We start from the raw sequence: 57,671 nt of genomic DNA on the forward strand, positions 1-57,671 counted from the left end.
GGAGATTATTGTACTTCAACAATACGCAGCTCTTTTGGCATAGAGAATGAAACATTCTCTTCACGACCTTCAAGCTCACGCGGGTCTTCTCCACCCTCAACTTTCAACCGCTCGATCACTTCATTCACCAACACCTCTGGGGCAGATGCACCTGCCGTGATTCCTACCGCCGAAATACCTTTCAACCATTCCGGTTTGATCTCACTAGCGTTATCAATCAGGTAAGCTTTGGTCCCCATGCGGCCAGCCAATTCACGCAGTCGGTTTGAGTTAGAACTGTTAACCGAGCCAACCACCAAAACAAGATCGCATTCTTTAGCTAAGGTCTTCACTGCATCTTGTCGGTTTTGTGTGGCATAACAAATGTCGTCTTTCTTAGGCCCTTGAATCTCAGGAAAGTGCTGACGCAGAGCGTCGATTACAATCGAAGTATCATCCATAGATAGTGTTGTCTGTGTAACAAATGCCAAACGTGACGGATCTAACACTTTCAACGTTGCAACATCTGCAGGTGTTTCCACTAGGTAAATAGCACCGCCATTTTTAGCGTCGTATTGCCCCATAGTCCCTTCCACTTCTGGATGCCCATCGTGACCGATGAGAACACACTCCATACCATCGCGAGAATAACGTACCACCTCCATATGTACCTTAGTCACCAATGGGCAGGTCGCATCGAACACTTTCAGACCACGACGATCAGCCTCATTGCGCACTGCTTGCGATACACCGTGAGCACTAAAAATGACAATTTGATCATCTGGGACTTCATCTAATTCATTAACGAAGATTGCACCACGTTCTTTTAGAGATTCCACCACAAACTTGTTATGGACCACTTCATGACGTACGTAGATTGGTGCCTCGAAGATATCTAAGCAACGCTTTACGATTTCAATGGCACGATCAACACCTGCACAAAACCCACGCGGATTGGCTAACTGAATAGCAAAAGACATTTATGCCTCCTCAACCGCAACAATTTTGACGCGGTATGTAAGCGTTTGACCAGACAAAGGATGATTGAAATCTACTTCAACTTGACTATCGCTAATCGACTTAATCACTCCAGGCAGCTCATTCTTTGCAGAATCGGCAAAAGACACTACCATGCCTTCTTCTATATCCATACCAAATTGACTACGTGACATTGTTTGAACATTACTTGGGTTGCGCGCACCAAATGCCTTTTCTGGCGGCATCCTAAATGTTGCCTCTTCACCTACCGACAAACCAACTAAGACAGCTTCGAAGTCTGGTAGCAAACTACCATCACCATAAGTAAATTGCGCAGCATTACCATCAAAGTTGGAGTCAATAATTTGACCGTCTTCAAGTGCCAACTCAAAGTGTAAGGTGATACGGCTTTGTTCATTAATCGTCATTCTGTTTTACCCTTGGGACTTTTTTGAAACAGCCCCTCTACTAGCATTAACGCAACACCAATGGTGATGGCACTGTCAGCAATATTAAACGCAGGAAAATACCAAGTGGATTGCCAGTGCACTTGTATAAAGTCAATCACATGCCCATATGCCAAACGATCATGAAGGTTACCAATGGCACCAGCCATAATCAGTGTCAACGACAGAGCTTCTAGTTTATGAGTGTGGCCAATTTTCGATAAGCGCCAACTAATACCCAAGACAACTGCGATCGCAATCAGAGAAAAGAACCAACGTTGCCATCCACCTGCCTCGGCTAAAAAGCTAAAAGCCGCACCGGTGTTATAACGCAACGTCAAATCAAAGAAAGGCAGGAGAGGAATCTCCTGCCCATAGTTTAGATTCGCTTCTACGCCCTGCTTGGTAATCCAATCCAGAGCGTAAACAGCGATTGCCAGCGCCCACCAGCGCTGGACTCGTTTTAGCATCGCTGTCATAAGCATTAAGCGAAGTGGCGTTCTTCGCCTTCACCTTCCGGCAGGTTCGAGATACAACGATCACACAATTCAGGATGTGCTTCACGTTTACCCACTTCTTCACGGTGGTGCCAACAACGAGTACATTTCTCATACTCAGTCACTGCTACTACCACTTTAAGGCCTTCAAGCTCTGTCGCTACGGCATCCGCTGGCGCGTCAGCAAGTGATGCCACTTTCGCTTCAGAAGAAATCAATACGAAACGCAGCTCATCACCTAGCTTCGCCAATGTTTCTTCTAGAGCAGCATCCGCGTACAACGTGATTTCTGCACTTAGACTCGCTTTGATCTTGCCGTCTTTACGAACCGTTTCCAACACTTTGTTAGTCGCCATCTTAGCTTCTAGAACCTGTTTCCAGAATTCACGACCTAACGCTTCCTCACCACTTAGTTCGAATAGTCCTTCGTACCAAGTATCTAGGAACACAGACTCGCCACGCTCACCGGGTAGTGACTGCCAGATTTCGTCTGCTGTAAAACTCAAGATTGGCGAGATCCAACGTGTAAAGGCTTCCGCGATATGGTAAAGCGCTGTTTGTGCAGAACGACGAGCAAGACTCTCTTCTTGCGTCGTGTACTGACGGTCTTTGATTACATCTAAGTAGAAACCGCCTAGATCCAACGAACAGAAGTTTTGGATCTTCTGGACCACAGAGTGGAACTGGTATTCGTTGTACGCTTCATCGATTTCTTTTTGTAGCTGCGCCGCACGGTCAACGATCCAACGATCTAGCGCGATCATGTTTTCAGGCGCCACTAGGTCGGTTGCTGGATTGAAGCCACTAAGGTTTGCCAACATGAAACGAGCCGTGTTACGAATACGACGGTAGCCGTCTGCCACACGTTTTAGGATTTCGTCAGAAACGGTCATCTCACCCGTGTAATCCGTTGCCGCCACCCAAAGACGAATAATATCCGCACCAAGCGTTTCCATCACTTTTTGTGGTGATACGACGTTACCCAATGACTTAGACATCTTACGGCCGTCACCATCTACCGTGAAGCCGTGCGTTAGTACGCCTTTGTATGGCGGTACACCGCGGATCGCGATCGATGTTTTCAGCGAGGACTGGAACCAACCACGGTGCTGGTCCGAACCTTCAAGATAAAGATCTGCAGGGAAACTTAGCTCATCTCGTTGATCGATCACTGAGTAGTGCGTCACACCAGAATCGAACCACACATCTAGCGTGTCAGTGACTTTGCTGTACTTATCTGCCTCATCACCTAATAGCTCTGCTGGATCTAGATCGAACCATGCATCCATACCGACTTCTTCGATACGTTTCGCAACTTCTTCGATTAAACGTGGTGTATCAGGATGAAGCTCTTGCGTTTCTTTGTTGATGAACAAAGCAATTGGCACGCCCCACGTACGCTGACGTGATACACACCAGTCAGGACTGTTGTTCAACATCCCTTCCATGCGGTTTTGGCCCCATGCAGGTGTCCACTTCACGCCTTTTACCGCTTCTTTAGCGTCGTCAAGTAGCCCTTTCTCGTCCATGCTGATAAACCATTGAGGTGTCGCACGGAAGATCAAAGGTGTTTTTGTACGCCAGCAATGTGGGTAGCTGTGGAAAATCTTAGATTGGAATACTAGAGCGTTGTTACGACCCAAAGCTTCCAAAACCGCATCGTCTACTTTGTACACGTGCATACCCGCGAACTCACCTGCCGCGTCAGAGTAAACACCGTTGTCTTGTACAAGGTTGATCGTACCGATACCGTTGGCACGACCCACATTAAAGTCGTCCACACCATGGTCAGGCGCTGTGTGTACACAGCCCGTACCCGCATCAGCCGTGACATGCTCGCCTAGTAGAACTGGGATATCACGTTCCATAAATGGATGGTTGAGCACCAAACCACCAAGAACTGCACCCACTGCGCGACCTACGATACGGTACTCTTCATGACCGTAACGTTGCATGATGCCTTCCACCATGTCTTCTGCGAACACTAGACGCTCTTTACCCGCGCCCATATCCACTTCAACGAGTGCATAGTTGAATTCTGGGTGAATCGATACCGCTTGGCTCGCTGGCAGCGTCCAAGGTGTGGTTGTCCAGATCACAACGGATACTTTACCTTCACCTTCTACGTCAGAGAATTTCTCAAGGAAAGCCGCTTCGTCTTGTGGTGCGTAACGCACATCCAGAGACAAAGACGTTTTGTCTTGGTATTCCACTTCCGCTTCTGCCAAGGCAGAACCACCTACAACACTCCAGTAAACTGGCTTGAAGCCTTTTACTAGGTGGCCGTTTTCTGCGATCTTACCCAAGGAACGCACGATGTTTGCTTCCGTCACGAAGTTCATCGTTAGATAAGGGTTTTCCCAGTCGCCCATTACACCTAGACGGATAAAGTCTTTCTTCTGTTCTTCTATTTGTGTGTACGCATACTCACGGCATTTTGCACGGAAATCTTTGAACGAAACTTTATCGCCGGCCTTACCAATCATTTGCTCAACTTTATGCTCGATCGGTAGACCGTGACAGTCCCAACCAGGAATGTACGGCGCATCGTACCCACTAACGGTTTTAGATTTAACAATAATGTCTTTGAGGATTTTGTTAACCGCGTGACCAATGTGAATACTGCCGTTGGCATATGGAGGGCCATCATGAAGAATAAAAGACTTACGGCCTTTGCTTACTGCTCGTACTTTGTTGTACAAGTCCATATCTTGCCAGCGTTTTAGCATCGCTGGTTCACGTTTTGCCAAATCACCGCGCATAGGAAAAGCGGTTTCTGGCAAATTCAGCGTTGATTTATAATCACTCATGGTTATTCGATTTATCCTCAAAGATCATCGGTCACTGATTGGAAAAGAAACGTAGCGCTTCTTCTTTATCACATTGAATTTGCTGTTCTAGTTCTTCCAGACCACTCATTTTGCGTTCTGGTCGAATAAAGTGGCGAAATGTCACCTCTAGATAACGGGAGTACAAATCACCACTAAAATTAAATAAGTGCACTTCTAGAATCGGGGTTTTACCATCCACAGTTGGACGAACACCGATGTTAGCAACACCTGAATACTCTCGGCCATCCACTGGCACTGTTACGGCATACACACCCGACAAAGCAGGTATGATACCTTTTAAAAATACATTTGCTGTTGGGAAACCTAAACGGCGAGCCAACTGCTGGCCACTTACAACACGCCCACCCATCTTAACTGGATGCCCCATCATGGCTTCAGCGGATACCATATCACCTTGACTAAGGCATTGCCTTACCAAGGAGCTACTGATGCGCGAACCTTCCCCATTTAAAATGGAAGAGGTATTTTCTACATCAAAGCCATGCTGAGCACCGAAATCATCAAGGTAATCAAAATTGCCTTGGCGGTCACAACCAAAACGAAAATCATCACCCACAACTAAATGTTTAACGGCCAAGCCGTCATGTAACACTTGTCGACAAAAAGCATTGGCATCCAGGTTTCGAAGACGTACATTAAATGGCATACACAGAACGTAATCGACGCCATAATTAGATAACAACGCCACCTTGTCACGTAGACGCGATAAGCGACCCGGCGCATCGTGAGGCGCAAAGAATTCACGCGGCTGAGGTTCAAAGATCATAATACCGGCTGGCGATTGATATTGTTCAGCTAAAGCTTTCACTCTTGCCAAAATAGCTTGGTGCCCCATGTGCACCCCATCAAAATTGCCAATCGTCAGCACACCAAATTTGTGCCTTGCTTGGATATTATGAATACCCCTGACCAGTTCCATACCACTCCGTACCGGCAGCCCATCATCACGCCGCTGAAAAAATAACCGCGATTATATAGTACTCACTCCCTCAAAGGTAGGGAGCAAGCCCATCACACTTTAATCTTGAGCGCGTAAATGCCGCATTCTAAGACCCGCTAATACCAACCCAAGCCCATACACAAAGACGCCAACACATACTACCAGCAGCATATGCTGCCCCCTTTGCCAACTTGATATGTCTGTCCAAGCTATATTCAAGCTTTGATAGAAGAAAAGCCAACCAAGTAGCAAACCAGAACCAAGCAGCAACACTCGCAACAACAACCACCATTGTTTAGAAAACAGATGACTGCCATCTCGGTGTAGACCGACCCACAATAATAAGGCATTTAAGCCAGCAGAGAGACTGGTCGCCAACGCTAAGCCAACGTGCCCTAGCGGCCACACTAAGATGAGATTAAATACCATATTCGCTACCATGGCGATCAAACCAATTTTCACCGGTGTTTTGGTATCTTGGCGAGAGTAATAACCGGGCGCCAACACTTTAATCAGCATCATAAACACCAGACCGACAGAGTATGCCTGTAAACTCATGGCTGCCATATCCACATCATGGACGGTCAACTCACCACGATAAAATACCGTAGCAATGATCGGCTTAGCCAATATGCACAGAGCTAACGCTGACGGCACGGCGATCAACAACAGTAAACGCAGCCCCCAGTCCAACGTCATGGCAAAGCGTGCACCAGACTCACTAGCATGACTTCGAGACAGGGACGGCAAAATAACCGTGCTGATGGCGATCGCAAAAATCCCTAATGGCAGCTCATACAAACGATCCGACAAATAAAGCCAAGTGATGCTGCCTGTCTCCAACAAAGACGCCAACACAGTATCTAACAGTAGGTTAATTTGTCCAACCGACACACCGAATAGCGCAGGCCCCATCAACAAAAGGATGCGCTTCACACCAGGATGAGAGAAACCCATCTTTGGGCGTGGCAATAATTTCAGCTTTGCTAAAAAAGGCACTTGAAATAATAGCTGTACTAGCCCTGCCGCAAACACCCCCCATGCAATGCTTAACTCTACTTGCGCTGCACTGGTCGCAAAACCAAGCGTTGCAACCAATAAAGAAATATTCAAAAAGATAGGCGTTATAGCTGGCACGCCATATTCCCCATGCGCATTCAGAATGCCTCCGGCAAGCGCTGTGAGAGAGATGAACAACAAATAAGGGAAGGTAATCGTCAACAGATTTGATGCCAGAGCAAGCTGACCAGGGTTATCAGCAAATCCAGGCGCAAACACATAAACCACCCAAGGAGCTGCTGTCATAAATACAGCCGTGACAACCAAAAGCACCAAGGTTAAAGACCCTGTCACTGCCGACACCAGCTCTCGCACCGCATCATGCCCTTCGTTGACACGATAATCACTCAGAACTGGAACAAACGCCTGCGCAAACGCCCCTTCAGCGAACAAGCGACGAAAGAAGTTAGGGATTTTGAATGCAACAAAGAAGGCATCAGCACCCGCACCAGCCCCTAAGACGTACGCCAACGCTGCATCCCGAGCCAACCCCAAAATGCGTGAAGCAAACGTACAAATAGAAACCAACAAACCAGAGCGCAAAAGTGATCGAGATTTAATCGATTGGGAGTCTGACATAAGATCATGTTCTAACGGTAAATTTGGCCAAGAATAGCATTTAGCTGGTGGTCAAACAGCCAAAAAATGTACTTTTCACGAGTAATAATGTGTGTTTGGGGTTGTAGCAACGCCAAAAGCTGGTAAAATCCGCCGCGAGATTTTCAAGTTTAAACTTGACATTCACAAGCGATACAACAGCCCGTTGTGTCGTTTTAATTATTGAAAGATTGAAGGAGCCAGACTGTGGCAAACTCCGCCGGTTCAAAAAAACGTGCGCGCCAGGCGATCAAGCGTCGCGCTCATAATGGTAGCCTGCGCTCTATGGTGCGCACATACTTGAAAAAAGTAGATGCAGCTATTGAAGCAGGAAACCAAGAAGAAGCTCAAGCAGCATACTCTGTTGCAGTGTCTAAACTAGACAAAGCAGCTGACAAAGGCCTATACCACAAAAACAAAGCAGCTCGTCATAAGAGCCGCTTGAACGCTAAAATCAAAGCGTTGGCCTAATCCCATAAAAAAACCGGCTTCTGCCGGTTTTTTTATGTCTGTTATTAACTGAGTGCCAGCACTCAGTTAAACAGTAGAAATAGCCATACAACGCCTGCCAAACCTAAACTCAGCATTACCGCCGCAGAACCCAAGTCTTTTGCTCGCCCAGATAACTCATGCTTTTCGTCACTGATCCGGTCAACAACCGCCTCTATGCTGGAGTTAATGGTTTCCACCACCAACACCAACCCAACAGAAAAAATCATCAGCGCCTTCTCCAAGGCCGTATCACCCAACCAAAGCGCCAACGGCACAGCAATCAAGAACAACCATACTTCTTGGCGAAAAGCCGCTTCATAGCGCCACTGAGCCCGTAACCCTTGATAAGAATAACGGGATGCATTCATGACACGCTCCAACCCAACTTTTCCTGGCTTTGCCATACCCTTTCGCTCTCTCTAGTTAACCACCAAATCGTCGCGATGAATCAGCTCTGGTTCGCCTTCGTAGCCTAGAATAACTGCACGCTCCGCTGATGACTTACCCAACAACTTTAGCGTCTCTGCAATACTGTAGTTAACTAATCCACGGGCAACAATGCGGCCTTGTTGGTCAATACACATCACCATATCACCACGTGAAAACGATCCCTCAGCATCTTTGACCCCAACAGGGAGCAAACTTGTACCAGACTGGCGTAGAGCACGCACTGCACCATCATCTAAGATCAAGGTGCCGCGACTCTTCAAATGCCCAGCTAACCATTGTTTGCGAGCCGATAAACGGTCATGCTCAGGCTGTAGCCAAGTGCCAATATCTTCGCCATTGGCTACACGCAATATGACACTGCCCTCTCGGCCAGATGCAATCACCGTATGCGCACCTGAACGAGCAGCAAGTCGCGCAGCACGCACTTTGGTTAACATACCACCAGTACCTAGAACCCCTGCACCACCGCTAGCCATCGCATCCAAACCTTCATCGTTAGCTGAAGCATGCGAGATTAATGTTGCATCTTTATGATCACGAGGGTTTTTATCAAACAATCCCTTTTGGTCGGTTAAAATAATCAACGCATCAGCTTCAACAAGGTTGGCCACTAGTGCCCCCAAGGTATCATTATCCCCAAAACGTATTTCGTCGGTTACAACTGTGTCGTTTTCGTTAACAATGGGTACAGCGCCTAGATTTAACAGCGTACGCAATGAGGACCGAGCATTTAAATAACGACGACGGTTCGATAAATCCTCATGGGTTAATAGGATTTGAGCGGTGCACAGCCCATGTACTTCAAAGTGAGATTCGTAAACGCCCACAAGCTCCATCTGACCAACAGCAGCGGCAGCTTGTAATTCGTTTACTTGGGTCGGTCGTGAGGAGAAGCCTAGGCGTTTCATACCCGCAGCAATAGAGCCCGAAGACACCAATACCACTTCTTTGCCCTGCGCACGAAGCTGTGCAATTTGAGCCACCCATAGGCCAATATTACCGACATCGAGGCCTTGACCATCGTTCGTCAATAAAGCACTGCCTATTTTCACAACCACTCGCTGAGCGGATGCAATCTTCTCTCTCATGTCCATTTACTGCTTATCTCACTATAAATTAGCGAACGTACTCTACGTCCACATCGTAATCGTCATCATCAAAGTCATCGTCATCTTCTTGCGCAGCATTACGGCGGTTAGCACGCAATAGACGAATACGCTCACGACCTTCTTCATCAATCAGGTCACGAACAGCCTTCTCTTCAGCCAGAGCATTTTCATCGCTTGCAAGGTTTTCGCGCATTTCCTCTAGCGCGGTCATTAAGTCAAGACATAAAACTTCTGTACCTTCGCCAGAAATCGCTGAAATACGGTACGTTTTACCTTCCCAGCCCAACGCATCAATCACCGCTTGGCAACGCTCTTCGCGCTCTTCCTCAGGCACCATGTCCAGCTTGTTAAGCACCAACCAACGATCACGCTTCTCCGCCAAGGTTGGCGAGAATTCATGTAACTCGTTCACCGCGATAACAGCCGCTTGATCAGGAGTTATTTCATCCCAAGGCGCCATATCAACGATGTGTAACAAGATACGGTTACGCACCAAATGCTTTAAGAAACGAATACCAAGACCCGCACCCTCTGCGGCACCTTCAATAATCCCTGGAATATCAGCAATCACGAAGCTTTGGTGCTTCTTAACTTTTACTACACCAAGGTTAGGCACCAAAGTCGTGAACGGGTAATCCGCCACTTTTGGCTTGGCAGACGACACCGAACGAATAAACGTCGATTTACCTGCATTTGGTAGACCTAATAAACCAACGTCTGCCAACACTTTCATTTCAAGCTTCAGGTTACGCTCTTCACCCACAGTACCTTTTGTCGTTTGACGTGGGGCACGGTTAGTACTCGACTTAAAGCGCGTATTACCTAAACCTTTATGGCCACCTTGTGCCACTTTCAGACGCTGACCGATAGAAACCAAGTCACCCAGTGTTTCACCAGTGTCTTCATCGATCACTGTCGTACCCACTGGCACTTTGACTTCTAGATCTGCGCCTTTAGAACCTGTCATATCGCGACCCATGCCGCCTTGACCGTTCTCTGCAATGTACTTTTTGGTAAAACGGAAGTCGATCAAGGTATTCAGCGACTCATCTGCCACCAAATACACACTACCGCCGTCACCGCCGTCACCGCCGTCCGGACCGCCTTTCGCAACAAACTTTTCACGCCAGAAGCTTAAAGCGCCGTTACCACCTTTACCTGCGCGAACGTAAATCGTGGCTTCATCAACAAATTTCACAAAATCACCTCTTAGGTGCGTTATCAGAACTCAGTGGCTCTGATTATAGAATTTTTCCAAAAAAAAAGCCCCGCATTGCGGAGCTCTTTTTTGTGATTCGCGAAGCGATTAAGCTGCAGCTACGACAGAAACTGTACGACGCTTGAACTTACCTTTAACTTCGAATTTCACTTGACCTTCAGCAACAGCGAATAGAGTGTGGTCTTTACCAACACGTACGCCTTCACCAGCGTGGAATTCAGTACCACGTTGACGAACTAGAATGTTACCTGGTACAACAACTTGGCCGCCAAAGCGTTTAACACCTAAGCGTTTCGACTGACTGTCGCGACCGTTTTTAGTACTACCACCAGCTTTTTTGTGAGCCATGATTTACTCCTAAATATTGAATCTTTAAACGCTTAAATTACTTGATACCAGTAATTTTAACTTCTGTGAACCACTGACGGTGACCCGCGCGTTTCATAGAGTGCTTACGACGACGGAATTTCAAGATCTTAACCTTGTCACCACGGCCGTGAGCAACCACTTCAGCTGTTACTTTAGCGCCTTCAACAACTGGCGCGCCAACTTTAACGTCGTCGCCGTTGCTTACAAGAAGAACTTCGTCGAACTCAACAGCAGAACCAGCTTCGATCGCCAGTTTCTCTACTTTAAGCGTTTGACCTTCTTGTACACGGTATTGCTTACCGCCTGTTTTGATCACTGCAAACATTTTCTATCTCCAAATGAATTTGCCCGGCTACTGGATTGTATTTGACCTACTTCTAGTGGCTCATAAATGTAATGCCTTCAAGGAGTTACACTTCACCATATGATAGGGAGCAAAAATGTGGGCAAATCGGACGCCGAATTGTACAAAAGAGAACCAGTAAACACAACCTAATTCACACTGTGATCAGTATTTTTACGGTTTTGGGTTGACCCCGTGTAGGAGCTTACCTAGCATGGACGGCTCTTGCTGCTCAGCTTGACTATATTTTAGCTTCGGAAGTTCCATGCAACCTACTAATTTTCATGACGTGGTGGCCGGCGAGTTCGGTCAGGTAAATGATTACATCCTTTCGCAACTTAAGAGCGAAATCCCTCTAATCGAACAGATTGGTTACTACATCATCAGCAACGGTGGCAAACGTTTGCGCCCTTTGATGGTTCTGTTGGCGGCTCGCGCCGCTCAGCCAACTAGCGGCCTGACCGAATCGACACTTAGCAACGCGGTAAAAATGGCCTCTATCATCGAATTTATTCATACCGCTACACTGCTTCACGATGATGTGGTGGATGAATCCGATATGCGTCGCGGTAAAAAAACAGCCAATGAAGAATGGGGCAATGCGCCAAGCGTGCTAGTGGGTGACTTCTTATACACTCGCGCATTCCAAATCATGGTCGATGTTGGCAGTTTCAAATGTATGGAAATTCTGTCCGGTACCACCAACATTATTTCCGAAGGCGAAGTACAGCAGCTCATTAACTGTGGCGACCCAGACACAACCGAAGAAAGCTACATCAAAGTTATTCAATATAAAACCGCGAAGCTGTTTGAAGGTGCGGCGCTTTGTGGCGCAGTGGTTGCTGAAGCCAGTGTTGAACACCAAGAAGCCCTGCGCCAATACGGCATGTATGTCGGGACAGCCTTTCAGCTGATTGATGACGTGATGGATTATGTATCTACCGCCGAAGAGATGGGCAAAAGCGTAGGTGACGATTTAGCAGAAGGAAAACCAACCCTACCGCTTATCTACACCATGAAGCATGGATCTAAAGAAGCTGCCCAGCGTGTTCGCGCCGCTATCGAAAGTGGAGGGTTGGAAAACCTAGACGCGATTCTGGCGGACGTTCGCACATGTGGCGCCATCCAATACACGGAAGATAAAGCGGTCGAGCAATCTGAGCTGGCTATCCAAGCGATCGCCAACTTACCAGAGAGTGAGTATAAATCTGCACTTGTGAGTCTAGCGCAAGCCGCCGTCAATCGTCGTAATTAATAACAAAGCCCGAGCGCTGCAGCGCACGAATCTCATCGAAATTTTGATCGACCAGCGCACGCACTAAGCGTGCGCTTTGCGTTGGATATTGCATCATAAAACAATGCCCGCCTTGCACTTCTACAAAGCGAATGTCTGAACCTTCTTGCCGAATGCGACGGTAAGACTGCTGAAAAACGTCGATTGTTTGCGTTCCCCAAACAATATAAGTAGGTGTTTTTAGGTTTGAGATATCTTGCCATAACGTTTTTGGAGCACTGCCAAATACGGCGGCCTCTAACCAAGGCGGACAGCACAGTTTTCGCTCTCCTGTTTTCGCCTCATAGGTAGAAAAGTTCACATAGTCTTCTAAACAACGCTCTTCCCAGCCAGCAAACGTACCACGCCCCCTTAATTGCTCGCAGGCATCTTGCATAGAGGGCCAAGATGTTCGACGTCGCTCTGTTTGTCTAACCAACAGTGATTGCTGCCGCTTTTCATGATCATCGGCATACATTAATTGCTCGATCATTTCTTCAGGATACAGAGCGGGATCTAACAAAACCGTTTGCTCGAATAGTTGAGGATTACGGATACTCATCAGTAGCGTCATGCACCCACCAAAACTATGCCCAGCTCCAATCAATGAGCGCCATTGAGGTTGAACGAGTTGCTCCAAAACATGCTGAAAGCGTTTTGAAGAAGCCTCCCAGCCAACAAAACTCTCTCCGGCAGGAGATAATCCATGCCCCGCTGCATCCTGTAAAATTATTCCACTTTGCTCAGCTAGCGACTCAAGCAAAGCGCCGTAAGTACGTACCGCAAATCCATTGCCATGAAGGAAGTGAAGCACTTGCTGCGCGCTTTCTACTCCTCTGCTCTGCACGGATAATAGTTCGCCCCCAACGGAACACATTTGCTGCAAGTATGGCGACGGATTCACTGTATCTCCTAGTATATCTGCTTGAAACATCAGTATGAGAAGCCCCTAAAATCGACGAGCAATAGTAATCTCAGTCATTACAACATGTAAAATTTGCCAGTGCGCCACATAAATACACAAAAAAAAAGCACATTTAGCGACTCCAAATTGGTTTTTTTCCGCACAAACATTCATATTACTGGCCTGAACCGATATAATCCCATGGATTTTCATAATGCTAACTGGACCACGCACTCGATTACTTTAAGCAACGTAAAACTGGGTGGTGGAAATAGGACTATAATGACTACAGCTTCATCGTTTGAAAAAGACGAACTTTTAAAGTGCGGCTACGGCGAAATGTTTGGTGCAGGAAACGCTCAACTTCCTGTTGGCAACATGCTTATGCTTGACCGAATTACCCACATCTCAACAGAAGGGGGAGAATTCGGAAAAGGTGAGATTATTGCTGAATTGGATATCAACCCTGACCTTTGGTTCTTTGAGTGCCATTTCCCAGGTGACCCAGTCATGCCTGGCTGCTTAGGTCTTGATGCTATGTGGCAATTGGTTGGCTTTTTCCTTGGCTGGAAAGGCAATAAAGGTCGTGGTCGCGCGTTGGGATCAGGTGAAGTTAAGTTTACCGGTCAAATCCTACCAACGGCTAAAAAAGTAACGTTCCGAATTAACCTGAAGCGTGTAATCGAACGCAAGCTTGTGATGGGCATTGCGGACGGAAGTGTTTCTGTTGATGGACGTGAAATCTACACTGCAAAAGATCTTCGTGTAGGCTTGTTCACTTCGACTGAAAACTTCTAAACAGATTATAAAGAGTATAAGAGGCAACAATAGTTATGCGTCGTGTAGTTGTAACTGGCCTGGGCATTGTTAGCTGCCTTGGCAATGACAAACAGACAGTTCTTGAGTCCTTACGTGAAGGCCGTTCAGGCATCCGTTTCGCTGAAGACTACAAAGAACAAGGTTTCCGTAGCCACGTATGTGGTCGCATCGACCTAGACGATTCCGGTATCGACCGTAAAGTTCGTCGCTTCATGGGCGATGCAGCGACATATGCTTATGTATCCATGGAGCAAGCGATTGCAGATGCAGGTTTAAGCGAAGATCAGGTATCTAACATCCGTACCGGCCTGATCGCTGGTTCAGGCGGCGCTTCGGCGAAAAACCTTGTAGAGTCTGCTGACACACTACGCGCGAAAGGCGTAAAGCGTGTTGGCCCATACCGTGTTACTCAAACAATGGGTAGTACTGTATCTGCATGTCTTGCAACACCGTTCAAAATAAAAGGTGTTAACTACTCAATCACTTCTGCTTGTTCTACTAGCGCGCACTGTATTGGCAACGCAATGGAGCTTATTCAACTAGGCAAGCAAGACGTTGTGTTCGCAGGTGGCGGTGAGGAAGAGAGCTGGACTCAAACTTGTATGTTTGATGCGATGGGCGCCCTGTCTTCCAAATACAACGAAACACCTGAGAAAGCATCTCGTGCCTATGATGCAAACCGTGACGGTTTCGTTATCGCTGGCGGTGGCGGTATCCTAGTACTTGAAGAACTAGAACACGCTAAAGCACGCGGCGCAAAAATCTATGCAGAAGTTGTTGGCTATGGCGCAACATCTGACGGTTACGACATGGTAGCTCCTTCAGGTGAAGGCGCTGTTCGTTGTATGCAGATGGCGATGAGCACTATTGATGGCAAAATTGACTACATCAATACGCATGGTACTAGTACACCTGCTGGCGACATGAAAGAGCTTCAAGCTGTTCGTGAAACCTTTGGCGATGAAATTCCGAAAGTTAGCTCAACGAAATCTTTGTCTGGACACTCACTAGGAGCGGCCGGCGTACATGAAGCAATTTACAGCTTGCTTATGATGGAGAACAACTTCATCTGCGCTTCAGCAAACGTTGATGAGCTTGACCCAGAAGCAGGTAATATCCCTGTTGTCACTTCTCGTGAAGACAATGCCGATCTTAAACTGATCATGTCTAACAGCTTCGGTTTTGGTGGCACAAACGCAAGTTTGGTGTTCAAAAAATTCGAAGGCTAATTGCGCTTTTAATACGCAAAAAAACCGCACAGTGTGCGGTTTTTTTTCGTCTACAATATTTTCTTGCAGCGATATTATGGGTGTTTGCGCATGGTATCACGCATCCATATCTCCATTTCTTCGTGAATCTGATTGGTATCTTTACCTTCCACATCAATCAAAGGGCCAATCACTACTGTAATCGTTCCAGGGTAACGGCGCCATGTACGCCCAGGCCAAAGGTGTCCAGCGTTATGCACGACTGGTAAAATAGGGGTCTTCGCAGAGGCAGCTAACATTGCAGCACCTTTGTTAAAGTCACGCTCTTTACCGGGTACGGTGCGTGTCCCTTCAGGAAAAATCAGTACTGAACGTCCAGCCTGAATACGCTCCTTACCTTGTTTTAGGATTTGCTTTAACGCTCCTGCACGTTTAGAGCGGTCAATTGCAATAGGCTGAACCATTTTCAGTCCCCATCCAAAGAAAGGTATCGACAAAAGCTCTTGCTTAAGCACGGTCGAAATAGGAGTCTTGAGTACCTGCAATAAGTAGGTCTCCCACTCGCTCTGATGGTTTGCAGCCAGTACTACTGGCTGATCTTTTCTTGGTAAGTTTTCTCGCCCTATGACTTCAACTCGAACGCCAACTATCACACGAAACAAAAACAGTAAGACGTGATTGTGAATGTTCAAAACTGGCTGACGCCAGCTTGGGGGCAGCACCCAAGCGAGAACAGGAGCTAATAGCCCTGTAAACCCTGTCAAAATGCCGTAGCAGATTGCAAACAATAATGAGCCAATAAGTGCTCTCAACGAATTCCGAGGTTTCATGAAACGCACAACTCCATATCTAAAGCAGCTTAAAGGCTTCGCTCTTGTTGTTGGATTAGAGGGTTGGCATACATGCGCAACACAGCCTCACGCAGTTCTTGCGGGCAATTTGACATGTACTCATCGAACACCGAATCACCGCTTGCTTCCCCATTTAACAGTTTTAATGCCGCTTTGTTAGTCGCCTGTATTGCATAAGAGCCTATGATTTGACGGTCCACTTCAGCCACCATCTCATCAGGCGTCGCACAGTTATGATCAATCACATCACCAAACGTAACGATCACTTTCCCCTTACGGCCAACAATACCTTTGCGGATACTATCAATGTCTTCAAATTCGGCTTTCTGATAAGACCCTTTTGTTGACTTCTCATGTAGCTCACGCGCTTTGTCAAAAGCACAAGGATCGTATTCATATGAAATGGAAACAGGCACAATTTTTAGGTTTTGCATGGCTTCAGGAAATGCGATTTTTTGTTTTTTCTGACTCATGTAAAACATTTTGATAATCGCAGGGTCGGTTTGATCTAAGCCATCTTTCGCACGACCTTCTTTCTGAGCAATCCAAATATTACTGTGTTCATGAGTCAATGAATGGGTGATGTAATCCGACAGCTGACCAAAAGCAGCCATCATTTCACGTACACCATTCACTGATCGCTTCACTATAAAACTCTTATTAAGACGCATTAAATCTGAGACGAATGGACGACGCAGTAAGTTATCACCAATCGCAATGCGAACCGTATTTAAGCCATTTAGATATAAGCCATAGTTCACAAATGCAGGATCCATGGCGATATCACGGTGATTTGATAAGAATAAGTAGCCTTCCTTTTTAGACAGCTTTTCTATTCCACGATACTCCACATTACTCGTCGTCGTTTTGATCATACGTTCCATGTAATCGGCCACTAACATCTGAAAAGCGTGCACGCTATCTACTTTTCGCACTTCTTTTTGCAAAACGTGCTTAACGACCGTCGCTAAGAAGCCACGCGTCCATTTGGGCCATTTAGTAAATTTAAAGCCGACAATCGTGTCGATAAAGTCTGGCGTATTTACCAAATTTTGTAACACCCCGGCGACCTCATCGTCGTTGTAAGGGCGTATGTCATGAAACTGATCCATTGAATTATCCATTCAGATTTAAATTATCGTTATGATTATAAAGTACAAACCTCGAAACCAGCCTCTTCTAACATGGCTTTATTAGAAGTGGCGGTTACAACAGCCGTATTTTCATTCTCTTTTGTTAAATAGAGTTTTGCGACGCGTTTTAAGTCGTCAACTGTTACCGCTAACACTCCAGCACGGAAAGCCTCACGGTATTCTCGTGTACGATGATGCAACTGCTGGAAGAAATCACTTTGCGCTTCACCGGCAGGAGACCCAGGTTTATCCATCGAGCCAATCACGCCTAATACAGCTTCTTCCAGTGCATCATGGGAGTGCTCATTGGCCAGTAGCCAGTCAATCGATGCATCGAAATCCGCGAGTGTTTCTAATAAACGTGGATCACGGTAAGAATAGAAGCGGAATGCACCACAGCTGGCATCAAACGTTGCTCCACCACCGTAAGCGCCACCTTGCTCTCGAATGGCGCGGTGAAGGAAACCATTGCGCAAGAAGCCACCCAGCACGGTTAATACTGGTACGTCCGGATGCTCGCCAGATACCGCTTTAAACGCTTTGGCACAGAAACTTACTTGCGTTGCTGTTACCCAAGCTTGCTTGATCGTTTTATCTATCGCAGGCAATGAGAAATGCGACAATTGCTCATGGTTAGCAACACCAACCCACATAGGTGTAATGGCTTCTAACAGCGCATCTTTATGATGCGGCTCAGCCACCAATAGTACTTGCTTTGCCGCGCCAGCAAGTTTGCTGTGGATAGATTGTAAGGTTGTACACAGGTCTGTCATCGCCTGAGAATCCGCTTTAAGCGCATCATCCAAGGCAATTACATCACGAATACCACTCATACCGCCCCACGCTTCTTGCTGGGCAGATAAGCCAGACATACCACTGGATGCAGCACTCATCGCTAACGAGTGACCTTGGCCGGTGATCGAACGTTCACGACGGGCACGACGCTGAGCGATTAGCTCTTTGATACGACCTGTTTCATCAAAGCGAACGTCGTTAAAGGTTTGCGCCATCAGCTCTGTCATCGCCGCCGCATTAGGCACCAAGGCTTTTGAACTCAATACGAAGTAACCATTCACACGCTGTTTGTCGATCAATTCAGGACGAATCGATGATGACGCACCTAGGCCGCCACACACTTGAGCTTGGCGAGATTGAATCGCTAGATAATCTTGTTCACCTACACCCAGCTCAGTCACAAGATAACTGTATACAGGAAGAAGCTGTGTTTCCGCTTCGGTCAGTGCCGGCAATTCCGTTACAAGCTGTTGATAAACGAGACCATTTGTTCCTTGTGGATAGAAGGTAATCGGTAAACTCTCAGAGACTTTTTCGTTCTCATATTCAGGCAAACGCGCAGGCACATCTTCAAGGCCGACTTTCGGCAAGATGCTCATATCGTCTACTTGCTCTTGGCGTGCTTTCAACGCTTGGCTACGCTCGATGATATGCTGTTTCTGTTCTTCGCTTAGGCCTGCTTTGATTTTGCTCAAACGGTCTTTTTCCGCTTGGTTACGGCGTGTTTCCAGGGCTTCGTCTGGGCTCAGGGTCAATGTCACACGATGTGCATTTGACAGTAATAGGTCACGCACTAAGGTTGGGATGTAGTCTTCGTGCAGGACCTTTTCACGCATGCTTTCGATCACTGGATCAAGGTCAAGCTGAGCAATCACATCACCTTGGTGTACCGCGGTAGACAGAGCCGTCAAAATCAGCTGTAAGCCATATGGGTAGCTGTCGCCCCCGATTTCACGCTGACTCAACTCAAGTTGGTGAAGCATCGCTTCCACCATATCTTGATCTACACCATTTTCCGCGATATCTTCCAGCGTTTGTAGAATCAAAGCTTCTACTTGTGGCGCATTCTCACGCTTCACGCCTTCAAGACCACACATGAAGCTCATTTCTTTATTACTGTCTTCAAGACCACACATTGGCGATGGCGACGCACCTAACTCAGAGTTTTCCAGTACACGACGCAGTGGTGAAGCCGAGTTATCTAGTAGAACACTCGAAAGCAGTTGAGCCTCAAATTGCTGAGCAAGATCGATGCTTTCACCTAGCAACCAGCCAACTACAACGTGACTGCCATCTTCTTTCGCTTCATCAATCGCATACCCTTCTTCTACGCGAACCGGTGAGAAGTAACGCTTGGCGTTTGGTACACTGACTTGATCGTCTAAACGCTCAAAGCGGCTTAATACCTTACTTTCGAACTCGGCTTGCAGCTCTTCTGCTGGGATATCACCGAACGTCATAAAGACCGCATTCGATGGGTGGTAATGCTTACGGTAGAACGCCATCAGATCATCGTAAGATAGATCAGGAATATCCGTTGGTTCACCACCTGAGTTAAAGTGGTACGTGTTGCTTGGGCATAGATACTTTGTAAGAGCCTGCCACAGCACAGAGGTTGGCGAACTCATAGCTCCTTTCATTTCGTTGAACACAACACCTTTGAACGTCAGCTCAGACTCAGCATTGGTTGGTTCTGCAAACTCTAAGCGATGGCCTTCTTGAGAAAAATCCAAAGGATCTAGGCGTGAGAAAAACACGGCATCTAGATAAACATCTAAAAGGTTACGAAAGTCTTTTTTGTTCTTGCTGGCAAATGGATATGCTGTCCAATCCGATGACGTGAAAGCGTTCATAAAAGTGTTCAGTGAACGACGAATCATCATAAAAAATGGATCACGTACAGGGAAACGCTCAGAACCACAAAGTACGGTGTGCTCGAGAATATGCGCCACGCCGGTTGAATCCGTCGGCACGGTTTTTAGACCGACTAAAAAAACGTTTTCATCGTTGTCAGAGGCAATATGAAAATGCTTCGCGCCCGTTACCTTGTGTTCGTATTCCTGTACTGTGACGTCCAGCGCTTCGATAAATTCACTGCGAATCGCGGTAAATGCTGGGTGGTGTGCATTTTTCGTGGTCATAAATTACCCCTGTTAAAATCTTTTCTATTACTAGAATAATTGGGCGATTTGGCCCTAATCTCAAGCAATAAAGCGTGTAAATTATATCAAGATTGTGATTTTATCGGCACTGATATAGAGCGCCTATGCCTAACGCTTTTGGTGACGCTCCCAGTTTTCTAAACGAGCCTTCTCACTCTTTTTGAACAGCACATAAACCGCGCCCAAACCACCATGATGACGCTGCGCGGAATGAAAGGCCATGACGTCGTCTAAGTCGCGCAGCCACTTGTTGATAAAACTCTTAATGGTTGCCTGATCCTGTGGATCTGGGGTTCGATCCCCTTTGCCATGGACAATAACACCAACTCTTATGTCATGGCGCATGCAATCTTCCACAAACTGAAACACATCGCGACGGGCTTGCTCGACGGTTCTTCTGTGCAAATCCAACCTGGAATCAATTGGGTATTTACCTTGACGTAAGCGCTTAAACACACCATCTTGAACACCATCTTTTTTGTATTCAAGCATGTCATTTGGATCCACTCGCTCAACGTAGTCTTTCGTCAAATGATTGCGGTCTTCCACTTTGGCAATCAACGCGGCTTTTTGACGTTCCGTAAAATCCACACTACCTTGCTTTTTCCCAAGATAGACTTCCGTCTTTTTTAATGGCCGGATTCCTTGAACCTCTTCCGCGAACAAAGAGAAATCATCATCCTCTTGCATACGTCACCTCAACACTCATTGCCTCTACCTTTTTTAAGACAACTCAATACAGCAAAGGCTCCCTTAGGAGCTCTGTCAGCAACGGGTAAAGCCCCTTATTGACGCAAAATAGTGAATGCCTACAGCAACCAACAAGGCGATTTAAAAGACTGCACATTATATCAGCATAGTTATTCAACGACTAATGCCACTACTTTGCCATTTTTTCGGTACTTTTCTTAAGCGAACCAGAAAACTGAAAGATTAAAAACCCCATCAAAGAAAGCAGTATGGCAATTTCATAGCGGCTGTAGGCCACCGCCACACCAATCGCTCCCGTGTTCCAGATCCCTGCGGCAGTCGCTGTACCAGAAACGGAGTCGCCACTTTTAAAAATGGCACCGCCACCAATAAATCCCATCCCGGTAATGACGGCATACATAACGCGAGCCTCTGCGTCGGAACCTTCATAGACACTCATCCCTACCAACATAAACGAGCAAGACGCGATGGTAACCAAAGGAAACGTTCTCAACCCAGCACCACGATCATGATGTTCACGATTAAATGCGATAGGCAAAGACAGTAAAAAAGCTAAGCCCAATTGGGTTAGGTGATGCAAAATCAAAGCAAAGTCCAAATCCAGCATAAATTCCATCCTTCAAATAACATTCTATTTAAGCTAGAGACTTTTTCATGCGAAGGATAGGTCTGCCATCGGATTCCACTCTATATACGAAAAAGGGCCACATTCTCCGTGGCCCTTTTTATCCATTCACTAACTTTTGTCTTTAACTATACATTTTTATTTTATGTATGTTTTAGAATGGAATGTCGTCATCAAAGTCGTCAAAGTTTGGTGCTGGCTGTTGTGGCTTAGCAGGCTCTGGCGCTTTTGGTTGTGCAGGAGCTTGCTGTGGTTGATTACCCCAGCTGCCAAATGACTGCGGTTGCGCTGCGGGCGCTGCTTGCGGAGGCTGACCATAACCACTTTGAGCAGGTTGCTGACCGTAGCCACCCTGCTGAGGCTGTTGTGCTGGTTGCTGAGGTGCCGAGCCGTAACCACCTTGCTGTGGCGCTGACTGCTGAGGCTGACCACCGCCGTAGCCACCACCCATATTGTTGTCATAACCACCTTGTTGGCCATCTGCTCGGCCGTCCAGAAGTTGCATTTCATTAGCAACGATCTCAGTGGTATAACGTTTGATGCCGTCTTTTTCCCACTCGCGTGTACGCAAAGAACCTTCGACGTACACTTTTGAACCTTTCTTGATGAAGTCGCCTGCAATCTGTCCCAGGCGGTAATTACCACGATCCATAAAGGCAACACGGTGCCATTCTGTGCGTTCTTGCATTTGACCTGTTTGGCGATCACGCCAGCTCTCTGTCGTTGCTAAGTTAACGTTTGCAACGGCTGCACCTGATGGCATAAAACGCACTTCTGCATCGCTGCCAGCGTTGCCAATCAAGATTACTTTGTTTACTCCACGTGCCATGACGCTACTCCAATAATATTTTCAGTACTGATGATACTAGATTACTTTACATGCGGCACAATGCGCTGCAACGCAGCTTTATCAAGCTGCTTTTTGTCTACTTTCAAATAAGCGGTCTGCTCATCCATAAATATTTGCATGTCTTCCACTCCTTGGATTGCCATGATTTCTTCGGTTAATTGCTGCACATCGTCTTCGGTGTGTGCAACAACACTAAAAGCCATACTGGTTACTTGCTTTGGAGCAGGCTGCCACGCGCTGACCAAAGCCCAAAGTAACCAAATACCGCCAATAATACTAAACAGCATAGTCATCGAGGTGTGTTGAAGTAACCAACCTCCACCTGCACCGCCAACAAAGGCCCCCATAAACTGATGGGTTGAAAAGACTCCCATGGCGGTACCGCGATACCCTACTGGAGCCAATTTGCTAACAACAGAAGGCAATGTAGCTTCGAGCGTATTAAATGCGACAAAGAACAAACATACTGTAACGCCAAACAGCCACACATTGGATGCCCACTCCATCGCCACCGTCGCTAGACCAATTATGGTGATCACAATGGTTAACACATGCTTCATTAAGCCTTTCGCTTCCGCAGCAATGACCAACGGTAACATAAGCACAAAGGCTGCGCCCATGACCAGCAAATATAAAATACTGTGTTGCCCTAGGGACAGCCCGTAGCGATGAATCAATAGGCTTGGAATCGCAACGAACAGCGCTGTTAAACTGCCATGTAGTAGAAACACACTGATGTTTAAAAAGCGCAGGCGTCCATTACGCAATACATCCTTTAATGCTACCAAACTCGGGGTCGTATCACGCTTAAAAGTATGTTCCGTCACATTAGGGACAGCCCATACAATTAACCCCATACCCACAACAGAGAAAGCAAAAGATAGATAAAACAGCCCAGCTAAGCCAACCCATTGAAACAGGATCGGCCCCAGTATTAAGGACAACATAAACGATGCACCGATACTGATACCGACCATCGCCATGGCTTTAGTACGATTTTGTTCTTTGGTCACATCGCTCAACAGTGCCATTAATGTACTGGCTATTGCACCAGCCCCCTGAACCGCTCGACCGATAATCAAAGTGGTAATACTGTCAGCGTGAGCACAAATGATGCTACCCAATGCAAACAGTAGTAATCCAAATAATATGACCCGCTTACGTCCTAGCTTATCGGATAACATCCCCATTGGGATTTGCAGTGAAGCTTGTGTAAAACCATAAATACCAATCGCCGCACCAATCAATGCGGCATCCGCTCCATCTAAGCCATCCGCAGCGACACTGATCACAGGCATAATTAGAAACAGCCCGAGCATACGGAATAAATAAACCATTGCTAAGGCCAAAACTGAGCGGCGTTCGATAACATCCATAAGTGCGACTGCTTACGTAATTGAGAGACGATTATTGAAAGATCGCAGATTTTACTAAAAATACCGTTGAAGCTCTATTTTAACTACTGTAAAAATAGACAGTTATTCATGTTTGAATGACTTTTTCCTTGGTTGCATTACATTTTGGAGACTCATGGACACTATAACCCTTCGCGGCGCACGGACCCACAATCTAAAAAACATCGATTTGGATATTCCCCGCGACAAACTAGTGGTCATCACCGGCCTGTCAGGGTCCGGTAAATCATCACTGGCATTCGATACTTTGTATGCGGAAGGGCAACGTCGCTACGTTGAATCACTTTCAACTTATGCTCGTCAATTCTTGTCCATGATGGAAAAGCCAGACATCGATCACATTGAAGGCTTGTCTCCTGCCATTTCGATTGAGCAAAAGTCCACATCACATAACCCACGCTCAACAGTGGGTACCATAACTGAAGTGTACGATTATCTGCGCTTACTCTATGCTCGCGCTGGTCAACCTCGCTGTCCAGATCACGGGGAACCGCTGGAAGCGCAAACCATAAGCCAGATGGTCGACAAGGTTTTATCGCTGCCAGAAGAAAGCAAAATGATGATGCTCGCGCCGATCATCAAAGATCGTAAAGGTGAACACCTTCATACCATCAGCGAATTACTCTCTAAAGGTTTTGTCAGAGCACGTATCGATGGCATTGTTGTGGATTTGGACGATGCTCCAGCTCTGGAGAAGAACAAAAAGCACACCATAGAAGTCGTCATCGATCGCTTTAAAGTGCGCTCCGATTTACAGCTTCGTTTAGCAGAGTCTTTTGAAACCTGTTTATCTCTCTCAGATGGCATCGCAAAAGTCATCAACATGGATGATGAAAAGGATGAACTGGTTTTCTCAAGTAAGTTTGCCTGCCCAGTTTGTGGTTACGCGATTACGGAACTTGAACCTAGGCTGTTTTCATTCAACAACCCTAATGGCGCCTGTCAGACTTGTGACGGACTTGGCACACAGCAGGCATTTGATGCGGACCGAGTCATCCAAGATGAGAATTTAACGCTGGGTGAAGGTGCTATCCGAGGTTGGGGGCGCCGCAGCATTTTCTATTTCCAGCAACTTAATGCGCTGGCTAACTTCTATGGCTTTGATATTGATACGAAATTCAAAGACATCCCTAAAGCCTATCAAGACAAAATCTTAAATGGCTCAGGAAAAGATAAAATCGACTTTGTCTACATCAATGAACGTGGCGATAAGATGACACGCTCACATGTATTTGAAGGGGTATTACCTAACTTAAACCGACGTTACCACGAAACTGAATCTGACAGCGTCCGTGACGATCTATCACAATACATTAGCACCAAGCCATGCCCAAGTTGCCATGGCACACGCTTAAACAAAGCGGCTCGCAATGTGTTTATTGCTGACGAGACTCTGCCCGACATCGTCAAAAAGCCAATTGCTGAATGTCTTGAATACTTCGAACAGCTGCAACTAACTGGCGCTAAAGGCGAAATCGCAGCCAAGATTCTCAAAGAAATTCGCGATCGACTAAGCTTTCTTGTGAATGTTGGACTGGATTACCTTACTCTAGATCGTAAGGCTGACTCACTTTCAGGCGGGGAAGCACAGCGAATCCGCTTAGCCAGTCAAATCGGTGCTGGACTTGTTGGGGTGATGTACATCCTTGATGAGCCCTCCATTGGACTACACCAGCGCGATAACGAACGCTTAATAAGCACGTTAACTCGCTTAAGAGACTTGGGGAATACCGTCATCGTAGTCGAGCACGATGAAGACGCCATACGCGTAGCAGATCACCTAATTGATATTGGCCCGGGTGCGGGTGTACACGGCGGTCAAGTAATTGCCTCAGGTACACCGCAGCACATTATGGATTGTGAAGCCTCTATTACAGGCCAATACCTAACAGGTAAACGTAAGATCGAGGTGCCAGCGTTACGTCATCAAGCAACACAAGGCAAACAGCTGACTCTACATGGGGCTAAAGGGAACAATCTAAACGATGTTACGCTGAATATACCTGTTGGCGTCATGACTTGTGTAACAGGTGTATCGGGTTCTGGTAAGTCAACTTTGATAAATGGAACACTGTTCCCTTTAGCAGCAACGGCGTTAAATGGCGCGACCACATTAACCGCGGCACCACACGAGAAAATCGAGGGATTAGATCATTTTGATAAATGCGTCGATATTGACCAAAGCCCAATCGGTCGGACTCCTCGTTCAAACCCTGCGACCTACACTGGCATTTTTACACCAATGCGCGAGCTTTTCTCCGCCACTCAAGAAGCACGTTCCCGAGGCTATAAACCAGGACGATTTTCCTTCAATGTAAAGGGCGGGCGTTGTGAGGCTTGTCAGGGTGATGGTGTCATAAAAGTAGAAATGCACTTCTTACCTGATGTATACGTTCCATGTGATGTTTGTAAAGGACAGCGTTACAACCGTGAAACCTTAGAAATCACTTATAAAGGCAAAAACATTCACGAATGTTTAGAAATGACAATCGAAGAAGCTCGCGAGTTTTTTGACCCAGTGCCATCCATCGCGCGCAAACTGCAAACACTGATCGATGTTGGCCTTGGCTACATACGTTTAGGGCAAGCGGCAACAACCCTTTCTGGTGGTGAAGCACAGCGAGTGAAACTCGCCAAAGAACTTTCTAAACGCGATACTGGTAAGACGCTTTATATCTTAGATGAACCTACAACGGGACTTCACTTTGCAGACATTGAACTTCTTTTATCAGTTCTGCATCGCTTACGCGACCACGGCAATACGATTGTGGTAATTGAGCATAACTTAGACGTGATTAAAACGGCTGATTGGATTGTAGATTTAGGGCCAGAAGGCGGTAGTGGTGGAGGCTATATTATTGCCGAAGGAACACCTGAGGCCGTTGCGGAACACAAAACTTCACACACAGCTAGATTCTTAAAGCCAATGCTTTAAATGAGAAATTTGATGATAAAAAAGGAGCGTATAGCTCCTTTTTTATTCAAACCCTGTTGGGTATGAATAACATTCAGACATAAAAAAGCCGAGCTTTTGGCTCGGCTTTTTTTAAGCAAATGCTGTATTACTCAGCGTCTGCAGCTTCCGCAACTGGACGATCAACCAGTTCAACGTAAGCCATAGGTGCATTGTCACCTGCGCGGAAGCCGCATTTTAGAATGCGAACGTAACCACCAGGACGACCTTGGTAACGAGGACCAAGTTCAGAGAACAATTTACCTACTGCATCTTTGCTACGAGTACGAGCAAAGGCTAGGCGACGATTCGCAACGGAATCTTCTTTCGCCAATGTGATCAAAGGCTCAGCAACGCGACGAAGTTCTTTGGCTTTCGGCAACGTAGTTTTAATAACTTCGTGCTCGAATAAAGAAGCAGCCATGTTTTTGAACATCGCTTTACGATGTGAGCTAGTACGGTTTAAGTGACGTCCACTCTTACGATGACGCATTTTACATTCCTTACCAAACTACGGTGGTCAGGGAACAATGATCTAGCGAGCTAGAACTTTGCTGTCGTCTTTCAAACTAGCTGGTGGCCAGTTTTCTAGACGCATTCCCAAAGACAGACCGCGCTGTGCTAAAACATCTTTAATTTCAGTTAATGATTTCTTACCAAGGTTAGGCGTTTTAAGTAGCTCAACCTCTGTACGCTGAATCAAATCACCAATGTAGTAGATGTTTTCTGCTTTCAGACAGTTAGCACTGCGAACGGTTAGCTCAAGATCATCAACCGGGCGTAGCAAAATCGGATCAATCTCATCCTCTTCTTCTTCTACAACCGCTTCGCTTTCACTCTCAAGAGCGACAAATACTGCGATTTGCTGTTGTAGAATTGTCGCTGCTCGGCGAATTGCTTCTTCAGCATCAATCGTACCGTTAGACTCGATGTCGATGACAAGTTTGTCTAGGTCAGTACGCTGCTCTACACGAGCATTCTCAACACTGTAAGCAACACGACGAACAGGACTGAAAGAGGCATCCAGCTGCAAGCGACCAATAGGACGAGTCTCATCGTCACTAGCAACACGAGCGTCAGCAGGCTCATAACCACGACCACGTGCTACCTTGATCTGCATGTTAAGTTCAGCAGTGTCATCAAGGTGACAAATCACATGATCTGGGTTAGCGATCTCTGAGTCAGCAACAAGTTGGATATCTCCAGCCGTTACAACACCAGGACCTTTCTTACTTAGTGTTAGAGTTGCTTCATCTTGCCCGTGTAGAGCGATCGCAACTCCTTTTAGGTTAAGAAGAATTTCAATAACGTCTTCTTTTACCCCTTCAATCGCACTGTATTCATGCAATACACCGTCGATTTCTACCTCAACGATTGCACAACCAGGCATAGAAGACAAAAGAATACGGCGCAACGCGTTACCCAAAGTATGACCAAAACCACGCTCTAGTGGTTGTAGTGTCACTTTGGCACGTGATTGACCTAATTCTTGAACTTCGATGTTGCGTGGGGTTAACAATTCGCTCACTGAACGCTGCATAGATCCACCTATTTCTTAATCCTAACCATCTAGCTATTACTTAGAGTAAAGCTCGACGATTAGGTTCTCATTAATTTCAGCTGATAAATCGGCACGCTCAGGAGCAGCTTTGTAAGTTGCTTCCAATTTAGTTGAGTCAACTTCGATCCAATGGATCGGCGCACGATTTTTAGATAGCTCTAGTGCGTTTTGTACACGCAACTGCTTCTTAGCTTTTTCACGGATAGACACAACATCACCAGCTTTAACTTGGAAAGATGCAATGTTTACCGCTTCGCCGTTCACTAGAATAGCCTTGTGACCAACTAGCTGACGGGCTTCCGCACGTGTTGAGCCGAAGCCTGCACGGTATACTACGTTGTCTAGACGAGACTCAAGAAGTTGCAGAAGGTTTTCACCTGTTGCACCTTTGATACGCGCCGCGTCTTTGTAGTAGTTGCGGAATTGTTTTTCAAGAATGCCGTAAATACGACGAACTTTTTGCTTTTCACGAAGCTGTAGACCGTAATCAGAAAGACGACCACGACGTGCACCGTGCACACCTGGAACTGTTTCTGCTTTACATTTTGATTCTAAAGCGCGTGAGCCACTTTTAAGTTGTAAGTCTGTGCCTTCACGACGAGACAATTTACAAGTAGGACCTAAATAACGAGCCATGTGTCTGTCTCCTCTTAAACGCGACGTTTCTTAGGCGGACGGCAACCGTTGTGCGGGATTGGCGTCACGTCTGTGATGTTGTTGATGCGCAGACCCAATGCATTCAATGCACGAACTGCGGATTCACGACCTGGACCAGGGCCCTTGATCATTACGTCAACGTTCTTTAGGCCGAACTCTTGAGCAGCAGCTCCGGCACGTTCTGCAGCAACCTGTGCCGCAAATGGGGTACTTTTACGAGAACCGCGGAAACCAGAACCACCTGCAGTCGCCCAAGACAAAGCATTGCCTTGGCGATCAGTGATAGTCACGATCGTGTTGTTAAAAGACGCGTGTACATGAGCAACACCGTCGACGACCGTCTTTTTGACTTTTTTCTTGGTATTGCGCGTTGCTGGCTTAGCCATATTGCACTTTTCCTAAATCTAATGCTCAGCTCTAGCAGACTTAATGCACTAGAGCGAAACGCGTTGAATTACTTACGAATTGGCTTACGAGGGCCTTTTCGCGTACGAGCGTTCGTTTTGGTACGTTGACCACGAACAGGTAAGCTGCGGCGGTGACGGATGCCACGGTTACAGCCTAAGTCCATCAAACGTTTGATAGACATGCTGACTTCACGGCGGAGGTCACCCTCTACAGTAAACTTAGCAACTTCGCCACGTAGACGGTCTAGCACTTCATCACTTAGAGAACCGATTTTATCAGTTTCTGCGATACCTGCTGCTTGGCAGATTTCTTGTGAACGTGTGCGACCGATCCCGAAGATGTAAGTTAGAGAAATGACCGCATGTTTATTGTCAGGAATATTGACACCGGCTATACGGGCCATTCACTTTACTCCGTTGTTATGGATGAATTACTTCATCACTTTGCTTTCATGAGGGCGGACGATTATGCCAGCATAGCGGACAAAAATCAACCACCCTCCCATCATCGAATAATCTAGTTATTAACCTTGACGCTGTTTGTGACGAGGCTCAGAACAGATCACTCGAACTGAACCGTTACGACGAACGATTTTACAGTTACGACAGATTTTCTTTACAGATGCACGTACTTTCATGTTCAACTCCAACCTATGCTTAACGCATTAGGCCATTTGGACCATATCCAGTCAGATTAGACTTTTTCATTAATGATTCGTATTGATGACTCATTAAGTGACTTTGCACTTGAGACATGAAGTCCATTACAACGACCACTACGATCAACATCGAAGTACCGCCGAAGTAGAAAGGAACATTCCATGCTACGACAAAGAACTGAGGCATCAATGACACTAGCGTGATATACAATGCACCGAATAGCGTCAAACGAGTCATAACACCGTCGATATATCGAGCTGTATGGTCGCCTGGACGAATGCCCGGCAAAAACGCACCGGACTTTTTCAAGTTATCTGCCACATCTTTAGGGTTGAACACCAGCGCTGTATAAAAGAAGCAAAAGAAAACAATTGCTATCGCAAACAACAGCACATACAGCGGTTGCCCAGGAGCTAGAGCCAAAGATATATTTTGCAACCATTCCATACCCTCACCTTGACCGAACCATTGTCCAATCGAAGCTGGGAATAGAAGAATACTAGAAGCAAATATAGGCGGAATTACACCGGCCATATTTACTTTTAGTGGCAAATGACTCTTTTGTGCGGCAAACACCTTTTTGCCCTGCTGACGCTTAGCGTAATTTACAGTAATTCGACGTTGACCACGCTCGATAAATACAACGAACGCAATTGTCGCAACCGCTAATACACCAATCAGAAGCAGCGCAAGGATATTGATATCACCTTGGCGGGCTGATTCAAATGAACGACCTAGAGCAGAAGGAAGACCTGCTACAATACCAGCAAAGATAAGAATGGAGATGCCATTACCAATCCCTTTCTCTGTCACTTGTTCGCCTAGCCACATCAAGAAAACCGTACCAGCCACAAGAGTTACCACTGCAACAGCGTAAAACTCTAAACCAGAACTGAACGAGATACCTTGGCTTGCTAAACCAACTGCCATAGAGGCAGACTGAACAAGAGCGAGAAGAACCGTACCGTAACGAGTGTATTGGGTAATCTTACGACGCCCCGCCTCACCTTCTTTCTTAAGCTGCTCTAGCTGCGGACTCACCACTGTCAATAACTGCATAATGATCGAAGCAGAAATGTAGGGCAGGATACCTAGAGCAAAGATACTCATACGTTCCAATGCGCCGCCTGAGAATACGTTAAATAAACTCAGGATTGTGCCTTCGTTCTGGTCAAACAATGCAGACAAACGGTCCGGGTTAATACCTGGCACCGGGATGTGTGCACCGATTCGATATACAATAATTGCCAAGAAAACAAAACGGATACGAGCCCAAAGCTCGCCTAGTCCGCTTTGCATACCTGCTGGTAGTGAGCCACGCTTTGTCATCTATTCCTCAACTTTTCCGCCAGCCGCTTCAATCGCAGCACGAGCACCTTTAGTAACTTTAAGGCCACGTACAGTTACAGCTTTCTCGATAGATCCAGAAAGGATAACTTTAGCAGTCTTAATTTTGTCACCTAGGATGTCGGCAGCTTTAAGAGCAGCCAAATCTACAACTTCTGCATTCACTGCGGCTAGTTCGTTTAGACGAACTTCAGCTACATACTGAGCCTGACGTGAAGTGAAACCAAATTTTGGCAGACGACGCTGCAAAGGCATTTGACCGCCTTCAAAACCTGGCTTAACTGAGCCACCAGAGCGAGACTTAAGACCTTTATGACCACGTCCGCCTGTTTTGCCCAAACCGCTACCGATACCGCGGCCTACACGTTTAGGAGCATGCTTGCTACCTTCGCCAGGGCGAATAGTATTTAGGAACATGTTATTCTCCTACCACTTTAACCATGTAATAAACTTTATTGATCATGCCACGAACAGAAGGAGTATCTTCTAGTTCACGAACTTGACCGATCTTTTTAAGACCCAAGCCTTTAACTGTTTCACGGTGCTTTGGAAGACGACCGATTGGGCTACGAGTCAGTTGAACTGAGATGGTTTTATTAGCCATTTCACATTACCCCAAAATTTGATCGACAGACTTACCGCGTTTTGCAGCGATTTGCTCAGGTGCACGCATGTCAGCCAAACCTTTAATCGTTGCTTGAACAACGTTAACAGGGTTAGTTGAGCCGTAGCATTTTGCTAATACGTTGTGTACGCCTGCAATTTCAAGAACTGCACGCATCGCACCACCAGCGATTACACCAGTACCTTGAGAAGCTGGCTGCATGTACACTTTAGATGCACCGTGAACCGCTTTAACTGGGTACTGTAGAGTGTCGCCATCTAGCGCAACAGAAACCATGTTGCGGCGAGCTTGCTCCATCGCTTTTTGGATAGCTTGAGGTACTTCACGTGCTTTACCACGACCGTAACCTACTTTACCGTTACCATCACCAACTACTGTTAAAGCAGTGAAAGAGAAGATACGACCACCCTTAACTACTTTAGCAACGCGGTTTACTTGTACTAGCTTCTCTTGAAGATCACTAGTTTGTTGTTCGTTAACTGCCATTTGCTACCCCTTAGAACTCTAGACCAGCTTCACGCGCAGCATCCGCTAGCGCTTGAACGCGACCGTGGTATTTGAAGCCAGAACGATCGAAAGCAACAGCAGTAATGCCAGCTTCTTTAGCACGTTCAGCAATTAATGCACCCACTTTAGCCGCTGCATCTTTGTTACCAGTCGCAGTAGAACGTAGGCTCGCGTCTAGAGTAGAAGCGCTTGCTAGCACTTTACTACCACATGGCGAAATTACTTGTGCATACATGTGACGTGGCGTGCGATTTACAGTAAGACGGTTCGCACCTAGGTCACGAATATGCAAACGCGTGCGGCGAGCACGACGAATTCGAGATTGTTTCTTAGTGTTCATGAATGCTTACCTACTACTTTTTCTTAGCTTCTTTACGGCGAACAACTTCGTCAGCGTAGCGAACACCTTTGCCTTTGTATGGCTCTGGTGGACGGAAGCCGCGAACTTCAGCAGCTGCTTGACCTAGCGCTTGCTTGTCGATACCGCGAAGAATAACTTCTGTTTGTGATGCACACTCAGCAGTAATGCCTTCAGGCAGTTCGTAATCTACTGGGTGAGAGAAACCTAGCGCAAGGTTAAGTACGTTGCCTTTAACAGCAGCACGGTAACCTACACCTTGTAGTAGTAGACGTTTTTCAAAGCCTTGGCTAACACCAGTAACCATATTGTTAACTAGGGCACGAGTAGTACCAGCTAGTGCACGGCTTTGTTTTGCTCCATCACGTGGAGCAAAAGTAAGAACGTTTTCTTCTTGCTTAACTTCAACGCTTGCGTGGACGTTAAACTCTAGAGTGCCTTTACCACCTTTTACAGCAATAGCTTGGCCATTTAGAGTAACTTCTACACCACTAGGAAGCGTCACAGGGCTTTTCGCAACTCGAGACATACTAACTCCTAGAATACTGTGCAGATAACTTCGCCACCAATACCAGCAGCACGAGCTGCACGATCAGTCATAACACCTTTAGAAGTAGAGATGATAGCAACGCCTAGGCCTGCTTCTACTTTTGGTAGTTCTGCTGATGCTTTGTATTGACGCAAACTTGGACGAGAGACGCGTTTGATCTCTTCGATTACTGGCTTACCTTCGAAGTATTTAAGTTCGATAGTAAGAGTAGGTTTAGCACCTTCTTCAACGCTAACGCTGCTTACGTAACCTTCTTCACGAAGAACGTTAGCAACAGATACCTTCATTTTTGATGAAGGCATAGACACAGTTGTTTTTGCAGCCAACTGTGCGTTACGGATACGAGTAATCATATCCGCAAGTGTATCTTGCATACTCATTTAAGAGCTCCTAATAGAAAAAACCATTGTGCAGCAAATAGAGCTCGCGCATAGTACACAGCAGCGAGCGGAATGTCCAGTATTTGAACACCCCCTCACTGCAATGTATTATGATCGCGCTCTACTTGCTTACCAACTAGCTTTCTTCAAGCCTGGTACATCACCGCGCATCGCTGCTTCACGTAGCTTGATACGAGACAAGCCGAAGCGACGGAATACGCCGTGTGGACGACCAGTAACCTGACAACGGTTACGCTGGCGAGAAGAAGATGAATCGCGTGGAAGCGCTTGCAGTTTAAGCGTTGCTTCCCACTTTTCATCGTCCGATGCATTAACGTCGTTAATGATCGCTTTTAGAGCAGCACGCTTTTCAGCGTACTTAGCTACTAATTTTGTGCGCTTAGCTTCGCGTTGAATCATTGATACTTTAGCCATGATTCCTACCTCTTATTTCTTGAAAGGGAAACTAAAGGCGGCTAGCAAAGCACGACCTTCTTCGTCGGTACGAGCAGTTGTTGTGATTGTGATATCAAGACCACGTACACGATCAACTTTATCGTAATCGATTTCTGGGAAGATGATCTGCTCTTTAACACCCATGCTGTAGTTACCGCGTCCGTCAAAAGACTTCGGGTTTAAACCACGGAAGTCACGGATACGAGGGATAGCAACATCAACCAAACGGTCGAAGAAATCCCACATACGGTCGCCACGTAGAGTAACTTTACAACCGATCGGGTAACCGTCACGGATTTTAAAGCCTGCAACAGATTTGCGTGCTTTCGTTACTACAACTTTTTGGCCGCTAAGTGCTGTAAGATCATTTACCGCATTTTCAAGAAGTTTCTTGTCTGCGATAGCTTCACCAACACCCATGTTCAACGTAATTTTAGTGATTTTAGGCACTTCCATTACATTCTTGTAGCTGAACTGTTCAGTCAGTTGAGCTACTACTTGATCTTTATAAACTTGCTTAAGTCTCGCCATGGCTATAATTCTCGCTCTTAGGCGTCGATCGCTTCACTGTTTGATTTGAAAACACGTACTTTAGTACCGTCTTCATTCACTTTAAAGCCGACGCGATCCGCTTTACCAGTAGCATTGTTAAAAATGGCTACGTTAGAAACCTGGATAGGTGCTTCTTTTTCAACGATACCGCCAGTCGTACCCTTCATTGGGTTTGGCTTCTCATGTTTCTTGACCATATTGATACCAGAAACAATAACGCGGTTTTCGTCTACTACTTTAACAACTTTGCCGCGTTTGCCTTTGTCTTTACCAGCAATTACAACGACTTCATCGTCACGTTTGATTTTACGCATATTCGGTCCCCTACCTCTTACAGCACTTCTGGTGCAAGAGAAACAATTTTCATGAATTGCTCTGTACGCAACTCACGTGTCACAGGGCCAAAGATACGTGTACCAATCGGCGCGCCAGATGCGTTCAATAGAACCGCAGAGTTTACATCAAAACGGATCACTGAGCCATCAGGGCGACGCACACCTTTCTTAGTTCGAACGACAACAGCGTTCATAACTTGGCCTTTCTTAACACGACCACGAGGGATCGCTTCTTTAACTGTGACTTTAATTACGTCACCAATTGTAGCATAACGACGATGAGAGCCACCCAGTACTTTAATACACTGAACGCGCTTTGCGCCGCTGTTATCTGCTACATCAAGCATCGATTCTGTTTGAATCATTTCTGCTCTCCAATCAAATTAGATAACAAGTCTCATGAAGGAAGGAGCTGCTTATACAGCAGCTGCTTTCTCAACAACCTGAACCAGTTTCCAAGTTTTAGTTTTAGAGTAAGGACGTGTTTCAACAACCTTAACTGTATCACCAACTTGACACTCGTTGTTTTCATCATGAGCGTGTAGTTTAGTAGAACGACGAACGAACTTACCGTATAGAGGGTGACGTTCAGTACGCTCAACTAGTACCACGATGGACTTATCCATCTTATCGCTTACTACTTTACCAGTAGCTGTACGAGCTTGAGTTTCTACACTTGCCATCTTAGTTACCTGCCTTATCATTTAGCACGGTTTTAACACGTGCGATATTGCGGCGAACTTGCGAGAGCAAATGCGTTTGAGCCAACTGACCAGTGGCTTTCTGCATACGCAGAGTAAATTGCTCACGTAGTAGTTCGATCAAGGTCTGCTGTAGCTCAGCTACAGACTTTTCTTGCAATTCTTTTGCTTTCATCTACATCACCGTACGCGTTACGAAAGTTGTAGCTAGAGGAAGCTTAGCTGCTGCTAGCGCGAAAGCTTCGCGAGCTAGAGATTCAGATACGCCCTCAACTTCATAAAGCATCTTACCTGGTTGGATTTGAGCCACCCAGTATTCTACGCTACCTTTACCTTTACCCTGACGCACTTCAAGAGGCTTCTGAGTAATAGGCTTATCTGGGAATACACGGATCCAAATTTTACCACCACGCTTGATGTGACGAGTCATTGCACGACGCGCCGCTTCAATTTGACGAGCGGTGATTCGACCACGTTCAGTCGATTTCAATCCGAATTCACCAAAGCTAACTTGGTTACCGCGAAGTGCTAGACCGCGGTTACGGCCTTTCTGCATCTTACGGAACTTAGTACGTTTCGGCTGTAACATTGACTACCCCCTACTTAGACTTCTTCTTCTGTGCGCCTTTATCAGCACGCACTTGTTCAATACCGCCCAAGATTTCGCCTTTGAAGATCCAAACTTTAACACCGATGATGCCGTAAGTTGTTAGAGCTTCATAAGTAGCGTAGTCGATGTCAGCACGTAGAGTGTGTAGAGGCACACGACCTTCACGGTACCATTCTGCACGTGCAATTTCAGCACCGCCCAGACGACCACTTACCTGAACCTTGATACCTTTCGCGCCGGCACGCATAGCGTTTTGTACTGCACGCTTCATGGCACGACGGAACATAACACGACGCTCAAGTTGGCCAGCAATGTTTTGCGCAACCAATTTAGCATCTAGTTCTGGTTTACGAATTTCTTCGATGTTGATGTGAACTGGAACACCCATCATTGCTGACACAGCGTTACGTAGTTTCTCAACATCTTCGCCTTTCTTACCAATCACGATGCCCGGACGAGCAGTGTGGATAGTAATACGAGCTGTTTGTGCAGGACGCTGGATCTCGATGCGAGAAACAGAAGCCTGTACAAGTTTCTCTTCTAGGTATTTACGTACCTGAAGATCGTTTAAAAGTTGCTTAGAGTAGTTTTGGTTGTTCGCATACCAAGTAGAAGTATGGTCTTTAACTATCCCTAGGCGAATTCCAGTTGGATGAACCTTCTGACCCATTGGGTATCTCCTAATTAGTCAGCGACTTTAACTGTAATATGGCAACCGCGTTTTAGAATACGATCAGCACGGCCTTTAGCACGAGCTTTGATACGTTTTAGAGTCATAGCCTCGTCAACGTAGATCGTAGAAACACGCAAGTCATCGATATCAGCACCTTCGTTATGCTCAGCATTAGCTACAGCAGACTCTAGTACTTTCTTGACAATTGCTGCCGCCTTTTTAGGACTGAACGCCAAAATGTTCAGTGCTTCGCTTACAGATTTGCCGCGGATTTGATCTGCTACCAAACGGGCCTTCTGCGCTGAGAGGCGAGCACCCTTCAATGAAGCGCTTACTTCACTCATGATTAATACCCCTTAATTACCGTTTGGCCTTTTTGTCCGCAGCGTGACCCTTGTAGGTACGGGTCGGAGCGAACTCACCCAATTTATGACCGACCATATCCTCAGATACTAGAACTGGGACGTGTTGGCGACCATTATGGACAGCGATAGTCAACCCTACGAATTCAGGGAAGATTGTAGAACGGCGCGACCAAGTTTTAATTGGACGACGGTCATTCTTTTCTACCGCAGCCTCTACCTTTTTCAACAAATGAAGGTCGATAAAAGGACCTTTTTTTAGTGAACGTGGCACAGTCGTTTCCTCTTATTACTTAGTACGACGACGTACAATAAGTTTATCAGTACGCTTGTTCTTGCGCGTTTTGTAACCTTTAGTAGGCACACCCCAAGGAGTAACTGGGTGACGACCACCAGAGCTACGACCTTCACCACCACCGTGTGGGTGATCAACCGGGTTCATTGCCGCACCACGAACTGTTGGGCGAACACCACGCCAGCGCTTAGCACCAGCTTTACCTAGAACACGTAGAGTGTGTTCAGAGTTAGATACTTCACCTAGAGTTGCACGACATTCAGTTAGAACTTTGCGCATCTCACCAGAACGTAGACGTAGAGTTACGTAACGACCTTCACGAGCAACAAGCTGAGCAGAAGCACCAGCAGAACGTGCAATTTGTGCACCTTTACCTGGCTTAAGCTCGATACAGTGCACAACACTACCAACTGGAATATTTTGCAGAGGCAAAGTATTACCAGCTTTGATAGGCGCATCTGCACCACTAGAAACAACAGCACCAGCCTCTAAGCCTTTAGAAGCGATGATGTAACGACGCTCACCATCAGCATATTTTACTAATGCAATGTGTGCAGAACGGTTTGGATCATATTCCAAACGCTCAACTACCGCTGGGATACCATCTTTGTTACGACGGAAATCCACAACACGGTAATGCTGCTTGTGACCACCACCTACGTGACGCGTAGTGATGCGTCCGTTGTTATTACGACCACCAGACTTGCTTTTCTTGTCTAGCAAAGGAGCGTATGGCGCACCTTTATGCAAGTCAGTGTTAACAACTTTAACAACGTGACGACGGCCTGCAGACGTTGGCTTACTTTTTACAACAGCCATTGACCTATCTCCCCTTATTCAGCGCCCAAGAAATCAATTTCTTGGCCTTCTGCCAAACGTACATACGCTTTTTTAACGTCGTTACGCTTGCCTAGACCACGAACAGTGCGCTTCGTCTTACCTTTTTGGTTCAACGTGCGTACAGATTCAACTTTGACTTCAAATAACGCTTCGATTGCTTGTTTAATCTCTGGCTTAGTCGCGTCTTTTACTACGCGGAATACGTACTGACCGTTACCTTCGGCAACGATTGTCGCTTTCTCAGAGATGTGTGGACCTAACAACACTTTATAAATGCGTTCGCCGATCATGCTAGTGCCTCCTCAACTTGTTTCAGAGCACCAACTGTCACCAACACTTTGTCGTATGCAATCAAGCTAACAGGGTCAACAGACGCTGCATCACGAACGTCAACGTTCGGAATGTTGCGAGCAGCTAGGAACAGATTTGCATCTAGCTCTTGCGCTACAACTAGCGCGTTCTCAACATTCAATTCAGCCATTTTAGCTTTGAAAAGCTTAGTTTTAGGAGCTTCGATTGAAAGCTCTTCAACTACAACAAGACGGTCTTGACGAGCAAGCTCAGACCAGATGGTGCGCATTGCTGCACGATACATCTTCTTGTTTACTTTCTGAGAGTGGTCTTGAGGTTTAGCAGCGAAAGTTACGCCACCAGTACGCCATAGAGGACTACGGATTGTACCAGCACGTGCGCGGCCAGAACCTTTTTGACGCCATGGCTTTTTACCACCACCGGCTACTTCAGAGCGAGTTTTCTGTGCACGAGAGCCTTGACGAGCACCAGCCAGGTAAGCAGTAACAACCTGGTGAACTAGCGCTTCGTTGTATTCACGCGCAAAGGTCACGTCAGAAACTTCTACAGTTCCTTCAGCACCTGTTAGATTCAAGTTCATTGTCTACCCCTCTTAGCGAGCTTTAACTGCTGGTTGAACGATTACGTCACCATTTACAGCGCCAGGAACCGCACCTTTAACAAGGATAAGGTTACGCTCAGCATCAACGCGAACAACTTCTAAAGACTGAGTTGTTACTTGAGCTGCGCCCATGTGACCAGCCATCTTTTTGCCTTTCCAAACACGACCTGGTGTTTGACATTGACCGATGGAACCAGGAGCACGGTGAGACAATGAGTTACCGTGTGTAGCATCTTGCGTACGGAAGTTGTGACGTTTAACGCCACCTTGGAAACCCTTACCTTTTGATTGACCAGTTACGTCAACAGAAGTAATAGCTTCAAAATCCGCTACTGTTAGCTCGTCGCCAACATTAATTTCTTTTTCGTCACCTGAAAGGCGGAACTCCCACAAACCACGACCCGCTTCAACGTTTGCTTTTGCAAAGTGACCTGCAGCTGCTTTGTTTACACGGCTAGCACGGCGAGTACCTACAGTTACTTGAACAGCTGCGTAGCCGTCAGTTTCTGCGTTTTTCACCTGTGTTACACGGTTCGGTTCAACCTCGATAACGGTTACTGGCACGGATACACCATCTTCGTTGAAGATACGCGTCATTCCGGCTTTACGTCCGACTAATTGAATAGCCATTTTTTACCTCAATTGCCAGTTGTGTACGGGGCTATCACCCGCTACGGCCGACCATTCCAGATCGTTCCACTAATGTGCTTAGGCCAACAAATACTTGTTGGTTATCGCACCCCTAAAACTTTGGGGATTAGCCCAAAGAAATTTGTACTTCCACGCCTGCCGCAAGATCTAGCTTCATTAGAGCGTCTACAGTTTTTTCTGTTGGCTCAACGATGTCTAGAACACGTTTGTGTGTACGGATTTCGTATTGGTCACGCGCATCTTTGTTTACGTGTGGAGAAATCAGTACAGTGTAACGTTCTTTGCGAGTAGGAAGTGGAATTGGACCACGTACTTGAGCGCCTGTGCGCTTAGCAGTGTCCACAATCTCTTGCGTTGAAGCGTCGATCAAACGGTGATCGAATGCTTTCAAACGAATACGGATTTTTTGGCTTTGCATTTCCAACTCCAAATACTATGTTCAGATAGATCTTCTGTACAAATCTTGATCTACCATCCTTATTTAAGGACGGCGAATGTTAGCCGCTTTAAAATTGGTTGTCAAGTAACCAGTTCAAAAACAGCACTCATAAAAAAAGGCCGCTCAAGGAGCGACCTTTTCTGTTGGGTTTCTTAAACCTATCTAGATAACTAGATATTATTTAAGAACCTTAGCAACAACACCAGCACCTACTGTACGACCACCTTCACGGATCGCGAAACGTAGACCTTCGTCCATCGCGATTGGGTGAATTAGAGTAACAGTCATTTGAATGTTATCACCAGGCATAACCATCTCTACGCCTTCAGGTAGTTCACAAGAACCAGTTACGTCAGTTGTACGGAAGTAGAACTGTGGACGGTAACCTTTGAAGAATGGAGTGTGACGACCACCTTCATCTTTAGACAGAACGTATACTTCTGCTTCGAATTCAGTGTGTGGGTTGATAGAACCAGGCTTAGCTAGTACTTGACCACGTTGAACTTCGTCACGCTTAGTACCACGTAGAAGGATACCACAGTTCTCACCAGCACGACCTTCGTCTAGAAGCTTACGGAACATCTCAACGCCAGTACAAGTTGTTTTAGTAGTATCTTTGATACCAACGATTTCAACTTCTTCACCAACTTTGATGATACCACGCTCTACACGGCCAGTTACTACAGTACCACGACCTTGGATAGAGAATACGTCCTCGATAGGCATGATGAATGCACCGTCGATTGCACGCTCTGGCTCAGGAATGTAAGAATCTAGAGTTTCTACTAGTTTCTTAACTGCAGTAGTACCCATTTCGTTGCCGTCTTCGCCGTTCAATGCCATTAGGGCAGAACCTGGGATGATTGGAGTGTCATCACCTGGGAAGTCGTACTCAGAAAGAAGGTCACGTAGTTCCATCTCTACAAGCTCAAGCATTTCTGCGTATTCTTCAGAGTCAGCACCGCCACAGTCTTCAGCTAGAAGGTCTGCTTTGTTTAGGAAAACTACGATGTAAGGTACACCTACCTGACGAGAAAGAAGGATGTGCTCACGAGTCTGAGGCATTGGACCATCAGTCGCACCACACACTAGGATCGCGCCGTCCATTTGAGCAGCACCAGTGATCATGTTTTTAACATAATCGGCGTGTCCAGGACAGTCTACGTGTGCGTAGTGACGAGTTGGAGAATCGTACTCTACGTGAGAAGTTGCGATCGTGATACCACGCTCACGCTCTTCTGGAGCGTTGTCGATACCGTCAAAAGCAACCGCTGTACCGCCGAATACTTCTGCACATACACGAGTAAGTGCTGCTGTTAGAGTAGTTTTACCGTGGTCAACGTGACCGATAGTACCAACGTTAACGTGTGGTTTACTACGTTCGAACTTTTCTTTTGCCATGATACATACACCTTATAAATAGTAAGTATGATGATTAAATTTCATTTTTGATGATCGCGTCTGCCACACTAGCTGGCGCTTCAGCGTATTTCAGAAACTCCATTGCATAACTTGCACGACCTTGCGACAAGCTACGCACATCTGTCGCATACCCGAACATTTCGCCTAATGGCACTTCTGCACGGATAATCTTACCAGATGGGGAGTCTTCCATCCCCTGTACAAGCCCACGACGACGATTCAGGTCACCCATCACATCACCCATGTACTCTTCAGGAGTTACAACTTCTACCTTCATCACAGGCTCAAGAACACAAGGATCTGCGTCCGCAGCACCTTTCTTTAAGCCTTGAGAAGCTGCAATTTTAAAGGCCATTTCGTTAGAGTCAACATCATGGAAGGATCCATCGAACAGCACTACCTTCAAACCCAATAACGGGTATCCAGCAATAACACCATTCTTCATTTGCTCTGAAACGCCCTTCTCGACAGCAGGGATGTATTCCTTAGGAATAACACCACCGACAATCTCATTCACAAACTCCAAACCTTCTTGTTCGGTTGGAATCAGCTTCATAACAACGTGACCGTACTGTCCGCGGCCACCAGACTGTCGTACAAATTTGTGGTTAATTTCCACTTCTTTGCGAATTTTCTCTCGGTAAGACACCTGTGGCTTACCAATGTTTGCGTCAACCTTAAATTCACGCTTCATTCGGTCCACAAGTATATCTAGGTGAAGTTCACCCATACCAGAGATAATGGTTTGACCAGTCTCTTCGTGAGTTTCAACACGGAAAGAAGGATCTTCCTGTGCTAATTTACCAAGAGCCACAGCCATTTTATCTTGATCAGCTTGAGACTTAGGCTCTACAGCGACAGAAATTACTGGCTCAGGGAATTCCATACGCTCTAAGACAACAACATCTTTGTTATCACACAGCGTATCCCCTGTGGTGACATCTTTCATGCCGATCAATGCTGCAATATCACCCGCAAGAACTTCTTTGATTTCCTCACGGTTATTGGCATGCATTTGAACCATACGCCCAACACGTTCTTTCTTGTGTTTTACAGAGTTATACACTGCATCACCAGAATTTAACGAGCCAGAGTATACACGCACGAAAGTAAGCGTACCCACAAATGGGTCAGTAGCAATTTTAAATGCTAATGCTGCAAATGGCGCATTGTCATCCGCTTCACGAGCTACAACGGTCTCTGCATCTTCAAGAGTGCCTTCGATCGCTTTCACTTCAAGAGGTGAAGGTAGATATTCGACAACCGCATCAAGTACAGCTTGGACACCTTTGTTCTTAAATGCAGAACCACAAGTTACCAATACCACTTCGTTTGCGAGTGTTCTCGCACGCAAGCCTGCCTTGATGTCTTCAACAGATAATTCCCCTTCTTCAAGGTATTTATCCATTAACTCTTCATTTGCTTCAGCGGCCGCCTCGACCATTTTTTCACGCCACTCTTCAGCAACGTCAACCAAGTCCGCAGGAATGTCTTCCAAAGTATAAGTCATACCTTGGTCTTCTTCATTCCACATGATGGCTTTCATCAAGATCAGATCAACTACGCCGGCGAAGTTCTCTTCTGTACCGATGTTAATCTGAATTGGAACAGCGTTAGCATTCAGACGATCCCCAAGCTGATGAACAACATGAAAATAATCTGCACCTGTGCGGTCCATCTTATTGACGAATACCATGCGAGGTACTTCGTATTTGTTTGCTTGACGCCAAACAGTCTCTGTTTGAGGCTGCACACCAGAAGATCCACACAGAACTACAACAGCACCATCTAGCACACGCAAAGATCGCTCTACCTCGATGGTAAAGTCTACGTGCCCAGGGGTGTCGATAATATTAATACGGTGTTGATCAAACTGCTGACTCATCCCACTCCAGAAGCAAGTTGTTGCTGCTGAAGTGATCGTGATTCCACGCTCTTGCTCCTGCTCCATCCAGTCCATGGTGGCTGCACCATCATGGACTTCACCGATCTTATGAGAAAGACCGGTGTAGAACAGAACACGCTCAGTAGTTGTCGTCTTACCCGCATCAACGTGCGCACAAATACCAATATTGCGGTAACGATTGATGGGTGTCTTACGTGCCACTTAAGCTTCTCCGGATGATTAGAAACGGTAGTGAGAGAACGCTTTGTTCGCTTCAGCCATACGGTGAACGTCTTCACGTTTCTTAACAGCTGAACCTTTGTTCTCAGACGCATCTAGAATTTCGCCTGCAAGACGTAGCGCCATAGATTTTTCGCCACGCTTACGTGCAGCTTCAACCAACCAACGCATAGATAGCGCTGAACGACGAGCTGGACGTACTTCAACAGGTACTTGGTATGTTGCACCACCAACACGGCGAGATTTAACCTCAACCATTGGCTGGATAGATTCTAGTGCTTTTTCGAAGATAGCCATTGGCTCTTCTGATTTAGTGCGCTCTGCAACTGTGTTTAGTGCATTGTAAACGATGCTTTCAGCTACAGATTTCTTGCCACTAACCATTACGTGGTTAATGAACTTTGCAAGAAGTTGGCTTCCGTGTTTCGGATCTGGAAGCACTTCACGCTTAGCGACGACGCGTCTTCTAGGCATGGATATTATCCTCTTCAGGTGAGTCCGAGACCATTTCTGTGCTCGGCCTTACTGTATTAAAAAATTATGTCTAAACGATTAAAGTAGCGTAATTGCTTACTTAGGACGTTTAGTACCGTACTTAGAACGGCCTTGCTTACGATTTTGTACGCCAGAAGTATCCAAGCTACCACGTACTGTGTGGTAACGAACACCTGGAAGGTCTTTTACACGACCGCCACGAATCAGCACTACGCTGTGTTCTTGCAGGTTGTGACCTTCACCACCGATGTAGGAAGTAACTTCGAAGCCGTTCGTCAAGCGAACACGACATACTTTACGCAAAGCCGAGTTAGGCTTCTTAGGCGTAGTAGTGTATACACGTGTGCAGACGCCGCGGCGTTGCGGACAAGCTTGTAACGCAGGAACGTCACTTTTTGCCACTTTACGTTTACGTGGTTTACGAACCAACTGGTTAACGGTTGCCATTTAACAAGCTCCACATCCAATTCTATTGGCGGAAATCGCCAAAAATAAGGAGGCGCAAGTGTAATTTGCGCCTATAAAACAGTCAATAGGGAGGCGAACAAAATTTCACCTCCCTTACGAATACAATGACCTCTAGTCTTTCAATGCCGCACTTAATGCTTCTTCTACATCAGAAGCACTAACTGTTGCACTACCTTCAGCCGTTGCTTGCGCAAGCTCTTTCTTAGCTTTGCGACCGCTGTGGTATGCCAAACCTGTACCCGCTGGGATCAGACGACCTACTACAACGTTTTCTTTCAGACCACGAAGGTGATCTTTCTTACCAGTTACCGCACCCTCTGTTAGCACTCGAGTCGTCTCTTGGAACGAAGCCGCCGAGATAAATGACTCAGTTGCCAAAGAAGCTTTAGTAATACCAAGAAGGACACGCTCGTATTTAGAAGGGAAACGACCTTCTGCTTCCGCAGACTCGTTTGCTTCTTGCATTTGCGTGTACTCAACCTGGTCACCCTGAATCAGATTTGTATCACCTGAATCAGTAATATCTACTTTACGCAGCATCTGACGCACAATTACTTCGATGTGCTTATCGTTGATGCCTACACCCTGTAGACGGTAAACCTCTTGAATCTCGTTAGTGATGTAATCAGCAAGCGCTGCTACACCCTGAAGACGCAAGATGTCATGTGGGTTTAGAGGACCGTCGGCAATGATCTCACCCTTCGCAACTTCTTCACCGTCGAAGATGTTGATTTGACGCCATTTAGGAATCAGAGTTTCGATTGGGTCACCGCCATCTTGTGGCGTGATCACCAATCGGATCTTACCTTTGGTCTCTTTACCGAAACTTACTACACCCGTCGCTTCCGCCATCACAGCAGGATCTTTCGGACGACGCGCTTCGAACAAGTCAGCTACGCGTGGCAGACCACCGGTGATATCCTTGTTACCTTGAGACTCTTGTGGGATACGTGCTAATACTTCACCAGACTTGATGGTAGCACCGTGATCCAAGCTCAATAGAGCCTTCTCAGGAAGCATGTATTGTACCGGCATCTCAGTACCAGGAATCATTACTGGCGCACCGTTTTCGTCAACAACAGAGATCGTAGGACGAATGTCTTTACCCGATGAAGGACGATCTTTCATCTCAAGTACTTCGATTGTCGTCAAGCCAGTTAGCTCGTCAGACTGACGGCGAATGGTGACGCCCTCATCCATACCAGAGAACTCAAGTTTACCCTGCATCTCAGAAACGATTGGGTGAGTGTGTGGGTCCCAGTTAGCCAATACTTGACCAGCAGAAACTTGATCGCCTTCGCGAACACTCAACACCGCACCGTAAGGAAGCTTGTAACGCTCTTTCTCACGACCTGCTTCGTCTGCGATTGCCAATTCAGAAGAACGCGATGCTACAACCAACTGACCAGTTTCACGCTCGATGCTCTTCATCTTGTGGAAACGTACAGTACCCGCGCTCTTGATCTGAACACTGTCTACAGCAGACGCTCGAGATGCCGCACCACCGATGTGGAAGGTACGCATTGTCAGCTGCGTACCCGGCTCACCGATTGACTGAGCGGCAACTACACCCACAGCCTCACCAATGTTCACCAAGTGACCACGCGCTAGGTCACGGCCGTAACAGCTCGCACACACACCGTGCTTAGTTTCACAGCTAATTACAGAGCGAACGATCATTTCGTCCACACCCGCTGCTTCAATAGCACGTACGTTGTGCTCGTCAATTAGCACACCACGTTCAACAACAACATTGCCTTTCGTGTCCAACACATCTTGAGCCACTACACGACCTAGTACACGCTGACCTAGAGGAACAACTACGTCACCACCCTCGATCAATGCACTTACTAGAAGGCCATTTTCAGCACCACAATCTACTTCTGTGATTACCAAGTCTTGTGCTACGTCTACTAGACGACGTGTTAGGTAACCAGAGTTCGCTGTCTTCAAGGCTGTATCAGCAAGACCCTTACGAGCACCGTGTGTAGAAGTAAAGTACTGAAGTACCGATAGACCTTCACGGAAGTTCGCAGTGATCGGTGTCTCGATGATGGAACCGTCCGGTTTCGCCATCAGACCACGCATACCACCTAGCTGACGCATCTGAGCCACACTACCACGGGCACCGGAGTCGGCCATCATGTAAACGGAGTTAAATGATTGCTGCTCAACTTCGTTACCTTCTTTGTCGATAACTGTTTCTTTCGCCAAGTTTTTCATCATGGCTTCAGTAACGGTTTCGTTGGTACGAGACCACAAGTCGATAACCTTGTTGTATTTCTCACCAGCTGTCACAAGACCGTCGGCGAATTGGTATTCGATTTCTTTAACTTCTTCTTCTGCTCGAGAAATGATTTCTGTCTTTTCTGGCGGAATTACGAAATCGTCAACACCTACAGAGGAACCAGACGCTGTCGCGTATTGGAAACCTGTGTACATCAACTGGTCAGCGAAAATACACGTCTCTTTCAGACCTACTTTACGGTAACACTCGTTGATAAGGTTTGAGATTGCTTTCTTCTTCATCGGCTGGTTAATAACCGAGAATGGTAGGCCATCAGGCACTACATCAAACAACAATGCACGACCAACAGTTGTATCAACAATGAACGTTGAAGGGATTTTTTCACCTTCAAGCGTTGTATCAACCTGATTCACACGAACTTTGATTTTCGCGTGCAATTCAACTTGTTTAGCACCATATGCACGGTGTACTTCTTTGATATCAGCGAAGGCCATGCCCTCACCTTTCGCGTTGATTTTCTCACGCGTCATGTAGTACAGACCCAATACAACGTCCTGAGAAGGAACGATGATCGGCTCACCATTTGCTGGCGACAGGATGTTGTTGGTAGACATCATCAATGCACGAGCTTCAAGCTGAGCTTCGATTGTCAACGGTACGTGTACCGCCATCTGGTCACCGTCGAAGTCGGCGTTGTAAGCCGCACACACTAGTGGGTGCAACTGAATTGCTTTACCTTCGATTAGCATCGGCTCAAACGCTTGGATACCCAAACGGTGAAGCGTCGGTGCACGGTTAAGCATCACTGGATGTTCACGGATAACTTCATCAAGAATATCCCAAACCTCTGGTGTTTCACGCTCAACCATTTTCTTCGCAGCTTTGATGGTTGTTGCCATGCCACGAAGTTCTAGTTTAGAGAAGATGAATGGCTTGAATAGTTCAAGTGCCATTTTCTTCGGCAGACCACACTGGTGCAAACGTAGAGAAGGACCTACTGTGATTACAGAACGACCAGAGTAGTCTACACGTTTACCCAAAAGGTTCTGACGGAAACGACCTTGCTTACCTTTGATCATATCAGCCAAAGATTTCAGAGGACGCTTGTTAGAGCCTGTGATCGCACGACCGCGACGACCGTTATCTAGAAGCGCATCAACAGACTCTTGTAGCATACGTTTTTCGTTGCGTACGATGATGTCTGGAGCAGCAAGCTCTAGAAGACGTTTTAGACGATTGTTACGGTTGATGACACGACGGTAAAGATCGTTCAAGTCAGATGTTGCAAAACGACCACCTTCTAGTGGTACTAGAGGGCGAAGATCAGGTGGCAATACTGGCAGAACGTCTAACACCATCCATTCTGGGTTGTTACCAGAGTGGTGGAATGCTTCGATCAGTTTAAGACGCTTAGATAGCTTCTTAATACGAGTCTCAGAATTCGTAGCATTTAGCTCTTCACGCATGGTGCTGATTTCTTCAGCAAGATCCATATCGCGTAGCAAGCACTGAATCGCCTCAGCACCCATACGAGCGTCGAATTCGTCACCGAACTCTTCTAGTGCTTCGAAGTACTGCTCATCGTTCAGTAGCTGACCTTTTTCAAGCGTCGTCATGCCTGGGTCAATCACAATGAATGATTCGAAGTAAAGAACACGCTCAATATCACGTAGGGTCATATCCATGATAAGACCGATACGAGATGGTAGAGACTTAAGGAACCAAATGTGAGCAACTGGTGAAGCTAGCTCGATGTGTCCCATGCGCTCACGACGCACTTTCGACAACGCAACTTCAACGCCACACTTCTCACAAATGACACCACGGTGTTTTAAACGCTTGTATTTACCACACAAACATTCGTAGTCCTTTATAGGACCAAAGATTTTGGCACAGAACAGACCGTCACGCTCAGGCTTGAACGTACGGTAGTTGATGGTTTCTGGCTTTTTAACTTCACCATAAGACCATGAACGAATCATATCTGGAGAAGCTAAGCCAATGCGAATCGCATCAAACTCTTCTGATTGTCCCTGTGTTTTTAGAAGACCTAATAAGTCTTTCATGGATATTCGCCCCACTCGTAAGGCTGGGAGGGGCTAACCCTCCCAGCAGGTCAAATGTGATTCGTGCTTATTCGTTTTCTAGCTCGATGTCGATACCAAGAGAACGGATTTCTTTCACCAATACGTTGAAGGATTCAGGCATGCCTGGCTCCATACGGTGATCGCCATCTACGATGTTTTTGTACATCTTAGTACGGCCGTTCACGTCGTCCGACTTAACAGTCAACATTTCTTGTAGCGTGTAGGCTGCACCGTATGCTTCTAGTGCCCATACCTCCATCTCACCGAAACGCTGACCACCGAATTGCGCTTTACCACCCAGCGGCTGCTGAGTTACAAGGCTGTAAGAGCCAGTTGAACGAGCGTGCATCTTATCATCTACCAAGTGGTTCAACTTAAGCATGTACATGTAACCAACAGTTACAGGACGCTCGAATGCATCACCAGTACGGCCGTTGAATAGCTTGATCTGACCACTCTCGTTGATGCCAGCTAGACGAAGCATACGCTTGATCTCAGCTTCTTTAGCACCGTCAAAGGCACCAGACGCCATTGGCACACCTTTCTTAAGGTTAGATGCCAACACTAGAATCTCTTCATCAGAGAAGCTGTCTAGGTCTTCTGTACGAGCTGGACGAAGATCGCCTTCGTAACCGTTATAGATTTCATTTAGGAAAGTACGAAGCTCTTTAACTGCTTCTGCTTTCTCACGCTCAACCTTAAGCATTTCGTCGATCTTACGACCCAAGCCTTTCGCTGCTGCACCCAAGTGAGTCTCTAGTACCTGACCAACGTTCATACGCGACGGTACACCCAGTGGGTTTAGTACGATATCGACTGGATCGCCGTTTTCGTCGTACGGCATATCTTCAACAGGCATGATCTTAGAGATTACACCCTTGTTACCGTGACGACCCGCCATCTTATCACCTGGCTGGATACGACGTTTCACAGCTACGTAAACTTTAACGATCTTCAACACGCCTGGTGCCAAGTCATCGCCAGTTTGTAGCTTGCGTTTTTTATCTTCGAATTTCGCGTCTAGCTCTTTGCGGCGCTCGATCAAAGCGGCTTGTGCTTTTTCAAGCTGTTCGCTCGCTTCTTCGTTCGCCACACGAATCTTGAACCACTCTGGGTGATCAAGGTTCGCTAGGTACTCTTCAGTGATAACAGCGTTGCGCGCAAGACCAGGACCGCCTTCTGCTTGTTGACCAACCAACGCTTCAGCTAGACGCTCAAACGTTGCTTTTTCAACAATGCGGAATTCTTCGTTCAAGTCTTTACGAACTTGGTCTAGTTGAGATTTCTCAATAGACTTCGCACGCTCGTCTTTCTCGATGCCGTCACGGGTGAACACTTGTACGTCGATAACTGTACCGCGCGTACCTGTTTTCACACGTAGAGACGTATCTTTAACGTCAGACGCTTTCTCACCAAAGATTGCGCGTAGAAGTTTTTCCTCAGGCGTTAGTTGAGTCTCACCTTTAGGCGTTACTTTACCAACTAGGATATCACCTGGCTCAACTTCTGCACCGATGTAAACTACACCAGCGTTATCAAGTTTAGATAGCGCACCTTCGCCTACGTTCGGGATATCTGAAGTAATTTCTTCAGGCCCAAGCTTCGTATCACGAGCCACACAAGTAAGCTCTTGAATGTGAATCGAAGTGAAACGATCTTCTTCTACTACGCGCTCAGATACTAGAATCGAGTCCTCGAAGTTGAAGCCGTTCCAAGGCATGAAGGCGATACGCATGTTTTGACCAAGCGCTAGGTCACCCATGTCTACAGAAGGACCGTCAGCCATGATGTCACCGCGTGCTACTTTGTCACCTTTCAGTACCAAAGTGCGCTGGTTGATACATGTGTTCTGGTTCGAACGAACGTATTTCGTCAGGTTGTAGATATCTACACCCGCTTCACCCGCTTCCGTCTCTTCAGAGTTCACACGTACAACGATACGGCTTGCATCAACAGACTCGATTTCACCACCACGACGGGCAACGATACAGACACCAGAGTCTTTTGCTACATTCTTCTCCATACCTGTACCAACCACTGGTTTCTCAGCGATTAGAGTCGGTACAGCCTGACGTTGCATGTTCGATCCCATCAAGGCACGGTTGGCGTCATCGTGCTCTAGGAACGGGATAAGCGACGCAGCTACCGATACAACCTGACGTGGTGACACGTCCATTAGGTTTACTTTTTCTTTCGGTAGTAAAGTCGTGTCATGCATGTGACGAACCTGAACAAGTTCGTCTACTAGACGACCTTCTTCATCAACGTTCACAGACGCTTGTGCGATGACGTATTTCGCTTCATCGATTGCCGAAACGTAAACCGTTTCGTCAGTCATTTTGCCATCGATAACTTTACGGTAAGGCGTTTCTAGGAAGCCGTAGCTGTTAGTACGCGCGTAAGTCGATAGCGAGTTGATCAAACCGATGTTTGGACCTTCAGGCGTCTCGATTGGACATACACGACCGTAGTGAGTGGCGTGAACATCTCGAACCTCGAAACCTGCGCGCTCACGAGTCAGACCACCAGGGCCTAACGCAGAAACACGACGCTTGTGAGTGACCTCAGAAAGCGGGTTGTTTTGGTCCATGAACTGTGACAATTGGCTAGAACCGAAGAACTCTTTGATCGCTGCCGCAACTGGCTTAGCATTCAATAGATCTTGTGGCATCAGGCCATCCGCTTCTGCCATAGACAGACGCTCTTTTACGGCACGCTCTACACGCACTAAACCAACACGGAATTGGTTCTCGGCCATTTCGCCGACAGAACGAATACGACGGTTACCGAGGTGGTCGATATCATCGACCATACCGTTACCGTTACGGATATCTAGCAATGTCTTCAGAACATCAATGATGTCATCGTTGTCTAGAATGCCTAGACCTTCGTCTTCATCACGTCCCAAACGACGGTTAAATTTCATACGACCAACACCAGATAGATCATAACGATCTTCTGAGAAGAACAGGCCTTGGAACAATGCCTCAGCAGACTCTTTAGTTGGTGGTTCACCAGGACGCATCATACGGTAGATTTCTACCAATGCTTCTAACTGGTTGTTTGTAGGGTCGATACGTAACGTATCAGAGATAAACGGACCGTGATCTAGATCGTTCGTGTAAAGAACATCAATCTCTTTGATACCAGCGGCAACAAGTGCCTCTAGAAGATCAACAGACATTTCAGTGTTCGCTTCAGCGATCAACTCACCTGTGCTTGGATGCACAAGGTTTTTAGCCGTTACTTTACCCAATAGGTACTCAAGAGGAACAGAGAGACGCTCTAGACCTACTTTTTCCATCTGACGGATATGTTTCGCAGTAATACGGCGAGTTTCTTCAACGATAACATTGCCATCCTGATCGGTGATGTCAAACAGAGCTGTCTCACCACGTAGGCGGTTTGCGATCAGTTCCATTTCAACGCCATCACGGCTCAAGAAGAAACGAGTAGTATCGAAGAAGGTATCTAGAATTTGTTCAGTATCAAAACCAAGCGCGCGTAACAAAATTGATACAGGCAGCTTACGACGACGGTCGATACGAACGAACACGCAGTCTTTTGGATCAAACTCGAAGTCCAACCATGAACCACGGTAAGGAATCACACGAGCAGAGTGTAGTAGTTTACCTGATGAGTGAGTCTTACCACGATCGTGGTCGAAGAACACACCAGGTGAACGGTGTAACTGAGATACGATAACACGCTCAGTACCGTTGATTACGAACGTACCATTTTCTGTCATTAATGGGATTTCACCCATGTAGACTTCTTGCTCGCGAATGTCTTTGATTGCCTTGTTCGCAGATTCTTTATCGTAAATGATAAGACGCACACGAACACGTAAAGGAGCGGCATACGTAACACCACGCAGCTGACACTCTTTTACATCAAATACTGGCTTGCCCAATCGGTAATCGACGTATTCTAGCGCCGCATTGCCGGAAAAGCTGACCATTGGAAAGACAGATTTAAAGGCCCCATGCAGACCCAGTTCCCCACGCTCTGCAGGAGTTTTACCTTCCTGCAAGAAGTTACGGTAGGATTCAAGCTGAATTGCCAGCAAGTATGGCACATCCAAAACGGGCGGCAGTTTACCGAAATCCTTACGGATACGTTTTTTCTCAGTGTATGAGTAAGCCATCAGCATTCCCCAGCTTGTGCACATTGACGCAAAAGGCCTCTTAATCAGGCCTACCGAAATTGAGAGAGTATTCTCTCAAAAAAAGAATAATTTTTTAATAGGGTTTTAGAAACCCAAAAAGGCCGGTGGCAAAACACCACCAGCCATTTCGACTAAATGCCGAACTTTTGAGAAACAAGTATCATTACTTGATTTCGACAGAAGCACCTGCTTCTTCAAGAGCTTTCTTAAGCTCTTCAGCTTCTTCTTTAGAAGCGCCTTCTTTAACTGTAGCAGGAGCGCCGTCAACCATTGCTTTCGCTTCTTTAAGGCCTAGACCAGTTGCGCCACGTACCGCTTTGATAACGTTAACTTTCTTATCGCCTGCAGCAGTAAGAACAACGTCAAATTCAGTTTGTTCAGCAGCAGCTGCACCAGCATCGCCAGCAGCTGGACCAGCAGCAACAGCAGCAGCTGCAGTTACGCCGAATTTTTCTTCCATTGCTTCGATCAGTTCAACAACGTCCATTACAGACATTTCTGCTACTGCATTGATGATATCTTCTTTAGTTAGAGCCATGACTCAGATTTCCTAACATTTTGTAGTTGCCATAAGCGGCAACAAAAACCAATTGAATTCAAGTAAGTGCGTTTTAAAGTTACGCTGCTTCTTGTTCTTTCTGATCGCGAATCGCCGCCAATGTACGAGCAAGTTTGCTTGTCGCTCCTTGGATAACGCTCATTAGTTTCGCGATTGCTTCGTCGTATGTTGGCAATGTTGCCAAACGATCAATGTCGCCAGCTGGGATCAACTCACCGTTGAACGCCAATGCTTTAACTTCAAATTTGTCGTTCTCTTTCGCGAAAGTTTTCAACAAACGAGCAGCCGCACCTGGGTGCTCGTTAGAGAATGCGATAAGAGTTGGACCAACGAAGCTATCTTTTAAGCATTCGAAGTCTGTGCCTTCAACAGCGCGGCGAGCTAGAGTGTTACGTACAACACGTACGTAAACGCCAGCTTCACGTGCTTGTTTGCGAAGAGCTGTCATATCAGTCACGGTAACACCGCGAGAGTCAGCTACTACAGCAGACAAAGCGCCTTGGGCAGCTTCGCTAACTTCGGCGACAATGGCTTTTTTGTCTTCTAGACCTAATGCCACTGGTTTTCTCCTGGATTAGCAGGGATAAATCCCTAAATTTACCAACTCTCCGAATATTCGGAGTACTTACTGGTGAGTTGGATCCAGTTTAATCTGAATCGGGCCACACCATCTGCGCAGGACAAACGTTTCGCAACGTTCTGATTAAATCGAAAGATTCCTGCGGTCTTTGACGGCCTATACAGCAAGCTGTACAGACCCCAAAGCTCTGACTTAGAAGCTTAGAGCACCTAAATCAATTTGTAGACCAGGTCCCATTGTAGAGGACAAAGTCACTTTCTTCATGTAGACACCTTTAGCAGAAGCAGGCTTAGCACGACGTAAGTCAGCTAGAAGCGCCTCTAGGTTGCCTTTGATAGCATCAGCTGCGAAGTCGATAGAACCAACGCCAGCGTGGATGATACCATTTTTGTCAGTACGGTAACGTGCTTGACCAGATTTTGCGTTCTTAACAGCAGTCGCAACGTCTGGAGTTACAGTACCAACTTTAGGGTTTGGCATAAGACCACGTGGACCAAGCACCTGACCTAGTTGGCCAACGATACGCATCGCATCAGGAGAAGCGATTACTACGTCGAAGTCTAGGTTACCAGCTTTAACTTGCTCAGCAAGGTCTTCAAAACCTACAACGTCTGCACCAGCTTCTTTAGCTGCTTCAGCGTTTGCACCTTGTGCGAATACAGCAACGCGAACGTCTTTACCTGTACCGTTAGGTAGAACAGTAGAGCCACGAACAACCTGATCAGATTTACGTGGGTCAACGCCTAGGTTAACAGATACGTCTACAGACTCTTTGAACTTAACAGTAGAAAGTTCAGATAGAAGAGCTACCGCTTCCTCTACAGAGTACAGTTTCGTTGCTTCAACTTTCTCAGCGATCAAGCGAGCGCGTTTAGTTAGCTTAGCCATTAGTTCACACCCTCAACTTCTAGACCCATTGCACGTGCACTACCAGCGATAGTACGCACTGCAGCATCCATATCCGCCGCAGTCAAATCAGCCTGCTTAGCGTTAACGATCTCTTCTAGTTGCGCACGAGTTACTGTACCAACCTTCTGAGTGTTTGGACGTGGTGAACCACTCTTAATGCCAGCAGCTTTCTTAAGAAGTACTGCAGCAGGAGTAGATTTCGTTTCGAATGTAAAGCTACGATCACTGTATACAGTGATGATAACTGGTGTTGGAAGACCTGGCTCTACACCTTGAGTTTTGGCGTTGAACGCTTTACAGAATTCCATGATGTTCACACCGTGTTGACCAAGAGCTGGACCAACTGGTGGACTTGGGTTCGCTTGACCCGCTTTAACTTGTAGCTTGATGTAAGCTTGGACTTTTTTAGCCATTTTTTACTCCAGATGGGTCACCGCCCGAAGGCTACCCGTTTAATACAATCAGGTTTTCTCAACCTGACTAAATTCCAAATCAACTGGCGTAGAGCGCCCAAAGATAAGCACTGCCACTTTGATTCGGCTTTTATCGTAATCAACCTCTTCCACTACACCGTTAAAGTCAGCAAATGGCCCCTCATTAACACGAACCACTTCACCCACTTCAAACAACGTCTTAGGACGAGGTTTATCCACACCGTCATTTACGCGCTGCAGAATTGCATCTGCTTCACGATCTGTGATCGGAGATGGTTTGTCCGCTGTGCCGCCTATAAAACCAAGCACACGCGTTGTACCTTTGACCAAATGCCAAGAGTCATCATTCATTTCCATCTGAACTAATACATAGCCCGGATAAAACTTACGTTCACTCTTACGCTTTTTGCCATCACGAATCTCAACCACCTCTTCTGTAGGGACTAAGATATCGCCAAATAAATCTTCCATGCCCATAATGCCAACACGCTCTTTCAGCGAGCGCATTACGTGCTTTTCATAACCTGAGTACGCTTGTACCACATACCATCGTTTCGCCACGAGCAACTCCTAACCTATTACTGCGGAAACGATCCAGCCAAGGAGCGAATCAACTCCCCACAGTACGAGAGACATAAAAATAACAACAGCCAAAACGATCAACGTTGTTTGAACCGTTTCCTGTCTTGTTGGCCACACAACTCGACGAATTTCGGTCTTCGCCTCCCTCGCCAATTTTGCGAAGGAGCGGCCTTTGGCTGTATTGAGCGCAACAAAACCAGCAACACCAGCAAGAACCAATACAGCAATCAAGCGATACAGCAATGACTCAGCAGAAAAATAGTTGTTCCCTATCACCGCTACGGCGACAAGAAGAATAACAACCGCCCACTTTAATACGTCTCCGCGAGACTCTTGAGTTTCAGCACTCGAACTCATACTTCAGGTGATCCCTAGCTAAGAAATTGGATACGAAATATGGCAGGCCAGGAGGGATTCGAACCCCCGACATTCGGTTTTGGAGACCGACGCTCTACCAGCTGAACTACTGGCCTACATTCGTATGGGCGGAGGATGATACCGACTTGTTTAAAATTTAGCAAGTGGTATTTGCCCAAAAATCAGACAATAAAAAAGGCGGTTTATAATCGCCTGTTTTAGCATTGAGAAATGCTGGAGCTCATGAGCAGACTTGAACTGCCGACCTCACCCTTACCAAGGGTGTGCTCTACCAACTGAGCTACATGAGCAAATTGGAGCGGGCAGCG

At 46.5% G+C, this 57,671-nt stretch carries 64 protein-coding genes and 3 tRNA genes (1 of these 67 running past the window's edge); 5 read left to right on the plus strand and 62 right to left on the minus strand.

All coding sequences use genetic code 11. The features are described 5' to 3' along the window. Positions 1-5 precede the first annotated feature (5 nt). The 6 genes from ispH to murJ form a co-directional block, all read right to left on the minus strand. Complete coding sequence (gene ispH / locus JHD44_RS17095; RefSeq protein WP_199463979.1) at positions 6-959, minus strand: 4-hydroxy-3-methylbut-2-enyl diphosphate reductase; 954 nt, start codon at positions 957-959, stop codon at positions 6-8. Continuing rightward, entirely contained in the window at positions 960-1,385 is a 426-nt protein-coding gene (locus JHD44_RS17100; protein ID WP_199463980.1) for an FKBP-type peptidyl-prolyl cis-trans isomerase, read from the minus strand. Continuing rightward, a complete protein-coding gene (gene lspA / locus JHD44_RS17105) occupies positions 1,382-1,882 on the minus strand; it encodes a signal peptidase II (protein ID WP_233402269.1) in 501 nt (166 codons plus the stop codon). The genes JHD44_RS17100 and lspA overlap by 4 nt, the downstream gene beginning before the upstream one ends. A 5-nt stretch (positions 1,883-1,887) precedes the next feature. Beyond that, a complete protein-coding gene (ileS, locus tag JHD44_RS17110; RefSeq protein WP_199463982.1) occupies positions 1,888-4,710 on the minus strand; it encodes an isoleucine--tRNA ligase in 2,823 nt (940 codons plus the stop codon). 31 nt (positions 4,711-4,741) lie between these two features. Further along, positions 4,742-5,671, minus strand: a complete 930-nt coding sequence (gene ribF, locus JHD44_RS17115; RefSeq protein WP_199463983.1) for a bifunctional riboflavin kinase/FAD synthetase — start codon at positions 5,669-5,671, stop codon at positions 4,742-4,744. A gap of 99 nt (positions 5,672-5,770) precedes the next feature. Beyond that, complete coding sequence (gene murJ, locus JHD44_RS17120; RefSeq protein WP_199463984.1) at positions 5,771-7,330, minus strand: murein biosynthesis integral membrane protein MurJ; 1,560 nt, start codon at positions 7,328-7,330, stop codon at positions 5,771-5,773. Positions 7,331-7,555: 225 nt separating this feature from the next. Between murJ and rpsT the strand changes: the two genes are divergently transcribed. Further along, a complete protein-coding gene (gene rpsT, locus JHD44_RS17125) occupies positions 7,556-7,819 on the plus strand; it encodes a 30S ribosomal protein S20 (protein WP_055462845.1) in 264 nt (87 codons plus the stop codon). A gap of 62 nt (positions 7,820-7,881) precedes the next feature. Here the strand turns inward: rpsT and JHD44_RS17130 are convergent, their stop codons facing one another. From JHD44_RS17130 to rplU, 5 genes are all read right to left on the minus strand, one after another. Then, positions 7,882-8,244 (minus strand): diacylglycerol kinase, encoded by a 363-nt coding sequence (locus tag JHD44_RS17130; protein WP_199463985.1) that lies wholly within the window; start codon positions 8,242-8,244, stop codon positions 7,882-7,884. Between the two features lie 15 nt (positions 8,245-8,259). Continuing rightward, positions 8,260-9,384: a glutamate 5-kinase gene (proB, locus tag JHD44_RS17135; RefSeq protein WP_233402271.1), complete on the minus strand. Its 1,125-nt coding sequence runs from the start codon at positions 9,382-9,384 to the stop codon at positions 8,260-8,262. 22 nt (positions 9,385-9,406) lie between these two features. Next, entirely contained in the window at positions 9,407-10,597 is a 1,191-nt protein-coding gene (gene cgtA / locus JHD44_RS17140) for an Obg family GTPase CgtA (protein ID WP_199463987.1), read from the minus strand. A gap of 108 nt (positions 10,598-10,705) precedes the next feature. Continuing rightward, a complete protein-coding gene (gene rpmA / locus JHD44_RS17145; RefSeq protein ID WP_055462841.1) occupies positions 10,706-10,966 on the minus strand; it encodes a 50S ribosomal protein L27 in 261 nt (86 codons plus the stop codon). Between the two features lie 37 nt (positions 10,967-11,003). Further along, complete coding sequence (rplU, locus tag JHD44_RS17150) at positions 11,004-11,312, minus strand: 50S ribosomal protein L21 (protein ID WP_133565243.1); 309 nt, start codon at positions 11,310-11,312, stop codon at positions 11,004-11,006. Positions 11,313-11,595: 283 nt separating this feature from the next. Between rplU and ispB the strand changes: the two genes are divergently transcribed. Beyond that, positions 11,596-12,585, plus strand: a complete 990-nt coding sequence (gene ispB / locus JHD44_RS17155) for an octaprenyl diphosphate synthase (RefSeq protein ID WP_199463988.1) — start codon at positions 11,596-11,598, stop codon at positions 12,583-12,585. On the opposite strand, the gene JHD44_RS17160 is transcribed toward ispB, so the two are convergent. Then, complete coding sequence (locus JHD44_RS17160) at positions 12,569-13,507, minus strand: alpha/beta fold hydrolase (RefSeq protein WP_199463989.1); 939 nt, start codon at positions 13,505-13,507, stop codon at positions 12,569-12,571. The two genes, ispB and JHD44_RS17160, sit on opposite strands and share 17 nt — an antisense overlap. Before the next feature lie 282 nt (positions 13,508-13,789). Between JHD44_RS17160 and fabA the strand changes: the two genes are divergently transcribed. Together fabA and fabB are read left to right on the plus strand one after the other, a co-directional pair. After that, positions 13,790-14,305: a 3-hydroxyacyl-[acyl-carrier-protein] dehydratase FabA gene (fabA, locus tag JHD44_RS17165; RefSeq protein WP_199463990.1), complete on the plus strand. Its 516-nt coding sequence runs from the start codon at positions 13,790-13,792 to the stop codon at positions 14,303-14,305. 35 nt (positions 14,306-14,340) lie between these two features. Continuing rightward, the gene (gene fabB / locus JHD44_RS17170) at positions 14,341-15,555 is read left to right on the plus strand and encodes a beta-ketoacyl-ACP synthase I (protein WP_199463991.1); all 1,215 of its coding nucleotides are present in this window, start codon (positions 14,341-14,343) and stop codon (positions 15,553-15,555) included. Positions 15,556-15,629: 74 nt separating this feature from the next. Here the strand turns inward: fabB and JHD44_RS17175 are convergent, their stop codons facing one another. The 7 genes from JHD44_RS17175 to JHD44_RS17205 form a co-directional block, all read right to left on the minus strand. Beyond that, positions 15,630-16,364, minus strand: a complete 735-nt coding sequence (locus tag JHD44_RS17175) for a lysophospholipid acyltransferase family protein (RefSeq protein WP_199463992.1) — start codon at positions 16,362-16,364, stop codon at positions 15,630-15,632. A 29-nt stretch (positions 16,365-16,393) separates the two neighbouring features. Continuing rightward, positions 16,394-17,497 carry a 1-acyl-sn-glycerol-3-phosphate acyltransferase gene (locus JHD44_RS17180; RefSeq protein ID WP_199463993.1) on the minus strand — a complete coding sequence of 368 codons (1,104 nt, stop codon included), beginning with the start codon at positions 17,495-17,497 and terminating at the stop codon, positions 16,394-16,396. A 35-nt stretch (positions 17,498-17,532) separates the two neighbouring features. Beyond that, positions 17,533-20,454 (minus strand): insulinase family protein, encoded by a 2,922-nt coding sequence (locus JHD44_RS17185; protein ID WP_199463994.1) that lies wholly within the window; start codon positions 20,452-20,454, stop codon positions 17,533-17,535. 129 nt (positions 20,455-20,583) lie between these two features. Further along, complete coding sequence (smrA, locus tag JHD44_RS17190; protein ID WP_199463995.1) at positions 20,584-21,165, minus strand: DNA endonuclease SmrA; 582 nt, start codon at positions 21,163-21,165, stop codon at positions 20,584-20,586. Between the two features lie 190 nt (positions 21,166-21,355). Beyond that, on the minus strand, positions 21,356-21,793 hold the full coding sequence (locus JHD44_RS17195; protein ID WP_199463996.1) for an MgtC/SapB family protein: 438 nt from the start codon (positions 21,791-21,793) through the stop codon (positions 21,356-21,358). A gap of 172 nt (positions 21,794-21,965) precedes the next feature. Continuing rightward, the gene (gene ssb, locus JHD44_RS17200) at positions 21,966-22,640 is read right to left on the minus strand and encodes a single-stranded DNA-binding protein (protein ID WP_199463997.1); all 675 of its coding nucleotides are present in this window, start codon (positions 22,638-22,640) and stop codon (positions 21,966-21,968) included. A 41-nt stretch (positions 22,641-22,681) separates the two neighbouring features. Further along, a complete protein-coding gene (locus JHD44_RS17205) occupies positions 22,682-24,037 on the minus strand; it encodes an MFS transporter (protein ID WP_199463998.1) in 1,356 nt (451 codons plus the stop codon). A gap of 154 nt (positions 24,038-24,191) precedes the next feature. Between JHD44_RS17205 and uvrA the strand changes: the two genes are divergently transcribed. Next, positions 24,192-27,011 (plus strand): excinuclease ABC subunit UvrA, encoded by a 2,820-nt coding sequence (gene uvrA / locus JHD44_RS17210; protein WP_199463999.1) that lies wholly within the window; start codon positions 24,192-24,194, stop codon positions 27,009-27,011. A gap of 127 nt (positions 27,012-27,138) precedes the next feature. Here uvrA and rplQ read toward each other — a convergent pair whose 3' ends face one another. From rplQ to JHD44_RS17425, 43 genes are all read right to left on the minus strand, one after another. Beyond that, positions 27,139-27,522 carry a 50S ribosomal protein L17 gene (rplQ, locus tag JHD44_RS17215; protein WP_055462827.1) on the minus strand — a complete coding sequence of 128 codons (384 nt, stop codon included), beginning with the start codon at positions 27,520-27,522 and terminating at the stop codon, positions 27,139-27,141. 42 nt (positions 27,523-27,564) lie between these two features. Further along, positions 27,565-28,569 carry a DNA-directed RNA polymerase subunit alpha gene (locus JHD44_RS17220; RefSeq protein ID WP_133565219.1) on the minus strand — a complete coding sequence of 335 codons (1,005 nt, stop codon included), beginning with the start codon at positions 28,567-28,569 and terminating at the stop codon, positions 27,565-27,567. 36 nt (positions 28,570-28,605) lie between these two features. Continuing rightward, complete coding sequence (gene rpsD, locus JHD44_RS17225; protein ID WP_199464000.1) at positions 28,606-29,226, minus strand: 30S ribosomal protein S4; 621 nt, start codon at positions 29,224-29,226, stop codon at positions 28,606-28,608. Positions 29,227-29,240: 14 nt separating this feature from the next. After that, positions 29,241-29,633 carry a 30S ribosomal protein S11 gene (rpsK, locus tag JHD44_RS17230; protein WP_133565216.1) on the minus strand — a complete coding sequence of 131 codons (393 nt, stop codon included), beginning with the start codon at positions 29,631-29,633 and terminating at the stop codon, positions 29,241-29,243. Between the two features lie 68 nt (positions 29,634-29,701). Then, a complete protein-coding gene (rpsM, locus tag JHD44_RS17235; protein WP_133565214.1) occupies positions 29,702-30,058 on the minus strand; it encodes a 30S ribosomal protein S13 in 357 nt (118 codons plus the stop codon). Between the two features lie 120 nt (positions 30,059-30,178). Next, positions 30,179-30,292 carry a 50S ribosomal protein L36 gene (gene rpmJ, locus JHD44_RS17240; RefSeq protein WP_055462823.1) on the minus strand — a complete coding sequence of 38 codons (114 nt, stop codon included), beginning with the start codon at positions 30,290-30,292 and terminating at the stop codon, positions 30,179-30,181. A 19-nt stretch (positions 30,293-30,311) separates the two neighbouring features. Continuing rightward, positions 30,312-31,643, minus strand: coding sequence for a preprotein translocase subunit SecY (gene secY / locus JHD44_RS17245; protein ID WP_199464001.1), 1,332 nt, complete (start codon positions 31,641-31,643; stop codon positions 30,312-30,314). Next, entirely contained in the window at positions 31,644-32,078 is a 435-nt protein-coding gene (gene rplO, locus JHD44_RS17250) for a 50S ribosomal protein L15 (protein ID WP_133565210.1), read from the minus strand. A 1-nt stretch (position 32,079) separates the two neighbouring features. Then, entirely contained in the window at positions 32,080-32,265 is a 186-nt protein-coding gene (rpmD, locus tag JHD44_RS17255; protein WP_055462820.1) for a 50S ribosomal protein L30, read from the minus strand. 6 nt (positions 32,266-32,271) lie between these two features. Then, a complete protein-coding gene (gene rpsE, locus JHD44_RS17260) occupies positions 32,272-32,772 on the minus strand; it encodes a 30S ribosomal protein S5 (protein WP_133565208.1) in 501 nt (166 codons plus the stop codon). Between the two features lie 10 nt (positions 32,773-32,782). Then, positions 32,783-33,133 (minus strand): 50S ribosomal protein L18, encoded by a 351-nt coding sequence (gene rplR / locus JHD44_RS17265; RefSeq protein WP_133565205.1) that lies wholly within the window; start codon positions 33,131-33,133, stop codon positions 32,783-32,785. A gap of 13 nt (positions 33,134-33,146) precedes the next feature. Further along, the gene (gene rplF / locus JHD44_RS17270; protein WP_133565203.1) at positions 33,147-33,680 is read right to left on the minus strand and encodes a 50S ribosomal protein L6; all 534 of its coding nucleotides are present in this window, start codon (positions 33,678-33,680) and stop codon (positions 33,147-33,149) included. Between the two features lie 8 nt (positions 33,681-33,688). Beyond that, positions 33,689-34,081 (minus strand): 30S ribosomal protein S8, encoded by a 393-nt coding sequence (gene rpsH / locus JHD44_RS17275; RefSeq protein ID WP_199464002.1) that lies wholly within the window; start codon positions 34,079-34,081, stop codon positions 33,689-33,691. Between the two features lie 129 nt (positions 34,082-34,210). Next, positions 34,211-34,516, minus strand: coding sequence for a 30S ribosomal protein S14 (gene rpsN / locus JHD44_RS17280; protein WP_055462815.1), 306 nt, complete (start codon positions 34,514-34,516; stop codon positions 34,211-34,213). A 12-nt stretch (positions 34,517-34,528) separates the two neighbouring features. Then, positions 34,529-35,068 (minus strand): 50S ribosomal protein L5, encoded by a 540-nt coding sequence (gene rplE / locus JHD44_RS17285; RefSeq protein WP_133565199.1) that lies wholly within the window; start codon positions 35,066-35,068, stop codon positions 34,529-34,531. A 17-nt stretch (positions 35,069-35,085) separates the two neighbouring features. Further along, positions 35,086-35,403 (minus strand): 50S ribosomal protein L24, encoded by a 318-nt coding sequence (gene rplX, locus JHD44_RS17290; RefSeq protein WP_133565196.1) that lies wholly within the window; start codon positions 35,401-35,403, stop codon positions 35,086-35,088. A gap of 17 nt (positions 35,404-35,420) precedes the next feature. Then, the gene (gene rplN / locus JHD44_RS17295) at positions 35,421-35,789 is read right to left on the minus strand and encodes a 50S ribosomal protein L14 (RefSeq protein WP_055462812.1); all 369 of its coding nucleotides are present in this window, start codon (positions 35,787-35,789) and stop codon (positions 35,421-35,423) included. Between the two features lie 51 nt (positions 35,790-35,840). Continuing rightward, the gene (rpsQ, locus tag JHD44_RS17300; RefSeq protein WP_133565194.1) at positions 35,841-36,107 is read right to left on the minus strand and encodes a 30S ribosomal protein S17; all 267 of its coding nucleotides are present in this window, start codon (positions 36,105-36,107) and stop codon (positions 35,841-35,843) included. 1 nt (position 36,108) lies between these two features. Further along, positions 36,109-36,300, minus strand: coding sequence for a 50S ribosomal protein L29 (gene rpmC / locus JHD44_RS17305; protein WP_055462810.1), 192 nt, complete (start codon positions 36,298-36,300; stop codon positions 36,109-36,111). Continuing rightward, positions 36,301-36,714, minus strand: coding sequence for a 50S ribosomal protein L16 (rplP, locus tag JHD44_RS17310; RefSeq protein ID WP_055462809.1), 414 nt, complete (start codon positions 36,712-36,714; stop codon positions 36,301-36,303). It lies immediately after the preceding gene. Between the two features lie 10 nt (positions 36,715-36,724). Beyond that, entirely contained in the window at positions 36,725-37,405 is a 681-nt protein-coding gene (gene rpsC, locus JHD44_RS17315) for a 30S ribosomal protein S3 (protein ID WP_055462808.1), read from the minus strand. Positions 37,406-37,419: 14 nt separating this feature from the next. Then, positions 37,420-37,752: a 50S ribosomal protein L22 gene (rplV, locus tag JHD44_RS17320; protein ID WP_055462807.1), complete on the minus strand. Its 333-nt coding sequence runs from the start codon at positions 37,750-37,752 to the stop codon at positions 37,420-37,422. 16 nt (positions 37,753-37,768) lie between these two features. Continuing rightward, positions 37,769-38,044 carry a 30S ribosomal protein S19 gene (rpsS, locus tag JHD44_RS17325; RefSeq protein WP_055462806.1) on the minus strand — a complete coding sequence of 92 codons (276 nt, stop codon included), beginning with the start codon at positions 38,042-38,044 and terminating at the stop codon, positions 37,769-37,771. A gap of 15 nt (positions 38,045-38,059) precedes the next feature. Beyond that, on the minus strand, positions 38,060-38,884 hold the full coding sequence (gene rplB, locus JHD44_RS17330) for a 50S ribosomal protein L2 (RefSeq protein WP_199464003.1): 825 nt from the start codon (positions 38,882-38,884) through the stop codon (positions 38,060-38,062). A 14-nt stretch (positions 38,885-38,898) separates the two neighbouring features. After that, positions 38,899-39,195, minus strand: coding sequence for a 50S ribosomal protein L23 (rplW, locus tag JHD44_RS17335; protein WP_133565188.1), 297 nt, complete (start codon positions 39,193-39,195; stop codon positions 38,899-38,901). Continuing rightward, entirely contained in the window at positions 39,192-39,797 is a 606-nt protein-coding gene (rplD, locus tag JHD44_RS17340; protein ID WP_133565187.1) for a 50S ribosomal protein L4, read from the minus strand. The genes rplW and rplD overlap by 4 nt, the downstream gene beginning before the upstream one ends. A 12-nt stretch (positions 39,798-39,809) precedes the next feature. Beyond that, positions 39,810-40,448 (minus strand): 50S ribosomal protein L3, encoded by a 639-nt coding sequence (gene rplC / locus JHD44_RS17345; protein WP_133565186.1) that lies wholly within the window; start codon positions 40,446-40,448, stop codon positions 39,810-39,812. A gap of 127 nt (positions 40,449-40,575) precedes the next feature. After that, positions 40,576-40,887 carry a 30S ribosomal protein S10 gene (gene rpsJ / locus JHD44_RS17350; protein WP_012071937.1) on the minus strand — a complete coding sequence of 104 codons (312 nt, stop codon included), beginning with the start codon at positions 40,885-40,887 and terminating at the stop codon, positions 40,576-40,578. Between the two features lie 198 nt (positions 40,888-41,085). Continuing rightward, positions 41,086-42,309 (minus strand): elongation factor Tu, encoded by a 1,224-nt coding sequence (tuf, locus tag JHD44_RS17355; RefSeq protein ID WP_199464004.1) that lies wholly within the window; start codon positions 42,307-42,309, stop codon positions 41,086-41,088. A gap of 34 nt (positions 42,310-42,343) precedes the next feature. After that, positions 42,344-44,437: an elongation factor G gene (gene fusA / locus JHD44_RS17360; RefSeq protein WP_199464005.1), complete on the minus strand. Its 2,094-nt coding sequence runs from the start codon at positions 44,435-44,437 to the stop codon at positions 42,344-42,346. An 18-nt stretch (positions 44,438-44,455) separates the two neighbouring features. Further along, on the minus strand, positions 44,456-44,929 hold the full coding sequence (gene rpsG, locus JHD44_RS17365; RefSeq protein ID WP_199464006.1) for a 30S ribosomal protein S7: 474 nt from the start codon (positions 44,927-44,929) through the stop codon (positions 44,456-44,458). Between the two features lie 96 nt (positions 44,930-45,025). After that, the gene (rpsL, locus tag JHD44_RS17370) at positions 45,026-45,397 is read right to left on the minus strand and encodes a 30S ribosomal protein S12 (RefSeq protein WP_013659444.1); all 372 of its coding nucleotides are present in this window, start codon (positions 45,395-45,397) and stop codon (positions 45,026-45,028) included. Positions 45,398-45,529: 132 nt separating this feature from the next. Further along, positions 45,530-49,732, minus strand: a complete 4,203-nt coding sequence (rpoC, locus tag JHD44_RS17375) for a DNA-directed RNA polymerase subunit beta' (protein ID WP_199464007.1) — start codon at positions 49,730-49,732, stop codon at positions 45,530-45,532. A gap of 67 nt (positions 49,733-49,799) precedes the next feature. Next, the gene (gene rpoB / locus JHD44_RS17380; protein WP_199464008.1) at positions 49,800-53,900 is read right to left on the minus strand and encodes a DNA-directed RNA polymerase subunit beta; all 4,101 of its coding nucleotides are present in this window, start codon (positions 53,898-53,900) and stop codon (positions 49,800-49,802) included. A gap of 184 nt (positions 53,901-54,084) precedes the next feature. After that, the gene (gene rplL / locus JHD44_RS17385; RefSeq protein ID WP_133565177.1) at positions 54,085-54,459 is read right to left on the minus strand and encodes a 50S ribosomal protein L7/L12; all 375 of its coding nucleotides are present in this window, start codon (positions 54,457-54,459) and stop codon (positions 54,085-54,087) included. 79 nt (positions 54,460-54,538) lie between these two features. Further along, positions 54,539-55,039, minus strand: coding sequence for a 50S ribosomal protein L10 (gene rplJ, locus JHD44_RS17390; protein ID WP_133565175.1), 501 nt, complete (start codon positions 55,037-55,039; stop codon positions 54,539-54,541). 213 nt (positions 55,040-55,252) lie between these two features. After that, complete coding sequence (rplA, locus tag JHD44_RS17395) at positions 55,253-55,948, minus strand: 50S ribosomal protein L1 (RefSeq protein WP_199464009.1); 696 nt, start codon at positions 55,946-55,948, stop codon at positions 55,253-55,255. Beyond that, positions 55,948-56,382 (minus strand): 50S ribosomal protein L11, encoded by a 435-nt coding sequence (gene rplK, locus JHD44_RS17400; protein WP_133565172.1) that lies wholly within the window; start codon positions 56,380-56,382, stop codon positions 55,948-55,950. Before rplK ends, rplA begins: the two co-directional genes overlap by 1 nt. 48 nt (positions 56,383-56,430) lie before the next feature. Further along, entirely contained in the window at positions 56,431-56,964 is a 534-nt protein-coding gene (gene nusG / locus JHD44_RS17405; protein ID WP_199464010.1) for a transcription termination/antitermination protein NusG, read from the minus strand. Between the two features lie 9 nt (positions 56,965-56,973). Continuing rightward, positions 56,974-57,342, minus strand: a complete 369-nt coding sequence (gene secE, locus JHD44_RS17410) for a preprotein translocase subunit SecE (protein WP_199464011.1) — start codon at positions 57,340-57,342, stop codon at positions 56,974-56,976. A 40-nt stretch (positions 57,343-57,382) separates the two neighbouring features. Continuing rightward, a tRNA-Trp gene (locus tag JHD44_RS17415) sits at positions 57,383-57,458 on the minus strand. Positions 57,459-57,577: 119 nt separating this feature from the next. Next, positions 57,578-57,653 (minus strand) — tRNA-Thr (locus tag JHD44_RS17420). Positions 57,654-57,657: 4 nt separating this feature from the next. Continuing rightward, positions 57,658-57,671: transfer RNA gene (locus JHD44_RS17425), tRNA-Gly, on the minus strand (it continues 61 nt past the right edge of the window).

The sequence above is a fragment of the Marinomonas ostreistagni genome (genome assembly GCF_016461785.1).
In the GTDB taxonomy this organism is placed as follows: domain Bacteria; phylum Pseudomonadota; class Gammaproteobacteria; order Pseudomonadales; family Marinomonadaceae; genus Marinomonas; species Marinomonas ostreistagni_A.

Coding starts and splice junctions, on each gene's coding strand:
- rpsK (WP_133565216.1), bottom strand. CDS start 29,633: ATGGCTAAGCCAGCAACGCGCAATACCAAGAAAAAAGTCAAAAAGACG.
- rplD (WP_133565187.1), bottom strand. CDS start 39,797: ATGAACTTGAATCTAACAGGTGCTGAAGGAACTGTAGAAGTTTCTGAC.
- rpsN (WP_055462815.1), bottom strand. CDS start 34,516: ATGGCTAAAGTATCAATGATTCAACGCGAAGCTAAGCGCACAAAATTA.
- smrA (WP_199463995.1), bottom strand. CDS start 21,165: ATGCAAGAGGATGATGATTTCTCTTTGTTCGCGGAAGAGGTTCAAGGA.
- rplR (WP_133565205.1), bottom strand. CDS start 33,133: ATGAACACTAAGAAACAATCTCGAATTCGTCGTGCTCGCCGCACGCGT.
- murJ (WP_199463984.1), bottom strand. CDS start 7,330: ATGTCAGACTCCCAATCGATTAAATCTCGATCACTTTTGCGCTCTGGT.
- rplE (WP_133565199.1), bottom strand. CDS start 35,068: ATGGCGAGACTTAAGCAAGTTTATAAAGATCAAGTAGTAGCTCAACTG.
- rplU (WP_133565243.1), bottom strand. CDS start 11,312: ATGTTTGCAGTGATCAAAACAGGCGGTAAGCAATACCGTGTACAAGAA.
- proB (WP_233402271.1), bottom strand. CDS start 9,384: ATGGACATGAGAGAGAAGATTGCATCCGCTCAGCGAGTGGTTGTGAAA.
- rplF (WP_133565203.1), bottom strand. CDS start 33,680: ATGTCTCGAGTTGCGAAAAGCCCTGTGACGCTTCCTAGTGGTGTAGAA.
- rpsL (WP_013659444.1), bottom strand. CDS start 45,397: ATGGCAACCGTTAACCAGTTGGTTCGTAAACCACGTAAACGTAAAGTG.
- rplL (WP_133565177.1), bottom strand. CDS start 54,459: ATGGCTCTAACTAAAGAAGATATCATCAATGCAGTAGCAGAAATGTCT.
- rpsD (WP_199464000.1), bottom strand. CDS start 29,226: ATGGCTCGTTATTTAGGTCCTACTTGTAAATTGTCTCGTCGTGAAGGC.
- rpoC (WP_199464007.1), bottom strand. CDS start 49,732: ATGAAAGACTTATTAGGTCTTCTAAAAACACAGGGACAATCAGAAGAG.
- rplC (WP_133565186.1), bottom strand. CDS start 40,448: ATGGCTATTCAATTAGTCGGACGTAAAGCCGGAATGACGCGTATCTTC.
- rpsH (WP_199464002.1), bottom strand. CDS start 34,081: ATGAGTATGCAAGATACACTTGCGGATATGATTACTCGTATCCGTAAC.
- ispB (WP_199463988.1), top strand. CDS start 11,596: ATGCAACCTACTAATTTTCATGACGTGGTGGCCGGCGAGTTCGGTCAG.
- rplQ (WP_055462827.1), bottom strand. CDS start 27,522: ATGCGTCATCGTAAGAGTGGACGTCACTTAAACCGTACTAGCTCACAT.
- rplO (WP_133565210.1), bottom strand. CDS start 32,078: ATGTTCCTAAATACTATTCGCCCTGGCGAAGGTAGCAAGCATGCTCCT.
- fabA (WP_199463990.1), top strand. CDS start 13,790: ATGACTACAGCTTCATCGTTTGAAAAAGACGAACTTTTAAAGTGCGGC.
- secY (WP_199464001.1), bottom strand. CDS start 31,643: ATGACAAAGCGTGGCTCACTACCAGCAGGTATGCAAAGCGGACTAGGC.
- ileS (WP_199463982.1), bottom strand. CDS start 4,710: ATGAGTGATTATAAATCAACGCTGAATTTGCCAGAAACCGCTTTTCCT.
- rpsQ (WP_133565194.1), bottom strand. CDS start 36,107: ATGGCAAGTGTAGAAACTCAAGCTCGTACAGCTACTGGTAAAGTAGTA.
- secE (WP_199464011.1), bottom strand. CDS start 57,342: ATGAGTTCGAGTGCTGAAACTCAAGAGTCTCGCGGAGACGTATTAAAG.
- rpoB (WP_199464008.1), bottom strand. CDS start 53,900: ATGGCTTACTCATACACTGAGAAAAAACGTATCCGTAAGGATTTCGGT.
- rpmC (WP_055462810.1), bottom strand. CDS start 36,300: ATGAAAGCAAAAGAATTGCAAGAAAAGTCTGTAGCTGAGCTACAGCAG.
- rplA (WP_199464009.1), bottom strand. CDS start 55,948: ATGGCTAAGCTAACTAAACGCGCTCGCTTGATCGCTGAGAAAGTTGAA.
- rpmA (WP_055462841.1), bottom strand. CDS start 10,966: ATGGCTCACAAAAAAGCTGGTGGTAGTACTAAAAACGGTCGCGACAGT.
- JHD44_RS17180 (WP_199463993.1), bottom strand. CDS start 17,497: ATGGATCAGTTTCATGACATACGCCCTTACAACGACGATGAGGTCGCC.
- JHD44_RS17220 (WP_133565219.1), bottom strand. CDS start 28,569: ATGCAGCGTTCAGTGAGCGAATTGTTAACCCCACGCAACATCGAAGTT.
- rplP (WP_055462809.1), bottom strand. CDS start 36,714: ATGTTACAGCCGAAACGTACTAAGTTCCGTAAGATGCAGAAAGGCCGT.
- ssb (WP_199463997.1), bottom strand. CDS start 22,640: ATGGCACGTGGAGTAAACAAAGTAATCTTGATTGGCAACGCTGGCAGC.
- ispH (WP_199463979.1), bottom strand. CDS start 959: ATGTCTTTTGCTATTCAGTTAGCCAATCCGCGTGGGTTTTGTGCAGGT.
- rpsE (WP_133565208.1), bottom strand. CDS start 32,772: ATGGCAGTTAACGAACAACAAACTAGTGATCTTCAAGAGAAGCTAGTA.
- rpsC (WP_055462808.1), bottom strand. CDS start 37,405: ATGGGTCAGAAGGTTCATCCAACTGGAATTCGCCTAGGGATAGTTAAA.
- rpsG (WP_199464006.1), bottom strand. CDS start 44,929: ATGCCTAGAAGACGCGTCGTCGCTAAGCGTGAAGTGCTTCCAGATCCG.
- rplN (WP_055462812.1), bottom strand. CDS start 35,789: ATGATTCAAACAGAATCGATGCTTGATGTAGCAGATAACAGCGGCGCA.
- JHD44_RS17175 (WP_199463992.1), bottom strand. CDS start 16,364: ATGAAACCTCGGAATTCGTTGAGAGCACTTATTGGCTCATTATTGTTT.
- JHD44_RS17195 (WP_199463996.1), bottom strand. CDS start 21,793: ATGCTGGATTTGGACTTTGCTTTGATTTTGCATCACCTAACCCAATTG.
- rpsM (WP_133565214.1), bottom strand. CDS start 30,058: ATGGCCCGTATAGCCGGTGTCAATATTCCTGACAATAAACATGCGGTC.
- rplW (WP_133565188.1), bottom strand. CDS start 39,195: ATGATCGGCGAACGCATTTATAAAGTGTTGTTAGGTCCACACATCTCT.
- JHD44_RS17100 (WP_199463980.1), bottom strand. CDS start 1,385: ATGACGATTAATGAACAAAGCCGTATCACCTTACACTTTGAGTTGGCA.
- JHD44_RS17130 (WP_199463985.1), bottom strand. CDS start 8,244: ATGGCAAAGCCAGGAAAAGTTGGGTTGGAGCGTGTCATGAATGCATCC.
- lspA (WP_233402269.1), bottom strand. CDS start 1,882: ATGACAGCGATGCTAAAACGAGTCCAGCGCTGGTGGGCGCTGGCAATC.
- rpmD (WP_055462820.1), bottom strand. CDS start 32,265: ATGGCTAATAAAACCATCTCAGTTCAACTGACTCGTAGCCCAATCGGT.
- rpsJ (WP_012071937.1), bottom strand. CDS start 40,887: ATGCAAAGCCAAAAAATCCGTATTCGTTTGAAAGCATTCGATCACCGT.
- uvrA (WP_199463999.1), top strand. CDS start 24,192: ATGGACACTATAACCCTTCGCGGCGCACGGACCCACAATCTAAAAAAC.
- rplK (WP_133565172.1), bottom strand. CDS start 56,382: ATGGCTAAAAAAGTCCAAGCTTACATCAAGCTACAAGTTAAAGCGGGT.
- JHD44_RS17205 (WP_199463998.1), bottom strand. CDS start 24,037: ATGGATGTTATCGAACGCCGCTCAGTTTTGGCCTTAGCAATGGTTTAT.
- fabB (WP_199463991.1), top strand. CDS start 14,341: ATGCGTCGTGTAGTTGTAACTGGCCTGGGCATTGTTAGCTGCCTTGGC.
- rplV (WP_055462807.1), bottom strand. CDS start 37,752: ATGAGTGAAGTAAGCGCTTCATTGAAGGGTGCTCGCCTCTCAGCGCAG.
- JHD44_RS17185 (WP_199463994.1), bottom strand. CDS start 20,454: ATGACCACGAAAAATGCACACCACCCAGCATTTACCGCGATTCGCAGT.
- rplB (WP_199464003.1), bottom strand. CDS start 38,884: ATGGCTGTTGTAAAAAGTAAGCCAACGTCTGCAGGCCGTCGTCACGTT.
- tuf (WP_199464004.1), bottom strand. CDS start 42,309: ATGGCAAAAGAAAAGTTCGAACGTAGTAAACCACACGTTAACGTTGGT.
- rpmJ (WP_055462823.1), bottom strand. CDS start 30,292: ATGAAAGTACGTGCATCTGTAAAGAAAATCTGTCGTAACTGTAAAATC.
- rplX (WP_133565196.1), bottom strand. CDS start 35,403: ATGCGTAAAATCAAACGTGACGATGAAGTCGTTGTAATTGCTGGTAAA.
- ribF (WP_199463983.1), bottom strand. CDS start 5,671: ATGGAACTGGTCAGGGGTATTCATAATATCCAAGCAAGGCACAAATTT.